Annotated in this window: 51 protein-coding genes (1 of these 51 running past the window's edge); 35 read left to right on the top strand and 16 right to left on the bottom strand. The window is 36.3% G+C overall.

The window, feature by feature from the left end; translation table 11 throughout:
• Nucleotides 1-1,035: the 3' portion of an ArgE/DapE family deacylase gene (locus tag JZO69_RS12750; RefSeq protein ID WP_207113251.1), read on the top strand. The gene continues 111 nt to the left of window position 1, outside the view; only the last 1,035 of its 1,146 coding nucleotides appear in the window; its start codon lies off the left edge, out of view; it ends in the stop codon at nt 1,033-1,035.
• A gap of 100 nt (nt 1,036-1,135) precedes the next feature.
• Here JZO69_RS12750 and JZO69_RS12745 read toward each other — a convergent pair whose 3' ends face one another.
• Genes JZO69_RS12745 through JZO69_RS12735 form a run of 3 tightly spaced genes read right to left on the bottom strand, consistent with a single transcriptional unit; the run spans nt 1,136 to nt 3,072 of the window.
• Nucleotides 1,136-2,050: an NAD-dependent epimerase/dehydratase family protein gene (locus JZO69_RS12745; protein WP_207113250.1), complete on the bottom strand. Its 915-nt coding sequence runs from the start codon at nt 2,048-2,050 to the stop codon at nt 1,136-1,138.
• Nucleotides 2,028-2,741: a type 1 glutamine amidotransferase domain-containing protein gene (locus JZO69_RS12740; RefSeq protein WP_207113249.1), complete on the bottom strand. Its 714-nt coding sequence runs from the start codon at nt 2,739-2,741 to the stop codon at nt 2,028-2,030. The genes JZO69_RS12745 and JZO69_RS12740 overlap by 23 nt, the downstream gene beginning before the upstream one ends.
• Before the next feature lies 1 nt (nt 2,742).
• Nucleotides 2,743-3,072 (bottom strand): ArsR/SmtB family transcription factor, encoded by a 330-nt coding sequence (locus JZO69_RS12735; protein WP_025870372.1) that lies wholly within the window; start codon nt 3,070-3,072, stop codon nt 2,743-2,745.
• A 265-nt stretch (nt 3,073-3,337) separates the two neighbouring features.
• On the opposite strand from JZO69_RS12735, the gene JZO69_RS12730 reads away from it, so the two are divergent.
• On the top strand, nt 3,338-3,511 hold the full coding sequence (locus tag JZO69_RS12730) for a helix-turn-helix transcriptional regulator (RefSeq protein ID WP_207113248.1): 174 nt from the start codon (nt 3,338-3,340) through the stop codon (nt 3,509-3,511).
• Nucleotides 3,512-3,712: 201 nt separating this feature from the next.
• On the opposite strand, the gene JZO69_RS12725 is transcribed toward JZO69_RS12730, so the two are convergent.
• The gene (locus JZO69_RS12725; protein WP_207113247.1) at nt 3,713-5,140 is read right to left on the bottom strand and encodes an AcpB/EbpR/MafR family transcriptional regulator; all 1,428 of its coding nucleotides are present in this window, start codon (nt 5,138-5,140) and stop codon (nt 3,713-3,715) included.
• A 286-nt stretch (nt 5,141-5,426) separates the two neighbouring features.
• Here JZO69_RS12725 and JZO69_RS12720 point away from each other — a divergent pair, with 286 nt between their 5' ends.
• The 6 genes from JZO69_RS12720 to JZO69_RS12695 all read left to right on the top strand — a co-directional run bounded on the left by JZO69_RS12720 (nt 5,427) and on the right by JZO69_RS12695 (nt 12,539).
• On the top strand, nt 5,427-6,152 hold the full coding sequence (locus JZO69_RS12720) for a response regulator transcription factor (protein WP_207113246.1): 726 nt from the start codon (nt 5,427-5,429) through the stop codon (nt 6,150-6,152).
• Nucleotides 6,153-6,183: 31 nt separating this feature from the next.
• Complete coding sequence (locus JZO69_RS16670) at nt 6,184-9,279, top strand: MucBP domain-containing protein (protein ID WP_242586816.1); 3,096 nt, start codon at nt 6,184-6,186, stop codon at nt 9,277-9,279.
• A 13-nt stretch (nt 9,280-9,292) separates the two neighbouring features.
• On the top strand, nt 9,293-9,625 hold the full coding sequence (locus JZO69_RS12710) for an EF2685/EF0750 family sortase-dependent surface protein (protein WP_207113245.1): 333 nt from the start codon (nt 9,293-9,295) through the stop codon (nt 9,623-9,625).
• Nucleotides 9,622-10,428, top strand: coding sequence for a WxL domain-containing protein (locus tag JZO69_RS12705; protein WP_207113244.1), 807 nt, complete (start codon nt 9,622-9,624; stop codon nt 10,426-10,428). Before JZO69_RS12710 ends, JZO69_RS12705 begins: the two co-directional genes overlap by 4 nt.
• Before the next feature lie 73 nt (nt 10,429-10,501).
• Nucleotides 10,502-11,260 (top strand): WxL domain-containing protein, encoded by a 759-nt coding sequence (locus tag JZO69_RS12700; RefSeq protein ID WP_207113243.1) that lies wholly within the window; start codon nt 10,502-10,504, stop codon nt 11,258-11,260.
• Nucleotides 11,261-11,405: 145 nt separating this feature from the next.
• Nucleotides 11,406-12,539, top strand: a complete 1,134-nt coding sequence (locus tag JZO69_RS12695; RefSeq protein WP_207113242.1) for a WxLIP family cell surface protein — start codon at nt 11,406-11,408, stop codon at nt 12,537-12,539.
• Between the two features lie 88 nt (nt 12,540-12,627).
• On the opposite strand, the gene JZO69_RS12690 is transcribed toward JZO69_RS12695, so the two are convergent.
• Nucleotides 12,628-13,275 (bottom strand): FusB/FusC family EF-G-binding protein, encoded by a 648-nt coding sequence (locus JZO69_RS12690; RefSeq protein ID WP_207113241.1) that lies wholly within the window; start codon nt 13,273-13,275, stop codon nt 12,628-12,630.
• A 318-nt stretch (nt 13,276-13,593) separates the two neighbouring features.
• On the opposite strand from JZO69_RS12690, the gene glmU reads away from it, so the two are divergent.
• Nucleotides 13,594-14,976, top strand: a complete 1,383-nt coding sequence (gene glmU, locus JZO69_RS12685) for a bifunctional UDP-N-acetylglucosamine diphosphorylase/glucosamine-1-phosphate N-acetyltransferase GlmU (RefSeq protein ID WP_207113240.1) — start codon at nt 13,594-13,596, stop codon at nt 14,974-14,976.
• A 49-nt stretch (nt 14,977-15,025) separates the two neighbouring features.
• Here the strand turns inward: glmU and JZO69_RS12680 are convergent, their stop codons facing one another.
• Nucleotides 15,026-18,790 (bottom strand): 5'-nucleotidase C-terminal domain-containing protein, encoded by a 3,765-nt coding sequence (locus JZO69_RS12680; RefSeq protein WP_207113239.1) that lies wholly within the window; start codon nt 18,788-18,790, stop codon nt 15,026-15,028.
• 332 nt (nt 18,791-19,122) lie between these two features.
• Here JZO69_RS12680 and JZO69_RS12675 point away from each other — a divergent pair, with 332 nt between their 5' ends.
• The 8 genes from JZO69_RS12675 to JZO69_RS12635 all read left to right on the top strand — a co-directional run bounded on the left by JZO69_RS12675 (nt 19,123) and on the right by JZO69_RS12635 (nt 26,310).
• Entirely contained in the window at nt 19,123-19,242 is a 120-nt protein-coding gene (locus JZO69_RS12675) for an epipeptide YydF family RiPP (protein WP_207113238.1), read from the top strand.
• A gap of 112 nt (nt 19,243-19,354) precedes the next feature.
• Entirely contained in the window at nt 19,355-20,314 is a 960-nt protein-coding gene (locus tag JZO69_RS12670) for a YydG family radical SAM peptide epimerase (protein WP_207113237.1), read from the top strand.
• On the top strand, nt 20,298-21,050 hold the full coding sequence (locus JZO69_RS12665) for a hypothetical protein (RefSeq protein WP_242586814.1): 753 nt from the start codon (nt 20,298-20,300) through the stop codon (nt 21,048-21,050). The genes JZO69_RS12670 and JZO69_RS12665 overlap by 17 nt, the downstream gene beginning before the upstream one ends.
• Before the next feature lie 8 nt (nt 21,051-21,058).
• A complete protein-coding gene (locus JZO69_RS12655) occupies nt 21,059-21,694 on the top strand; it encodes an ATP-binding cassette domain-containing protein (RefSeq protein ID WP_207113236.1) in 636 nt (211 codons plus the stop codon).
• A gap of 4 nt (nt 21,695-21,698) precedes the next feature.
• A complete protein-coding gene (locus tag JZO69_RS12650) occupies nt 21,699-22,415 on the top strand; it encodes a peptide ABC transporter permease (protein ID WP_207113235.1) in 717 nt (238 codons plus the stop codon).
• Nucleotides 22,416-22,626: 211 nt separating this feature from the next.
• Entirely contained in the window at nt 22,627-23,598 is a 972-nt protein-coding gene (locus tag JZO69_RS12645) for a ribose-phosphate diphosphokinase (RefSeq protein ID WP_207113234.1), read from the top strand.
• A 469-nt stretch (nt 23,599-24,067) separates the two neighbouring features.
• Nucleotides 24,068-25,357 carry an electron transport complex subunit RsxC gene (rsxC, locus tag JZO69_RS12640; RefSeq protein WP_207113233.1) on the top strand — a complete coding sequence of 430 codons (1,290 nt, stop codon included), beginning with the start codon at nt 24,068-24,070 and terminating at the stop codon, nt 25,355-25,357.
• Nucleotides 25,357-26,310, top strand: a complete 954-nt coding sequence (locus JZO69_RS12635) for an RnfABCDGE type electron transport complex subunit D (RefSeq protein ID WP_242586812.1) — start codon at nt 25,357-25,359, stop codon at nt 26,308-26,310. Before rsxC ends, JZO69_RS12635 begins: the two co-directional genes overlap by 1 nt.
• 74 nt (nt 26,311-26,384) lie before the next feature.
• Here JZO69_RS12635 and celB read toward each other — a convergent pair whose 3' ends face one another.
• The 3 genes from celB to JZO69_RS12620 all read right to left on the bottom strand — a co-directional run bounded on the left by celB (nt 26,385) and on the right by JZO69_RS12620 (nt 30,110).
• Nucleotides 26,385-27,731, bottom strand: a complete 1,347-nt coding sequence (gene celB, locus JZO69_RS12630) for a PTS cellobiose transporter subunit IIC (RefSeq protein ID WP_207113231.1) — start codon at nt 27,729-27,731, stop codon at nt 26,385-26,387.
• Between the two features lie 15 nt (nt 27,732-27,746).
• Nucleotides 27,747-29,138 carry a glycoside hydrolase family 1 protein gene (locus tag JZO69_RS12625; protein ID WP_207113230.1) on the bottom strand — a complete coding sequence of 464 codons (1,392 nt, stop codon included), beginning with the start codon at nt 29,136-29,138 and terminating at the stop codon, nt 27,747-27,749.
• A gap of 198 nt (nt 29,139-29,336) precedes the next feature.
• Nucleotides 29,337-30,110: a DeoR family transcriptional regulator gene (locus JZO69_RS12620; protein WP_207113229.1), complete on the bottom strand. Its 774-nt coding sequence runs from the start codon at nt 30,108-30,110 to the stop codon at nt 29,337-29,339.
• A 144-nt stretch (nt 30,111-30,254) separates the two neighbouring features.
• Between JZO69_RS12620 and JZO69_RS12615 the strand changes: the two genes are divergently transcribed.
• The 9 genes from JZO69_RS12615 to nagA all read left to right on the top strand — a co-directional run bounded on the left by JZO69_RS12615 (nt 30,255) and on the right by nagA (nt 40,154).
• A complete protein-coding gene (locus JZO69_RS12615) occupies nt 30,255-32,609 on the top strand; it encodes a helix-turn-helix domain-containing protein (protein ID WP_207113228.1) in 2,355 nt (784 codons plus the stop codon).
• Between the two features lie 42 nt (nt 32,610-32,651).
• Entirely contained in the window at nt 32,652-32,915 is a 264-nt protein-coding gene (locus tag JZO69_RS12610; protein WP_207113227.1) for a hypothetical protein, read from the top strand.
• Nucleotides 32,916-33,099: 184 nt separating this feature from the next.
• Nucleotides 33,100-34,302: an MFS transporter gene (locus tag JZO69_RS12605; RefSeq protein WP_207113226.1), complete on the top strand. Its 1,203-nt coding sequence runs from the start codon at nt 33,100-33,102 to the stop codon at nt 34,300-34,302.
• The gene (gene sdaAB / locus JZO69_RS12600) at nt 34,302-34,964 is read left to right on the top strand and encodes an L-serine ammonia-lyase, iron-sulfur-dependent subunit beta (protein ID WP_207113225.1); all 663 of its coding nucleotides are present in this window, start codon (nt 34,302-34,304) and stop codon (nt 34,962-34,964) included. The genes JZO69_RS12605 and sdaAB overlap by 1 nt, the downstream gene beginning before the upstream one ends.
• A 19-nt stretch (nt 34,965-34,983) precedes the next feature.
• On the top strand, nt 34,984-35,859 hold the full coding sequence (sdaAA, locus tag JZO69_RS12595) for an L-serine ammonia-lyase, iron-sulfur-dependent, subunit alpha (RefSeq protein WP_207113224.1): 876 nt from the start codon (nt 34,984-34,986) through the stop codon (nt 35,857-35,859).
• 65 nt (nt 35,860-35,924) lie between these two features.
• Nucleotides 35,925-37,355: an amidohydrolase gene (locus tag JZO69_RS12590; RefSeq protein ID WP_207113223.1), complete on the top strand. Its 1,431-nt coding sequence runs from the start codon at nt 35,925-35,927 to the stop codon at nt 37,353-37,355.
• 206 nt (nt 37,356-37,561) lie between these two features.
• The gene (locus JZO69_RS12585; protein ID WP_207113222.1) at nt 37,562-38,134 is read left to right on the top strand and encodes a hypothetical protein; all 573 of its coding nucleotides are present in this window, start codon (nt 37,562-37,564) and stop codon (nt 38,132-38,134) included.
• A gap of 107 nt (nt 38,135-38,241) precedes the next feature.
• On the top strand, nt 38,242-39,012 hold the full coding sequence (locus JZO69_RS12580) for a DeoR/GlpR family DNA-binding transcription regulator (RefSeq protein ID WP_207113221.1): 771 nt from the start codon (nt 38,242-38,244) through the stop codon (nt 39,010-39,012).
• The gene (gene nagA, locus JZO69_RS12575; protein ID WP_207113220.1) at nt 39,009-40,154 is read left to right on the top strand and encodes an N-acetylglucosamine-6-phosphate deacetylase; all 1,146 of its coding nucleotides are present in this window, start codon (nt 39,009-39,011) and stop codon (nt 40,152-40,154) included. Before JZO69_RS12580 ends, nagA begins: the two co-directional genes overlap by 4 nt.
• Nucleotides 40,155-40,196: 42 nt before the next feature.
• Here the strand turns inward: nagA and JZO69_RS12570 are convergent, their stop codons facing one another.
• Complete coding sequence (locus JZO69_RS12570) at nt 40,197-40,988, bottom strand: MerR family transcriptional regulator (protein WP_207113219.1); 792 nt, start codon at nt 40,986-40,988, stop codon at nt 40,197-40,199.
• 118 nt (nt 40,989-41,106) lie between these two features.
• Here JZO69_RS12570 and JZO69_RS12565 point away from each other — a divergent pair, with 118 nt between their 5' ends.
• Nucleotides 41,107-41,616, top strand: coding sequence for a ClbS/DfsB family four-helix bundle protein (locus JZO69_RS12565; protein ID WP_207113218.1), 510 nt, complete (start codon nt 41,107-41,109; stop codon nt 41,614-41,616).
• Nucleotides 41,617-41,702: 86 nt separating this feature from the next.
• Here the strand turns inward: JZO69_RS12565 and JZO69_RS12560 are convergent, their stop codons facing one another.
• The 5 genes from JZO69_RS12560 to JZO69_RS12540 form a co-directional block, all read right to left on the bottom strand.
• A complete protein-coding gene (locus JZO69_RS12560; RefSeq protein WP_277989631.1) occupies nt 41,703-42,632 on the bottom strand; it encodes a class C sortase in 930 nt (309 codons plus the stop codon).
• A gap of 110 nt (nt 42,633-42,742) precedes the next feature.
• Nucleotides 42,743-44,506 carry a SpaH/EbpB family LPXTG-anchored major pilin gene (locus JZO69_RS12555; protein WP_207113217.1) on the bottom strand — a complete coding sequence of 588 codons (1,764 nt, stop codon included), beginning with the start codon at nt 44,504-44,506 and terminating at the stop codon, nt 42,743-42,745.
• Nucleotides 44,507-44,874: 368 nt separating this feature from the next.
• Entirely contained in the window at nt 44,875-45,699 is an 825-nt protein-coding gene (locus JZO69_RS12550; protein WP_207113216.1) for a VanW family protein, read from the bottom strand.
• Between the two features lie 231 nt (nt 45,700-45,930).
• Nucleotides 45,931-46,581, bottom strand: coding sequence for a beta-phosphoglucomutase (gene pgmB, locus JZO69_RS12545; protein WP_207113215.1), 651 nt, complete (start codon nt 46,579-46,581; stop codon nt 45,931-45,933).
• Between the two features lie 20 nt (nt 46,582-46,601).
• On the bottom strand, nt 46,602-49,277 hold the full coding sequence (locus tag JZO69_RS12540; protein ID WP_430733260.1) for a glycoside hydrolase family 65 protein: 2,676 nt from the start codon (nt 49,275-49,277) through the stop codon (nt 46,602-46,604).
• Between the two features lie 241 nt (nt 49,278-49,518).
• Here JZO69_RS12540 and treR point away from each other — a divergent pair, with 241 nt between their 5' ends.
• The 3 genes from treR to JZO69_RS12525 are packed head-to-tail and all read left to right on the top strand — an operon-like array spanning nt 49,519 to nt 51,493.
• Nucleotides 49,519-50,232 carry a trehalose operon repressor gene (gene treR / locus JZO69_RS12535; protein ID WP_207113213.1) on the top strand — a complete coding sequence of 238 codons (714 nt, stop codon included), beginning with the start codon at nt 49,519-49,521 and terminating at the stop codon, nt 50,230-50,232.
• Between the two features lie 33 nt (nt 50,233-50,265).
• Nucleotides 50,266-51,051, top strand: coding sequence for a sulfite exporter TauE/SafE family protein (locus JZO69_RS12530; RefSeq protein ID WP_207113212.1), 786 nt, complete (start codon nt 50,266-50,268; stop codon nt 51,049-51,051).
• Between the two features lie 13 nt (nt 51,052-51,064).
• Nucleotides 51,065-51,493 carry a GNAT family N-acetyltransferase gene (locus tag JZO69_RS12525; RefSeq protein ID WP_207113211.1) on the top strand — a complete coding sequence of 143 codons (429 nt, stop codon included), beginning with the start codon at nt 51,065-51,067 and terminating at the stop codon, nt 51,491-51,493.
• Nucleotides 51,494-51,549: 56 nt separating this feature from the next.
• On the opposite strand, the gene mscL is transcribed toward JZO69_RS12525, so the two are convergent.
• Nucleotides 51,550-51,996: a large conductance mechanosensitive channel protein MscL gene (gene mscL, locus JZO69_RS12520; RefSeq protein WP_207113210.1), complete on the bottom strand. Its 447-nt coding sequence runs from the start codon at nt 51,994-51,996 to the stop codon at nt 51,550-51,552.
• A gap of 204 nt (nt 51,997-52,200) precedes the next feature.
• Between mscL and yfmF the strand changes: the two genes are divergently transcribed.
• From yfmF to JZO69_RS12495, 5 genes are all read left to right on the top strand, one after another.
• A complete protein-coding gene (yfmF, locus tag JZO69_RS12515) occupies nt 52,201-53,469 on the top strand; it encodes an EF-P 5-aminopentanol modification-associated protein YfmF (RefSeq protein ID WP_207113209.1) in 1,269 nt (422 codons plus the stop codon).
• The gene (gene yfmH, locus JZO69_RS12510) at nt 53,462-54,754 is read left to right on the top strand and encodes an EF-P 5-aminopentanol modification-associated protein YfmH (protein WP_207113208.1); all 1,293 of its coding nucleotides are present in this window, start codon (nt 53,462-53,464) and stop codon (nt 54,752-54,754) included. Before yfmF ends, yfmH begins: the two co-directional genes overlap by 8 nt.
• Before the next feature lie 391 nt (nt 54,755-55,145).
• Nucleotides 55,146-56,084 (top strand): helix-turn-helix domain-containing protein, encoded by a 939-nt coding sequence (locus tag JZO69_RS12505; protein WP_207113207.1) that lies wholly within the window; start codon nt 55,146-55,148, stop codon nt 56,082-56,084.
• A 209-nt stretch (nt 56,085-56,293) separates the two neighbouring features.
• The gene (gene pgsA / locus JZO69_RS12500) at nt 56,294-56,872 is read left to right on the top strand and encodes a CDP-diacylglycerol--glycerol-3-phosphate 3-phosphatidyltransferase (protein WP_207113206.1); all 579 of its coding nucleotides are present in this window, start codon (nt 56,294-56,296) and stop codon (nt 56,870-56,872) included.
• A gap of 282 nt (nt 56,873-57,154) precedes the next feature.
• Complete coding sequence (locus JZO69_RS12495; protein WP_207113205.1) at nt 57,155-57,619, top strand: hypothetical protein; 465 nt, start codon at nt 57,155-57,157, stop codon at nt 57,617-57,619.
• Nucleotides 57,620-57,671 lie beyond the last annotated feature (52 nt).

Here is a 57,671-nt window from a genome sequence, read left to right as displayed (position 1 = left end):
GGGATTGACTCAAGCTTTTTAGAATATGACAAAGACCGTGACAACCTAATTGTTGAGATTGGCAATAAAAATAGCGAAAAAGTCTTAGCTTTTTCTGGACATATGGACGTTGTTTCAGCAGGGAATGAAGCTGATTGGACTTCTGATCCTTTTAAACCTGAAATTCGTGATGGCAAAATGTATGGTCGCGGCACTTGTGATATGAAGAGTGGTTTAGCCGCTATGGCAATCGCGATGATTGAATTAAAAGAAGAGAATGCTGCATTCAATGGACGCCTCCGTTTGATCGCTACAGTTGGTGAAGAGGTTGGTGAATTAGGAGCGGAACAATTAACCAAAGAAGGTTATGTCGATGATGTGACCTCAATGGTGATCGGTGAACCTTCCGGCTATGCTGGTATCGTTTATGCGCATAAAGGATCGATTAATTTTAAAGTAGAATCCCAAGGCAAGAATGCTCACAGCTCAATGCCCCAACTAGGTGTAAATGCAATAGATCATTTGAATGATTTCTATTCAAGAGCCAACCAATTATTCCGCAGTGAAATCCATACAGATGAAGTGTTGGGAGACTTTATCTATAATGTAACGATGATTTCCGGCGGGGAACAAATCAACAGCATTCCAAGTGAAGCGAGTCTTCAAGGGAATATCAGAACAATTCCTGGCTATGACAATGATCTTGTTATCAAAAAAATGAACGAGCTTATCGATGAGCTAAACCAAAAAGATACCTATCATTTAACATTGAGCATTGAAGCCAATAAAATTTCAGTGAAAAGCGAAAAAGATTCCGATATCGCAAAAATCGCTCAACAAGTAGCGAAAAAACAAGTCAATGTGGATATTCCAATGGTTGGTGTATCTGGAACGACAGATGCGGCTGAATTTACCAAAGGGAAACAAGCTTTTCCAGTGATTATTTTTGGTCCAGGAAATGAAACACCGCATCAAGTGGATGAATATGTGGATGTCGATAACTATTTGGAAATGGTAGATATTTATAAAGAAATGGCTACGACTTATTTAGCTTAATGAACATCTGTTAAAAGACAAAAGATCTAGAATGGGAACGTCCAATTCTAGATCTTTTCTTATATATTTTAAGTTCGTTTAATTTAGAAAAAACAAACAACTATAAAACAATTTGCTGTATTCCTTCTTCCATTGTCGTGATCTTAAATTCAGGAAAACGCTCTTTAAATTTATCTGAGACGAAGATATTATCCTCTTGATAGCGCGGAAGCAGCTCTTTTAATTCTTTCAATTGATGACTAAACCGACTCCCTAAGTTAAATTGCCACATTTTTAGAACCGTATACGGAAGTTTTTTCTTTAAAATCTGTTCGGAAAAATTGATTATTTCAGAATAAGTTTTGCTATCATCACAAGGTAAGTGCCATGTTTGACCGTAAGCATCTTCGGTGTTTCCAATCAAAGCCATTGCTCGACTGGCATCTGGTGTCCAAATAAGTGTCCGTAAGCTTGAATCATTGAGAGGAACTCGAAGCTTCTTCCCTTGATTTATGTTCTCAAAAATCATGGTATTCGTGATACTTTGTGTCTTACCAGGGCCATAAAATTCTGGCGCGCGACAAATAACCGCATCTATTTCTTTAGCGTTCATCTTATCCAGTAACAGTTGTGCCATATTTGCTCGTACAACTGCTTTTCTGCCTACTGGTCGAAAGGGACTGTCTTCTGTTTGAGGTTCACTATTTTTGGCGTACATATACGTATTATCGAAAAAAACTAATTTTGTTTGATTTTCGATACAAGATTTCATCACATTTGCCATCATTATGAGGAATTGTTCTTCCCACATTTTACTATCCATTGGAAGTCCAGCGGTAAAATAGACAATCTCGCTTCCGATGATCGCCTTATTTGTTTCTTCGTAATTAAGTAGATTGGCTGGAAAAAGTTGATCGCTTTCGTTAACTTTTTTAGGACTACGACTCACTAAGCGAAGATCTGTAGTAAAATTTTTGTGCAACTCCTTGGCGAGTTCTTGCCCGATTTGTCCATTACTTCCCAAGATTGTTTGCATGGTCATTTCCTCCTAAATCTACTTGATTCAATAGTAATTTTGCGACGGAACGAACAGAAAACGGATTTTGTCCAGTAATGATTCGTCCATCTTTTATAGCATAATCTTTATAAAAACGTTTCTTTTTAAAAGTCGCACCATTTTTTTCAGCTATCTCTTTATTTAAGAAAGGGACGACAGATTTTTTTCCAGCAATTATTTCTTCAGTCGTTGTAAAACCTGTAATGGCTTTATTTGCGATAAGATAATTTCCATTATCGTCCTTAATATGTAATAAACCTGCGATACCATGACAAACGGAAACTAAATAGCCATTGTGAGCATAAATTTCTTTAGCGATTGTTTGTAGTTCCTGATTATCTGGAAAATCCCACATTACACCATGTCCGCCAGTATAATATATCGCAAAATAGTCATCTGTGTTTACTTCAGCTGGTTTTAAAGTATTCGTTAATCCTCGATAAACAAAATCTGGATCTTCGTACACGCTTAAGATCGATTCATCCGTGTATTTCATACTTCTAGGGTCTAATGGGATAAAACCGCCCTTTGGACTGACAAAATCATAGGCGATACCAGCTTTGTTTAACTCATCTACAAACTCAGCAGATTCACCTAACCATAAGCCTGTAGGTTCTTTGGTTCCTTGATATCTAGTGACGTTTGTTTCTACGATCAATACTTTCTTCAATTTATTTCCTCTTTTCCGTAAAATCGATGATTTGTTCTATTAACTGTTTCAATTGATTGATTTCTCCTAATTCATGGGTTAAATAGTAGAAATTTTTCGTGCCTTCTCGTCGATAATCAACAATATTGGCATTTTTTAATACTTTTAAGTGATGAGAAACAGCAGGTCTTGATAAGCCGGATGCTTCAATTAAATCTGGAACTTGCAATCCTTGGCAAGCTTGATCTTCCATAAGTCGAAGGATGATTTTTTGGCGTTTTTCGTCACCTAAAGCGGTTAAAAAGGGACTAAGCGCGGCAAAGCTTTCTTTTAATTCAGTCATTTTATTCATAGGTAAACTCCTATTTTTTTATTTTTATCGTTCGTTGGTTTAAACTATTAAACCAAAAGAGTGGAACTTTGTCAAACAATCCGAATTAACTCATAATAAAGTAGTTTTTCTAAGATGTAATCGTCAATATATGTGCTGTCCATTGAGCTTCATTCATCATATTAACTATCAAAAAAATGAATTGTAACAATTCAAAATTGATATTGTTTTTTATAAAAAAAAAGCTCTATAATGAGTGTATATTATGACGAGTAGGGAGAAGAAAATGAGTACAGACGTGAAAAAGAAACGGGAACAATTAAATTTAACGCAGCAAGAATTAGCAGATATACTATACGTAACGAGACAAAGTATTTCAAATTGGGAAAATGGAAAAAGTCATCCGAATAGCGATATTCTAAAGCAGTTAAACAATATTCAGATGCAGTATAAAAGATAACCTATGTGAGATGGTTGGCTAAATCTCTTTTAAAAAAAGCTGTCTCATGATTAGTAGCTGTATCCATTGAAAGAATTATGGGTATCGTATTGAAATTTAATCAAAAAAATAAACCATCTTTAACTTTGGTGAGCAAGATGGTTTAAATACCTGATGATAGCTTGTTAGATTTTCATTGTCATTTGTTGTGGTCTATATCAACTAAATAGCAGTTAATTTTTTCGCTAACATGTCCCATTCTCGATCTAAAGGAACGCTGGAGAACTTGAAAAACGTACAATTCAAGCTAGATGGAGGCAATGGGAAATTACAGATACATATATCGATATCCAACCGCTCAATTAAATTATTATCAATTGGTTGATTAAAAATAAAAGACAGTTCCGCTGTTTTAGGAACATATTTATGCGCTAGATATTTATAATAAGTCGTTTCCGCAGAAGTACCGCTTAGGGCAAAAAGCACTTTGCTCCTGCGATTGACTTTGGCTTCTGTGAGTGAGGTTAAACTTGCCGCTAAATCCTCTTTATACAAAAAATCATCATGATTCTTCAAAATGTCGTTCCAGAGAGCGATCGTTTTGGGGTATTTTTTTTCCATTAGTAGTTTAAAATCAGAATTATTTTTTTGAAATAGTGGAGAAAGTTCCTGCAACGCTTGTTCGTTCACTAGAAACGCTTTAATAATCGCTTTTAATTCAACGTTCAAAGAATAGCTTAAATTCGAATATTGAAAAAATTCGGTCGCTAGATGTTCAAAAGATTCCATTTCACTTAAAAAGCTATTTGGTAAAAAATAGCTTTTTTCATCGTAAACAATCGTATCAAGTGAAATAAGAAAAGAAAAAATAATCTCAGCATCGTTGATACGACTATAAATATTGGCATTCAGTGTTTGATTTATGGCATTTTTTAAAACTAAAAATACGTCATTTTTAGCATATTTTTCGTGAATTTCCTGTTTAAGATAAACTAGCTTATTTTGCTTGATACGTTGCTCGCTAACTGCCAGCCAGCGGATCAAACGGTGGTAATCAACATTAAGGATTAAACCATATGTATGGGTCAGATTTCTTAAAAGTGCATAAAGATCTGCTTGCTTTTGTTCTGGATAGCTATTGTGACTAAAGTCAGCGACTTGCTCAAAAAAATGGAAATAAAAGTAGCGAATATTTATTTCGTCACCGAGTATTTCAATCGGCGAAAGACTCAAAGTTAAATCAAACTCATCTAAAACCTCTTTTAAAATGGAAAGGTGCTTACGCAGCGTAGACTCTGCTATGAAAAATTTTTCTGAGAGATAGTCAATTGTCTCACTCCTCCCATAAAACGTATCTTCAACGATTGAAAAAAGAATATTGTTTTTCACTTCGTCTTCAATGTAGCTCAAAACTGGATTGATATCTACGGCAGTATTTAAAAATAAAGAACTGTTCTCAAATACAACCGATTCGGGAAATAATTCTACTAGTGATTGGGCATCTCTCCGTAACGTTTTTGGAGAAACTTTACAGATTTGTGCAAGCTCCGACATCAACAAAGGAAGATCCGACTCTAATAATAAGTTTAATACTGTAATTTTTCGTTTTGTTGAGGCATCAATTAGTAAGTTATATCCAATTTTATTCATTTTCATTCCTCCTAAATCATTTCTTTATAAAATCATAGCAAAAATAACAGACAAAATTTATTAGTTTTTTCTCCACTGAGAGAAAAAAGGGATAAAAATATTGATAAAACACATGTAATTCTTATAAAAAAATAAAATAAAGATGTGAAAAATAATATGTACTCTTTTTATTCTTTAATTTATAGGGCTTTGGTATTTGTCTCTACCTGGGACAAACTTGGTTTGTGAAAAAATAATAGATAGACTATCTTTTTGGTAGATAAAAAAATGAAGGAGGAAACAAGAGATGTATAATTTAGCCATTTATAATGCTGCAAATTATAGTACACCAACATCGATCAAAGTATCCGAGTTCTATTTTAAAGATGTAGAGCAATTATTAAGTCACATAGACAATATTCATGGTGTGATTATTTATACGACAAATGATGAGCATCAAAATAATGTTTTAGAGTTGATTTTAACAATCAAAAGACACTGCTCATTACCTATTTGGGTTAGAAATGAGACAGAACAGCCGATGAGTAAAAACTTGAATTTGGAATTGGGGGTTTTAGGAAATCTGGATGCAACGATATCTAATGAGGAAATGTTTGCCATGATTGAAAACACATTAGAATTATTGAATCCAATATCTGACGAATCAATCACAAATAATAATCCGTCAAATCAACTACAATTGAACTCTTTAAATTGTAGCATGAAACTGCCGAACAAGGCAGAAGTATGTCTTACGCGTTTAGAATACAAAATGATGTCGTTATTAGCGACCAGAATGAATCAAGCTTTTACATATGAAGAAATTTATCAATGTGTTTGGTCAGAAGATAGAGAGAGCGATAATTCAATAAGAAAATACCGAACATCCAACTTAGCTTTTCACATTAGAAATAAACTAAGTCATCACGGCATTAATCCTAAAATACTTAGAACGGTTCGTTCAGTTGGTTATTTACTTGATTCTAATATCGAAAGTAGTTTTATAAAGGAGGTGATGCAGTATAGCAGCTAAAGAGGCAAGAAAGGAGGGACAGTAGAGAAAAATGAATAAAAAGAAATTACTCAGTGTCAATATCTTTATACTCTTGATTCTTGGATTGACGATAGTTAGTGAATTTTATTTTTCTGCGACAAACTTATTTGCGAAAGCATCGGTTTCTATGGAAGTGTTAGAAGATGAAATTATAGTGGATGAGTCTTTTTACCTACAAATCAACGACGAGCGTGATGAAGTGGGAGAAGAAGTGCCGCTGGATTTAGCAAAACTAGATGTTGAAGAATCTTCTAACTCAAATAATGAGCAAACTGAAGCTAAAAGAAAATTAATCCTTGTTATCCCTGATGGAATAACCTTTGATGCACGACTTCAAGAGGCATTGATTCAGGAACAAGAACTATCGAGTGAGCAATTTATTTTTGATTGGGATGAAACGTCTAGAGAATTGAGGATACATGTTCCCGTTTCTAAAAACTCTGTCAACGTTGCGTTAGTAGCACAATCTAGTGAAACGCATATGCTCAAATTATTTGATGATAGAAAGCAAGAAGAATTAGCAAGTTTAGCTATTGTTGCTTTGGAATCTGACGAAGATCCATCATTTGATGAGACAACTGATCAAGAAGAGAACACTCCCACACAAACTGTTGAAGCGGATCTTAAAGAAGAAAATCAGGATTTAGTTTCAGAAAAAGAACTGTATAATACGGAATTTAGCGACCATTTTCAAGTATATACGTGGGATCAGTTAGTCCAAGCGATATCAAATAACTCAATTACTAAAATAATTTTAATGAGGGATATTTCTTCTGTAGGGACAAATAATTTTGCTTCGAGAACGGAAAACTTAGAAATCAACGGTAACGGATTTACCTTATCTCTTAATAGTAATAGTGTAATGCTTGGAAATTTGAGTTCGGGTATTGAAAAAACCTTTCATTTTAACAACATAACGATTCCTTTTTCAAATACTTCTACAGATTTTATCCGAGCAAACGATTCTGTAGCTGGCGGAAGATGGCGAATCTTGCTTGAAAATACAACAATATCAGGATCCAGGAGAGCGGTCGATGCAAGACGTTCTGAAGTGACGTTAAAAGGAAATACTTATATTAGAACTAGAAGATCTAATTTTGCCTTAGGAAGTTTCGTCGTTGAAGAAAATGCTCACTATACGAGCGTAGTTTTTAATAGCAACCTTGCAGCCGTTTGGTTTCCTCGAAATGTTAGCGGCGCAGCAGTTACTGGTACGAATTCAGAATTTCGCGTAAAAACGGATGCAAGAGTTAATTTTTATAGAGAAAACAACGTAAATGCTTCACAACCTGCAGTTTTCCGACATTTTCGGACCTATACTATTGAAGAAGGGGCGAAAGTAAATTACTTTTACCAGAATCAAAATGGTGGGGTTGCTCCTTTAGGTGACCAAAGTGCAGCGAATGGTCGACCACAAGCATACACTATTTTATCTGGCGGAGAATTGAATGTGTATACGTCAAATCAGATGGGGATTCACTTTCGTAGGCGTGATACTTCTTTAGTAACAGAAACTGGAGGAAAAATGAATGTCTTACTATTAAATCAAAATAATAATATCATTCCAGGAATCCCAGTTTCACCCGATGAAGGAGGAGACGGAGATGAAGATGATGGTGCTGACGGAGATGAAGATGAACCAGATGTGTCCTTAAATACATTGATAAACCTTGCAGGAACGAGAACGAGCATATCTATTAATGATCCTAGAAGTCTAGACATTAGAAGTAACGCTGCTACTAACTTACTTGCGATATCTTCTACATCTTCTTTTTCAATCAATGATGCTAACATCAGTATTTGGCGAAACTCAGAACCTTTCTGGAGAGAGCCTCTTATAGTTAGAGAAAATGTTACGAGGTATTCACAACAGGGACAAGTAGTCTCTACAACGGATAGTTGGTTGATGATGCTTAACGTAAGTGTGACATCTAATGATTATAAAAGAATATCTGCTAAAGGAACAACTATTTATGAAAATGAACAGGCAGAAATAACTGTTTCTTATATTGACGAAAGTGGCAAGATTATTTTTCCAGAAGAAATGCTACCAGGAATAATCGATGTTCCGACAGTCATTGAAAGTGCAATCCCTGGAGGTTTGTTAGAGACATCAAATTACACTGTGAAAAATATTATAACGACAAATGGTAGATATGATGAAGCATCATTTGAGTTCACCCCAGACAGTTCTAGTGCATCGTTAGCCTTTATTCTTGAATCTTCCGATATACCAGTGGCAGAAGGTACGGTGGAAGTGCGATACCAGTCAATTGATGGTGTTTTACTAGCAAGTGAAACGATGACAGGCGAAGTAGGAACACAATACATTACGGAAGTCAAAAATTTCGAAGGTTGGGAACTGGTAGAAGAACCTTTAAATGCGACGGGGACATTTACGGAAGAAACAATCACCGTAACGTATGTGTATAAAGAAGTTCCCAAACAGGCAGTCTTAACTGTCCAATTCATTAATGAATTGGAGCAATTGCTCCCTGGATATACGGTTAGAATAGAAACGCAAGTTGGTGATGAGATTGATTTGACGAAGGAACAAGCAGTCGTTGAGCAATTAGCTGCTCTAGTAAGTGCTGGCTATGAACTAAGTGAACGACCTGACAATGAAACGGCATTTAAAATTGAAGCAGCGGAAATGACCGTTCAATATAAGCTTCAAGGATTGCTAAGTCTAGTTTCTGCACCGCAGTCAATCGATTTTGGCTCTATTACGTATGATGCAACAACAAAACGTGTGGAAGACCCTGAAATTGACCAACCACTGATTGTTGCTGATACTCGAGCAGATAATAGCAATGGTTGGACATTAACAGCTGCACTATCTTCTCCAATGAAAAATGAAACCGGACAAGAACTGCGCAGTGCTTTGCGTTACGTCTATGAAGGGCAAGAAACACTCTTGGACACAAATGCCCAAATGGTTTATTTAAATCAAGAAGGAGTATCAGGTCGTTTTGATATTAGTGACAGCTGGGGAACAGAGAATGGGACGGATGGCGTGAAACTAGAAATCGGTTCATCTGAAATTGTTCATACAGGCAGTTATACAGGTGTCATTACCTGGAAAGTAATGGCTGGTCAGCCGTAGAGGAGAGAGAAAAATGAGACTGTATATAAAAATCATCGCTATCTGTTCCTTGTTGCTAGTCTGTATTGGCGCTACCTTTATAACGGTGAATGCTTCTGAAAAAATTGGTGGACAAGTTCGAACAAACGGGACTATTTCATTTTATGAAGAAGAAAAGACCAATCCGCCCGTTGATTCTGAATCCTCAGAAAATAACGATCTAGATGCAATAAAAAAACCAACAGGTAACTTGCCGAGTACTGGGGAGATCATTGGAAAGTTCCGTTTTGTTGGCATAGGACTCCTATTGCTTCTGCTGCTGTTATTTTTACTACGTAAGTGGACCAAGGAGGAAATGGAGCGATGAAACAACAACTTTTGAAAGCGACCGCTAGTGCCGTATTGTTGCTGTCAGCCGTCAGTATGTTTTTGTTTGAGGCCGAAGCAACTTCTGGATGGTTGGAGCAATCGGGTACAGTGACAGTGGAAGGCAATTCGATTTCTCCCCCTATAGATCCTGAAAATCCCGAAGAAGTTGTCGATCCAGGCGAGAGCCCTTCAACGGAAGGTACCTTGCGTATTGATTTTGTTTCAACACTTCATTTTGGTCAAGCTGATCTAGCAGCTTCAAACCGTATCTATACTGCATTTGCGCAACAATTTTTAGGAGATACGGATCCAAGAGGTAGTTTTATCCAAGTGACCGACCAGCGGACGCAGTCTACAGGCTGGACACTTCAAGTGAAACAAAATTATCAATTTAGAAATGCCACGATTCAAGAAGCAAGTGAACAAGAATTAAACGGAGCTGTATTATCTTTAGATAAAAGCTGGGCCAACAGTAGTGGAACAAGCCAAGCGCCAAAAGTAACCAGCGATCCAATCGATCTTCAGACAATGGATACAGCATACGAGTTAGCAACTGCAACGCTAGGAAACGGGCGTGGTGTATGGATAATTGCTTTTGGTGCTTCGCAAACGAATAGCAACCAGATAGAAAATACTCTAACTCCAGCCTTAGATTCTTCGGGGCAAGCAATCATGGATGAATTTTCGGGAAAAGCAGCGTATCGTAATTCAGCGATCAGTTTGACTGTTCCCAACGCAACAAAGATTCATCCTTTACAGTACACAACAGAACTCACGTGGATTTTAGCGGAGTTACCTTAATCATGTGGTACGTCTGGTTTCATCCAGATTATCAAATAAATAAAAAAAATCAACTAATAGGAGGAAATACAACATGAAATTTACATCACTATCATCAGCAGCAATCATCGCTGCACTAACAATCGGTGCTTTAGCACCAACAGCAGCAGTTGCTGCACCGGAGGAATTGGATTCTATTGGGAGCGTAAAAGTGGAAGAAGGTGGTACCGATCCTGACGAGGAAATTGATACCGTGGACCCAGAGAATCCAGATGAAACATTGCCAGAACCCGATCCAGATGGTCCAGATGAAATTGTTAATCCAGATATTGGTCCTTTGATGATTGAACGTGTTAGTAGCTTAGAGTTTGGCAGCATTAAAACATCTGCAAACGAAGTGAAAACATTTGCCTCTCCAATGAATTATGGTGAAGCAGGTACGCGTGGAAACTTTGTTCAATGGCGTGATATTCGTGCTGGAGGCATGTTTGGTTACACTTTGACTGCGGAAATGACGCAACAATTTACTGGGGAAAGTTCAAATACGCTAAATGGCTCAACGATTGACTTTAGTAATGGGTTTATGACAGCTCAGGGTGATAATACAAATAATGCTCCATCAACCATTAATTCTGATTTCCAACTGACAGAAGATGGTGGTGCGCAAACGATTGTAACTGCTAGTCAAGAAGAACAAGAAGGAAAAGGACGTTATATCATGGCCTTTGGTAACAGTGCAGATTCAACAGCAGATGAGTCTATACTATTAACAGTACCAGCTGCCACAGCTTCAAATATGGCGATTGGTGATTATACTGCCAAGGTCACTTGGAAAGTTGTCGCTGCTCAATAATTTCAACTATGCTTAAGCAGAGTCGCTGTTTTTAACCACCTTTTATTTGGAATTTAAGGGGCTGAGGTCTAACTCAAGGAGTTACGTCCTAGCCCCTTTTTAGTAAAAAAATACATATAAAATAATTAGATCTGAGGAGATTCGAATGCTAAAAAAACGACAACTGATGTTATTTATTACCTGGATCACATTTTTAACACTATCAATGATAGTTCCTACCAAGTCAGCTTATGCTGAATCTGGCGAAGATATTGCTGGAGCTACAGGCTTTACCTATAGTTTAACGTTCCCAGAAAATCAAATGGAAGACAACATCGGCTATTACAAACTGAAGGTAACTCCGGGTCAAGAACAAACACTTGCTATCACGGTGAGTAATCCCAGTGCCGAAAAAGTAACGATCGATGTTAGTTTAAATGGTGCGAAAACCAATCAAAACGGTGTGATTGAATACGGGGATTCAACTATCGACAATGATGAATCACTAAAATATGATTTTGTCGATTTGGTAACTGGACCTGAAAAAGTGGAGTTAGAAGCTGGTGAAACGAAAAAGATTGAGTTAAAACTTCAAATTCCAGAAACGGGTATCGAAGGTGTGATCGCTGGAGGTATCCAACTGATGAAAGCAAATCAAGATGAAAATGTCACCAACCAAGGGGGATCGCATATTATTAATCAATATGCGTATGTGATTGGTTTATTGTTACAAGAATCAGAAGAAGAATTAGCGCCTGATTTAAAGTTTAATCAAGTATTTGCGGGTCAAAATAGTTATCGGAATACTATTTTTGTTGATTTTTCCAATATTATTCCTGCTTTTCTTAATGAGATGACAGTAGAAACACAAATTACAGCTAAAGGACGAGACGCTGTCTTGTTTGAACGGAAACAGACGGGAATGCGTATGGCACCAAATTCATTTATTCAATTTCCAATCAGTATGAATGGGGAACGAATGGTCTCAGGTACCTATGTAGCAACTACCTTGGTCACTTCAGGAGATCAGCGCTGGGAATGGACAGAAGAATTTGAGATCACTCGAGAAGATGCGAATAAATTCAACGAGCAAGATGTTAGTTTGGTACCAGAAAAAGGGAAAAATTGGGTCTTGATTGCCATGAGTATAGCTGGTGCGATTGTTATTGTTGGGAGTGTATATTACATTATCAGGATTGTACGTAAACGGAAAGAAAAAGAGGAACTAGAAGCTAAAAAAGCTCGTAAAAAAAAGAAAGCTGTTCAAGTAAAGAAAAATAAACAAGATAAAAATCAATAAGTTGATCCGCTTGTTTAGAGTAAAAATTTGTAGCTTATGTTAAAAAAGCACCGTGGCTGAGATCCACGGTGCTTTTTAAGGTTCTTTTTTACTTCATAAATTTCACATTCTGAACAAATGTTTCTAATTCTTCTCTACGCTCGATATTGTGGTTGCATTTTTCACTATCATAACAAATATAATTCCCACGCTTCGTATACATCCCATCGCCAGACTCTTTCACCTTAGACAGAAACATCGAAACTTCTGACGTTTCATGACAAATCGGGCAGATACCTTTTTGAGTCGTAGGAGAAATCGTTCCGGAAACACCGATTAGTTGTCCGTCAATTGAAGCGATAATAAATTTTTGCTGTTTCCCGCTATCATTCCAGCTGTAAAAAGTATAATCTCTCAAGTCCATTGTTTCCCATTCTGGGATTTTCAATTTCTTTGTCTTTTTAAAGAGCTTTGTCAGTTGTTGTTTTGAAGGCGGATCAAATGGAATAACCGCTTCTTTTAATCCTTCCAAATATTGTTCCAGTCTAGGTTTAGAAGTTGCTGCTTCTAAGAAACCTTCCAATAATGGTTGTAACGTATCTTTATCTGAACCAAATTGCTCATTGATTTTCTCAAGAACAATCGCTTGCAGTGTTTTGACCGTATTTTTATCATTTACAGATAAATGAGCTTGTAGCAAAATATTGGCTTGTTTTCTAATAAAATTAAATTGATATGGTTGTATTTTTGTATTCATAATGGATTTCCTCTCTATCATTCAAGTGACAAAGTACTTTGCGTAAAGGCAATCCTTCAACAACCAAAGCACTTTATTATTCCAAACCTGAATGGGCTTTTGAATGAGATACGTTTTTTTGAATTGGTATCATATTATCACCCCGCTAACATAATTTTCCTTTATTATAACGCAAACACGAAAAATTATAAATTGGTATAGCAAAAAAGCAATTGGTTCAGTTGAAAAACCATAAAGAGTAAGCTAAACTAAAACATGGCGCAATTTTAAATTGAAAATAAACGATTAAACATAAAACAAATCTTAGGAGTGAAGCAATTGGAAAACAGATATGTCATCATCCTCGCTGCCGGTAAAGGAACACGCATGAAATCGAAACTTTATAAAGTGTTGCATCCTGTCGCTGGAAAACCAATGGTAGAACACATCATGGACCAAGTAGAAAAAACGAATCCAAGTGAAGTCGTGACAATTGTCGGTCATGGTGCAGAAGCAATCAAAAGCCATTTAGGCGAACGTAGCCAATATGCTTTACAAGCAGAACAATTAGGAACAGGTCATGCGGTGTTACAAGCAGAAGCACATTTAGCAGGTAAAAAAGGTACAACCCTTGTTATTACAGGCGACACGCCGTTATTAACCGCTGAAACATTAGCGAATCTATTTGACTATCATCAAGGGAAAAACGCCAGTGCGACGATTTTAACAGCTCATGCTGAAGATCCAACTGGATACGGTCGAATCATACGTGATCATGTAGGCATTGTTGAAAAAATCGTGGAGCAAAAAGATGCGTCAGAACAAGAAGCGCGCGTTCAGGAAATCAATACTGGAACATTTTGTTTTGATAATGAAGCCTTGTTTAATGCCTTATCTAAAATCAATACCGACAATGCACAAGGGGAATACTATTTAACAGATATTATTGAGATCCTTAAAAAAGAAGGTAAGACCGTCGCTGCTTACCAAATGGCTGATTTTGAAGAAGCGATGGGGATCAACGATCGTGTGGCTTTAGCTGAGGCGAATAAAATCATGCACCGCCGTTTAAATACAATGCATATGAGAAATGGTGTCTCATTCGTTGATTCTGATTCAACTTATATTGATGAAGGAGTTGTGATCGGTTCAGATACGGTGATTGAAGCTGGCGTGCATTTAAAAGGGAAAACAGTGATCGGTGAAGATTGCTTTATCGGTGCACATTCTGAAATCGTTGATAGCGTGATTGAGGATAATGTAAAAATCGCACAATCTGTGATTGAAGAAAGTATCATTCGCAAAAATGCGGATGTCGGTCCATTTGCTCATATTCGTCCGAAAGCTGAAATCGGTGAACGTGTCCATGTGGGGAACTTTGTGGAAATTAAAAATGCGACAGTGGCAGAAGATACTAAAGTCGGTCATTTAACATATGTTGGCGATGCAGACTTAGGGAAAAATATCAATGTTGGTTGTGGTGTGGTTTTTGTTAATTATGATGGAAAAGATAAACACCGCACAACAGTCGGAGATCACGCGTTTATTGGCTCATCAACAAGTTTGATTGCACCAGTAAAAGTTGGGGCAAATACAGTGATTGCAGCAGGTTCTACGATTACCAATGATGTAGAGGAATTTGATTTGGCAATTGCTCGAGCAAGACAAGAGAATAAAACAGGTTATGCGAAGAAAATGCCTTATTTTGAAGATAAGAAATAATCAATTAAAAAGAAGCAAGCGACCAGCGCGGTCAGCTTGCTTCTTTTAATTACTCTACTTTCCGTTTCCGGTTATGTTCATAAAAGCTGTATCCAGAAATACCTAAGAATATCAAACCTAAACTTACATAAGAGACGATTTTTTCGCCTGTTTTTGGAAGATCTTTCGCAAGGGTTGGTGTTTTTACTTCGCCTTGTTTTTCTTTTTCAGTATCTGTGATTCGCTTATTAAACTCAGCTTCTGAAATAGAAATGATCCGTTCACCTGGGAAGGCTTCTTTGTATTGTGCTAGATCAATATTTGTTGCAGCGTTGTAGATACGTAGATTAGATGCTTTCTTTAAATGATTGATCAAAACTGTATCTAAGGATGGGCCTTCATCTCGTTTTCCACCAAGCATATCGTAACCATCGCCACCTGCTGCTAAAAAGTCATTGGTAGCCATGTGATAAGTTGCTTTTTTGTCAATAGGTTCAAATGTACCAGTTTTTCTATTTTGAACTTCAATGAACAATATCCGTTCACCAACGATTGTTTTGTCGGTTCCATTTCCTTCGTCTGCAGGCATCAATGAACCTTTTTTCGTCGAATCATAGTAAACTCGGATGGTACTAGATACGTGAAGGAAACCACCGTTTGCGCCAAGTTTTGGTTGGTTGTATTCATCTAAGATGACATTATCAGCTTCGTCTTTTTGTGCCATCGAACGAAGAGAGAATTCAAACATATCTTTGACCTGTGCCCCAGTTACTTCTATTTGAGAGATGGTATTGCCAAAAGGCATCACAGCAATAACATCGCCTAAAGTTACTTTTCCAGGTTCGATATTTGCACGAATCCCACCGCCATTTGTTACAGCAAAATCAGTCGGATTTTTAAATCCGTCTTGTCCGTAAGCGAACATTGCATCGCCAATCAAGTTACCTAAGTTGGTTTCTCGTGTTCGTACGTTATCACGTTCACCGTTGAACTGATAAGGATTATTTTCGATGATTATTTTTGAATTTTCTTTTTCAAAGTTTGCACGAGCTGCATCAACAATTGCTTTAACAGCTGGATCTTCTGCTAAGTCGGCAAGTGTATCAGCTGGAGTTAAGGATGCTGTTTTTTTACTCAAATCAGTTAAATCAACAGTCACTAAACCAACATTATTCAAATAATTCCCCGTTTGCGTGTACATCACATTTCCAAATGGTTTTCCACCGTTCACAGCTGTATGAGAGTGTCCATCTAAGACTGTGATATTCAAGTCTGAAAACTCTTTGCTCAAACTTTCTGCCAACGTATCACCACGCCATTCATGAGGTGTCGTTTCGTCAATACCTAAATGTCCAGTAACAACATAAGCATCAATCTGTTTGGCATGATCTTTTTGAATATCCTTAATCGCTTTTTTTGTTTCCGTGATTGGGTCTTTAAATGTTACACCGTGTACATTGTTTGGATGAGTTTTAGTTGCTGTTTCTGGTGTTGTAACACCAATGATCGCATAAGTTTTTCCATTTTTTTCAATGATTTTGTAAGGCTCAAAGGCTAGTTTTCCATCTTTAAACGTATTGTTTGAAAGAATTGGGAAATTCAATGCTTTTTTATACTTCATCGCAGTGTCATAACCAAAATCAAATTCATGATTTCCAACAGCCATCGCATCATAGCCAACTTCATTCATCGCCTTGACCATGTCCATGCCTTTAGAAAAGTTAGAAATCGGCAGTCCTTGGAAAGCATCGCCTGCATCGATTAATAGTTCTGGTTGGATTAGGTCTTTATAGGTTTTCAAACGTGCCATACCTAAAACATCTTTACCGTTGCCTTCTAGCCGCCCATGAACATCATTGGTATGCATAATCGTGATTGCTTTAGATTCAGGTTCAGGCTCTGGTTCAGGTTGATATCCTGCATCGATCACATCTTGTTTAGTAATTGGTTTCACATTGGGCGTTCGTCCATCTGCTGCAGGTTCTGTATGCAGTATACCGTCATTGACTAATTTAACAGCTACATCACGCCAATTTTTGTCAAAATCATATCCAATTACTTCCCAGTTATTTTCGATTTCTGCTGCTGGATCAAGGGTTTGTTTTTCTCGAATATAATCAGCGATTAATCCTCGAAGAGTTTCGGGATCTGAATTATAAACTGGCTCACCACTGACGATTCCTTGCGCTAATAAGCCTTCATAGCGATAGTTGTTTATCGCTATTGTGTAGGTCGCCTGAAGGTCAACGGCTTTCCCATCAATTGTTGGATTGATAATGCGTTTCCCATGAGGTTTGGAAATATCAATCTTATAGGAAATACCAGAAAATACATCATAATTATATACACGAATTTTTTCATTGAAGCTAATTGTTAGGTCATCAGGACCAGGTGTGTTGTAATAGTCCGCCTGATTTTCCATGTATTTTAGCAGATTTTCTCCAGTGATATTGGCGCTGACTAATGTATTCGGATATTTATAGATATCAAAAATATTGGAATAAGAAATATCTCCAGCATTTAATTTACTGTCTGCTTTAAAAAGTGCAGAGGCAGCAAGTTTAGCACCTGTTGCTTTTCTTTGAGCATTATTGATCAGAGAAATCATTGCTGTTGGGCGTAATTGAGCTTCAGGGATTCCCTTCACTTCTTCTGGAGGTAAAAAGTTTCCAGAAGCTGTCCCGATTTTTTCAGAGATGAAATTTCTAGTTTGATCATGATAAGCTTTTGTTTCGGCTTTTAATCCTTCATCTGCTGGAACTGTTTTGGTGTTGATGATAGCAGCATTACTATTTTTAACTTGCCATTTGTCGTTTGATTTTTCGATATCCAGATCGATTCGTACCATTTCAACACCAGTGTCTTTAGGACCAGCTACAGGAACTAACCCATTTGGACCTTGTAGCTTTTCAGCGAACGAGCGATGGTCATGACCTAAAATGTATGCATCAATGCCAGCAACGTTGTTAATAACTTCATCGGCACTAGCGGCTGGATCAGAACTTTGTCGACCAGCATGTATTGAAGCAATAATGATATCTGTTTCGCCTTTTAATTCGGCAACAGCTTTTTCAGCTTCTTCTTTTAAGGGGATGAAATTAAGACTTTCCACTTTTGCGCCGTCCCATAAAGGAATTTGTGGTGTGGTAAGACCAATGATTCCTACCGTTAAGTCTTTTGTGCCGTCACCATCTAGATCAATCTCTTTTTTCATGGTTCCGCCAACAAAGCGGCTTTTTGAGTTTTTTACATACGTGTTAGCAGATAAAATTGGGAAATTTGCCTCAGTATTAAGTTTTTTGATCAAATCCAAGCCGAAGTTAAACTCATGGTTCCCCAAAACCATTGCATCATATTTCATATAGTTCATTGCTGTGATCATTGGATTTGGTTGATCGATCAAAGGCGCTTTATTATAAAGATCATCCGTTAAAATAGTTCCTTGATTCATATCGCCATTGTCAATCAAAATAGTACCCTTAGGATTTTCTGAGCGGACATTATTTACAACAGAACTTACTTGAGAAAGACCGACAGGCGTTTGCTTATCATCCTCATACGACCAGTCCCAAAGTTGGCCATGGACATCAGAGGTACCTAAAATCGTCAATTTTTGTGGAGTACTGATTGTTTCCGCCGCTGTCTTTTGGGCGACTTCTTGTTTGGTACTTGAAACAGTAGGACTTTCTGAAACGGATGCTTCTGTTGATTGGGTTTCACTACTTGACGTTGCTTCAATAGCTAATGCCGTAACTGCATTCGTACTTGCGAGTAAAGTGGAAACCATTAATACCTGTAACCCAAGTTGTACTTTTTTCAAAACTGACTTTTTCACAAAATTCCTCCTTGTTTCATTGCATTTTAGACACATTATTAAAATGAAAGCCTATTCAAATGAACGAGAATGCGTTTTCATTATGTGGCTATCCATAATAATAATACATATATATTGACTTGTCATTAGAAAATGTATTGAATAATTGACTTCGAAGCAAAAAAAATGAAATAAGCACAATGTTTAATAAAATTTTACATTATAATCTGAATGGAAATGTTATTGAATGTTACTTATAATTAATTGTAATATTTTATTTACAATCATTTTTCACTTTGTTATAATTAATTAATCACAATTAATGTGAAAAAACACACAATGGAGGGTTTCTCATGAAAGAATTAGAAATGAAAGAATTGGTTGAAAAGTCAGAAAAATTAGCTAAGGTCAATGACTTATGGTATTTTGTTAAGTCTCAAGGTGGAGCTTGGATTGCAGGATCTGGAAAATAATTTTCAGCATTCTCTGTACATCTATGTAACATAATTGGACAGTTTTCATTTGAGTTTTTTCAATTGAAAGCTGTCTAATTTTTATTTATTTGATTGTTGTAGTGATTATAGGATGGTGAAGGATTTGTATGAAAGTGTTGTAATAAATTTAGGAGCGCGATGTAATGCAACTTGTGAACACTGTTGTTTTTCATGCTCTCCTAGTAAAAAAGAGTCCTTGAACAAAAGTGAAATTATCGAATTAGTGAAGAGTTTTTCAAAGGATTTAAAAGTAAAAGTTATTTCATTTACTGGAGGAGAAATTTTTTTAAACTATTCCTTTTTAAAAGAATTACTAGAAATAGTCAATTCATATGAGAAAAAAAGCACATTGATTTCAAATGGTTTCTGGGGAGGAAACGTTGAAAAAGTCAACTCTTATTTTAAGGATATGACACGATTAGGCGTAACGAATCTTTCGATTAGTCATGATGATTTTCATGCAAAATTTGTCAAGACAGAATATATCAAGAATATTTTAGAAGAAAGTAGAAAGTATTCCGCAGTTCAAGTTGTTGTAAACATTGCTGTAAGCAATAGCAATATGGGAAATCAAATCATTGAGGAATTGGATGAAGCAGCTTTGGGTATACCTTTGACAAAATTCCCACTAATTCCAGTTGGTGAAGCTGAAAATATGGATAATAGTGAGTTTCAAAAAATTTATTCAATAGATAATCTTGAGCAGTTAGAGTGTCCAGGGTATGAGCCTGTCTATCACTTTGATGGTAATGTCTATCCGTGTTGTTCGCCTGCAGTCTTTGATACAGCGCTGATTTTAAATGATGAACCTTGTCAAAGTTTTGATAAAACCATAGAGAAAATGAATGCTAATCTTTTATTATATATTATGAGAAAAGAAGGTTTTAGATGGTTTATTGAGATTGCTATGAACAATCAAGAATTTTCTCATATACAGATTGAAGAAAAATTCTCCTCTATTTGTACAATTTGTCGTCAATTATTTAAGTCAGAAGAGAATATCAAGCTATTTACACCTTATATGAGGGAATATTATGAGCAAATGTTATAAATATAAAGATAATCAATATGAAATATTTGTTGAAGAGTATGTATTTATCAAAGACATAGAAAACAATGTGTATTTAAAAAATGAAATTAATAATTTGCCGAAATCGATATCGAGTTCACTAATTGAGTATATTCCCAAAGTGCATGGATTGTCTTTTATTTTATTTGTTTTTTTATTCGTATTTTTACTTATCAGCAATCTTATTTTATTAAATTATGCTGATGTTAGTATTCAAGCGATACCTATCAGTGATTATTTAGCTTATCTTTTTTTAGTTGGCTATCTTTTGTTTAATATATTTACACATGAGATGGGTCACATAAAAGCTTTAAATTATATGGGGAGAAAACATCAAAAAGTAGGATTCAAACTGAATTATTATGTTTTCCCAGCTGTTTATGTCGAAATGAATGAAGTTTATCTTTTATCCAAAACAGAAAAAATAGTTGTTCATCTTGCTGGTTTGGTTACCAATTATATGATAATCAATCTATTTCAGATAGTTAATCTTTTGTTTTTTAGTAGTAAAACGATTGATAGTGCATTTATATTTTTTTCATACGCGTTGTTGTGGAACTTACTTCCGATACTGAATTCAGATGGATACAAAGTATTGATTACGCTATTTAATATAGACGAATTAGATAATAAGAGAAAAAACCATATGATTGTAAAAACGATACAAGGTATCAGCATTTTGTTAGCCGTTTGGACAGTCATTAGTTGGTTTTTGTGAGGTGATGTATGTTGTTAACATTTAATGATTATAATTTGAAAGTAAAAAATAAAACGTTGTTAGAAAACACAAATTTTTCCTTTGTTAAGGGGAAAATCAATCATATTTTAGGAAAAAATGGGGTAGGTAAATCACAGTTTGCTAAAGATTTATTGCTGAATATGAGCGGTTTAATAACACCTGAAATAAGTGATAATGTTACGATAATTTCAAGCTTTTCAAATGTTCCTAATGATTTGAGCAGTAAAGAGTTATTAGCTATTTTAAGAAAAAGATTTGGAGCAGATTCAGTAGAACATTTAGCTAGTTCTCTACATGTTGAAAATATATCAATGAATACATTGATTGGACAATTGAGTGATGGGCAAAAGCAAAAATTGAAACTATTGTCGTTTTTATTGGAAGATAAATCAATTATTGTTTTTGATGAGATTACAAATGCTCTAGATAAACAAACAATTAACGATATCTATCTATTTTTAAATAAATATGTTGCTGAGCAACCAGAAAAATTCATTTTAAATATTACACATAACTTGTCAGATTTAAAAAATTTAGGTGGGAATTACTATCTTATTGAAGACCTTAAAATGACTAGTTTTGAACAGCAAGATGACGTCATAAAAGCGTATATTGAGGGGTGATGAATTGGAAATAAAAAGAACTATATCTAATAAGATCGTATTTGTTTTACTCGCTGTGATACTAGCTACATTTTTAATGGGTTGGATCTTACCAGTTGGAATCGACAAAGTAAGCAGCCTGACTTATCGGGAATATTTGTTTAGCACATACACGGTATTCACACAATTTGGTTTTTTGATGTTTGCTTTTCTAGTTGCATTTTTTATCAACAAAGAATATTCTGGAAAAACTATTTTGTTTTATCGAATGATGAAAGATAATAGCTTTACTTTCTACTGTAAAAAAGTTTTGACGTTAGTTGTTGAGACATTGGGAATAATTTTTAGCATCCTTTTGATTATTTCAGCTGTTTTTAAGGACTTTTCAGTTTTCTTACAAATGTTTTTCTTGTTTTCAATGGTTGCGATTCAGTATATATTGATTGTTGCATTGATTAGTTTGTTAATGGCAAATATATTATTATCAATAGGTTTTAGCTTACTTTATTGGATCATTACGGTTGTGTTTGTGTCAATTGGGGGCCTACTTCGCTTTTTTGCTATCTTTGATGCTTCAAATGATTTATATGGAAAAGTTGGTGCATTCTTAGAAAGTTCTGATGCATTTCTAGGCATTGAAGATAATCTAACTGTCTTTTTGTATATACTTGCAATAGCAATTATAGCTATGGTAGTTGCTAAACTAAATAATAACCGCTGGCTAGAATTAGGAACAAGATAATGAATGATAAGCGGGACTGACATGAATTGGTCAAAATACTAAAATTGTCATAAATGGACATTGATTTTTTTAAGAACTTGTTATTTTGGTGAAAAAATAAGCTGATTATTACTAAATGATAACAGAATGCAAAAATCACTTGATTTATTTCCGAAAAGTGACTACTATTTAAAAGGAAACTATTGTTCAGTAAAAGAAAGTGGAGGTCCCCATGTCAAAACATTATTTTGATCCAAGATTGAAGATCTTTTCTCTTAATTCAAATCGTCCGTTAGCGGAAAAAATCGCCGCAGCTGTTGGTGTTGAACTAGGAAAATCTTCTGTCACTCAATTCAGTGATGGTGAAATTCAAGTAAATATCGAAGAAAGTATTCGTGGTTCTCACGTGTATATCATCCAATCAACAAGCAGCCCTGTCAATGATAACTTGATGGAATTGTTGATCATGATCGATGCATTGAAACGTGCTAGTGCTAAAACAATCAACGTTGTGATGCCTTATTACGGCTATGCGCGTCAAGATCGTAAAGCTCGTGCCCGTGAACCAATCACAGCAAAACTTGTTGCAAACATGATTGAAAAAGCAGGAGCGACTAGAATGTTGACATTGGATTTACATGCCGTTCAAATTCAAGGGTTTTTCGATATTCCAGTGGATCACTTAATGGGAGCGCCGCTGATCGCAGATTACTTTATGGAACACGGCATTCAAGGAGATGACGTTGTTGTTGTTTCTCCCGACCATGGTGGTGTGACTCGTGCCCGTAAACTTGCGGAATATTTGAAATCACCAATTGCCATCATCGACAAACGCCGTCCAAAAGCAAATGTTGCAGAAGTTATGAATATTATTGGACATGTAGAAGGAAAAACATGTGTCTTGATCGATGATATGATCGACACTGCTGGGACGATTTCATTAGCAGCGAATGCTTTGAAAGAAGCAGGAGCTAAAGAAGTTTATGCATCATGTACGCATCCAGTGTTATCAGGACCTGCATTACAACGTATCGAAGAATCAGCAATCAAACGTTTAGTAGTAACAGATTCTATCTATCTTTCTGATGACAGAAAAATAGAAAAAATCGATGAAGTTAGCGTTGGAGAATTGATTGGCGATGCGATCAAACGTATCCATGAAAATAAACCAGTTAGTCCATTGTTTGAAACGAAACGTCGTTAAAATCAATCACTGACCCCAAGTCGACAGATATTGTTTTTCTGTATGTAAAAATGCAGAAAAACAATATTTGTCGGTTTTTTTTGTCTAAAATATCAAAATTAGTCTTATAACAGAAAATATTGGATGGTTAACATTTTTGTTTAATTAATACATTAAGGTTTTTTTTGCCAAATGAACAAGTAAACGTTTTATCAGAATTTGTATAAAAATAATTGATTTTTCTACAAATTTGCAAGGTCATCTTTAGACAATTGTCGGAAAAAATTAACTATACAGCCTATCGTTTGATGATATGCTGAATTTAACGGGTTATACATAGTAAAACAATAAAAAGGAGCAATCATGAAAAGAGAAAAATACGAAATCTGGGGCTTAACGATCCAATTAGTAGTTGTAGCGATTGCGTTGGTCTACTACTTTTTTATTTACAAATAAGAGAAATAGTTTTAATTAGAAGGAAGGTAAATCAATGTTTTTTAGAATAAAAAGAAAACTAGGCGGCGTTAGGATCGCCAAAAACAAGTGGTTGACAAAACTAGAGACAATTACAGAACTAAGTTCACCAAAACAGATTATTTTACCAATGAATATGCATATTGGTAAACCCGCAAAAATCGTTGTTTCTATCGGGCAACAAGTGAAAATAGGAACAATGATCGGCGCAAAAGATGGCTTGATTTCAGCCAACATACATAGCTCAATTTCAGGGACTGTTGAAAAAATCGAGCAACGAATCATCGGTACCGCGGAAGTGTCAGTGGTGATCATCAAAAATGATTTTAAAGATACATATGAAATACCGCAAATAAATAATGAAAACTTAGTGGAAACAATCAAAAACAACGGAATCGTCGGAATGGGTGGAGCTGGTTTTCCTACGGATGTAAAATTCTTGTTGAAGGAACACCAACAAATGGAAACATTGATCGTAAATGCTGTAGAATGTGAGCCTTTTGTGACAGCTGACAGAAGAATTATTATCGAGCAGATGAATGACTTTATCGAAGGCATCAATATGCTGCAAGAGATGTTATCGATCAAGCAATGTGTGATCGCAATAGAAAGTTCATCAGAAGAAGCAGTTCAAAAACTGGAAGCAAAAATCGATAATAATCGTATCAAGCTGAAAATCTTACCGAATCACTATCCTCAAGGAGCTGAAAAGATCGTTATTAAAGCGGTCCTTGGAAAAGAATTGCCAGCCGGGAAATTACCGATCGATTTAAATGTGGGAATCATAAATGTGTCGACTGTATTAGCAACGTTTCATGCATTGAAAGAAAACCGACCATTGATCGATCGTGTCGTGACGGTTTCTGGCACCCCAATCAAACATCCCAAAAACTTAAGAGTAAGAATCGGGACGCCAGTGGAGCATGTAATTGAAGCCTGCGGAGGTTTTATCGAAAGTCCAATGAAACTGATCAATGGTGGACCAATGATGGGGAAAGTAATCCAAAATTTAGATGAACCAGTAACGAAAACAACGTCTTTGATCCTTGCTTTGACCAAAGAGGAAGCGAAAATTCCTGAAGAACAAAATTGTATTCGTTGTTCAGAATGTGTAAATGCTTGTCCAGTCAACTTACAACCAATATCGATCAGTAATGCATATCGAGCAGGAGATATTGAAGAAACAAAGCGTTTAGGTGTGTTGAATTGCATTGATTGTGGTGCTTGTTCGTACATTTGTCCGTCAAAAATCGATATTTTAAGTGATATTCGGGCAGCGAAGCAAAAAGTATTGGAGAGTCGATGATGGTAAATAAAGAATATACAAGTACAGGGCCATTTATGGGCCCTCATATTAGAGAAAAATGGACCTCTCAGTGGATCATGCAACAAGTGTTGATTGCGTTGATGTTTCCAACGATTGCGGCTACTTACTTTTTTGGTTGGTGGTCATTAGTAATGGTAGTAGTAAGTATTGTTGCCTGTGTAGGACTGGAATTTGCTTTTCAGAAAATAGTTCACAAGAAAGTGACGATAAACGACTATAGTGCAGTAATCACAGGTTGGTTGTTGGCGTTGACATTACCTGTGACGGCACCTTTATGGACCTTGCTTATTGGAGATTTTATTGCGATTGTTGTCGTTAAACAATTGACTGGCGGTATTGGCAGAAATTGGCTCAACCCAGCGGTTGCTGCTCGTGTGTTATTGAAATTATTTTTCTCACCTTGGATTACGAATTGGGTCACACCACAACCTGATGTTGTAGCAACAGCAACGCCATTGGTTGACTTAGGCAATTTTGCTAGAGAGGTTTCACCAACTACACCGGATTTGTTTGATTTATTTATGGGGTTTGGGTTAGGTGGGCCGATTGGGGAGACGTGTAAGTTTGCTTTGCTTTTATCAGCGATTTATTTGATTGCACGAAGAATCATTAATCCGTTGGTTCCTGTTTTCACGTTGGGCTCATTTTATATCACTATGTTGTTATATAGCGGATTTAATTTCTCATTTGCCAATGCTCATTTGTTGAGTGGGGCGTTGTTTTTTGCGGCGGTCTTTATGGTGATAGATTATACAACTTCTCCGCTGACGGATAAAGGGAAGTATATTTTTGCTATCGGCTGTGGTGTTTTGGCAGTGGTTTTGAGAATTATTTTAGACTTGCCTGGTGGAATCGGTGTGGCGATTTTAGTCATGAACTTGTTGACGCCGTTGATTAATAGATATACAGTATCTAGGATTTATGGGGAATGAAAAAATATGAATAGAAAAAAGATAGCAAATTCTGTAATAGAACTGCTATCTTTTTTATCTATATTCTATTTAAATTAATTCTTCTCCACAGCCGCCATCTGCTCTCCATACAACTTCCCATCATACATCTTGAAAAACGGATAATAACAAACGATCGAAACCGCCAAATTAATCAACGCAATCACCACCGCTCGAAAATCGCCGCCAGTTCCCAGAAACGCTCCAATCCCCACAGGCGAAATCCAAGGAATTCCAGTAATCACTTTATTCACCAATCCAAGAGAAGTAGCAAAATAAGCAATGGTCACATTGATCAAAGGCGTTACAATAAACGGAATAATTAAATAAGGATTATAGACGATTGGTGCCCCAAAAATCACTGGCTCATTGATATTAAACAAGCCAGGTAGCACCGCCGCTTTACCAAGTACTTTCAACTGATCAGATTTTGCTACAAAAATCATCAATAAAACCAATCCAAGCGTACTACCTGCACCACCAATAAAGATATACATATTGACGAAATCTCCAGCAAAAATATTCGAACCGCCATCAATATTCTCTGTCAATGCTACCAATAAAATCGGATTGATAAAACTATTTTTAATCACGGCAGTTCCGTGAACCCCAACAGCCCAAAGTAGATGGATCAACAACATGATTACAATGATTCCCAACCAAGAACCCGTCAAATCTTTAACAAACTCAAACGGTTTTGACAACAATCCATGTAAATCAGTATGGAATACTGCCAAAATTGTATTGATAAATAACATTACAAACGCAATAAAAATAGCAGGAATCAATGAAGCAAAAGCTTTACTTACACCATCAGGAACCCCTTCTGGCATCCGAATCGTAATATTCTTTTTCACACACCAACGGTAAATTTGGGTGGCAATCACAGCAGTGATGATCCCAATAAAAATACCAACACCACTAAAACGAGTAATCCAGCCGCCAAGTGCGATCCCATTATAAACGATCGATGTTTCACTTTCTGATTGAATCAATTGCGCACCGCCATCAACGATATCTGTTTGTACGATCGTCATTAAAAAGGCAAATAACCCTAAAATCGCCCCAACAAAACTACTTAGCCCGTCACTTTCTTCTTTCCGATAAATATCGGTTAAATAATAAGCAGTTGCTAAACAGTAAAAAATGGCAATCGATCCAATCGACATTGTGGTAGCCACGCTATAAATTGGTGCAAATTTCAAAATCGTGTTTTCAAAAAACGGTGCGAGTGGCGGAATGATCTGTGGCAGATTGTTAATGATCAGAAAGATCGATCCAACAATCGTAAACGGAACCGTAATGATCCCAGCTTGCATGATCGCGCGAATAAAGCGCAAGTTTGCAACTTTATTCAAAGGGGGCATTAGTTTTGTTTCTAAAAATGTAAATACTTTATTCATTTTTTTCTCCTTTCTTTAAGAGGGCAGTTGATTGGTCTTGATCAATGTTTGATACCAGTAAAAGCTGTCTTTTTTATAGCGAGCGAGTTCTTTTTCATCATGTTCAGTACGATCTACATAGATAAAGCCGTAACGTTTGCTAATACCTTCATGAACGCTGATCAGATCGATTGCAGACCAAGGGCTGTAACCAATCAAGTCAACACCTGCTTTGATGGCCTGTAAGCATTGGTCGATATGCTGCTCCAAGTAATTGATACGGTAAGCATCGTGAATTTTTCCGTCAGCTGTTAGTTCATCTTTTGCCCCTAAGCCATTTTCGGTAATAATGATCGGTAAATGATAACGATCGTAAAGCGTTTGAAGCGTTGTTTTTAACCCATCAGGATCGATCGTCCAGTTGAATTCATTTTTCTTCAAATAAGGATTGGTGAAGCCTTTATAAAATCCCCATTCCATAATATCTTCACTTTGCTGGTCACTGATTCCATTTGCCATGCCGTCTTTTTCCGTTGGTTTTTCGACAGTAACGGTGGTGTAAAAATTCATAGCAACGAAATCTGGGAAGTTATTTTCCATCAATTCCTGATCGCCAGTAGCAAATTCAATCGTGATATTGTTACGGTTTAAATAGTCTTTAAACACAGCATTGTATCGGCCGAAACAAGAAAAATCCAGATAGGCCCAATTACGAACGCTATTAAAATAAAGTGCTGCTTGATTATCCATAGGTTTGCTCGTTGCTGGATACACAAGAGAAATATTCGGAACGGGTCCGATTTGTCCACCTTCGATCAATTCATGGCAATGTTTAAATGCATACTTTTCAGCGATCATTAGGTGATGAAATTGTTGATATTTTTCTTGCAGAGGAATTTCTTTGCCTAGGATTTTTTTATCTACCAAAAGCATGATGTTTGGTTCGTTGATCGTTAGCCAATGTTTTACACGGTCACCGTAAGCTTCAAACAACGTTTCCGCATAAATCTTGAATGCCTCTACGGTACTGCGCACACCCCAACCGCCTTCATCTTCTAAAGCTTGAGGTAAATCAAAGTGGTTCAAAGTGATGTAAGGTTGAATACCGTATTTTAGTAATTCATCAATGACATCGCTATAATGCTGTAATCCTTTTTGGTTGATTTCTCCTCGTCCATTTGGGAAAATTCGTGTCCAAGCAATTGAAAAGCGAAAAACTTTAATGCCCATTTCAGCTAATAATCGAATATCTTCTTTGTAATGATGATAGTGATCTACTGCTACTGTAAAATCAGCAATCTCATGATTATCTCTTTGGCGAGTGTCTTGAACGCTCAGGCCTTTCCCGTCGCTGTTATATGCGCCTTCGGTTTGATGGGCGGAAATAGATGCGCCCCATAGGAAATTTTCTGGAAATGTATGTGTCATTGGTTTCTCCATTCTATATTTTTTGTAAAGCGTTTTCTTTGGCTTTAGAATAAGTGATTGCTTGAGTAATTTCAATACAATCAAAAGAACTGTTCATGAAAGAATTTTTATGAACAGTTCGAGAAGTGAGATTGAGAGGGTGCTTGTGTTCATTTTATCGTTTACTCTAAAAAAGCTAACCTATCCAGTATACCTTTTTTATTCAAATAACACTTTAACGGGGATTCCTTGTGTTTGATAGCTTGCTAAAATAGTGGGTGGAATCGCTGAATCAGTAAATAATGTATCAAATAAAAACGTTCTATCGATCATAAATGAACTCACTGTTTCTAAATGAATAGATGGCGTATAAACGATTTTAAGTCCTTTGGTATGTTGGAGCATCGTGCGATAAACAAAAGATTCATTCAATGTTTTGGTTGTTACTTCATGGGTATTAAAACCAGCGGCTTCAATAATGCAAAGGTCAGCTTCGATCTTATTGAAGGAATGCGTTGCAAAATCACCAACAAGAGCCGTTGTATTTTTTTCCAATTCACCACCACTGATAGCAATCAATGCCTTTTTTTCGAGGGGATTGATAGAAATAGCAGAAGCATCATTGGTTAAAATTGCGATATCGTAAAAAGAAAGCGCGTGAATCAAGTCTGAGGAAAAACGACCTGCTCCAATAAAAAGTTGCGTATCATTCACTAAAAAGGGTAAGATTTTTTCAACCAAAGCAGTTACTGGAAACGGTCGGTTGTCTGCTTCAATTGATTGTTTTAATGGCTGGGCAGGTATCATTCGCACACCGCCGTAAAAGCGTTCGATCATCTTTTTCTTTTCTAAAAATAACAAATCCCGTCTGATCGTTACTGCCGAAACGTTAAAGAATAGAGCAAGCTCATTGACTGTTAAACTTTGTCCTTCATTTAATCGTTCAATTAAACGTTCTCTTCTTCTAAAGACATCACCTTGACTGATTTTCATTGTTTCCTCCCATCTTAAAACAAATCTTATTTGAAATTATCCATAGTATAGACAATTATTCGTTAAAAAGACAACTTGTTTGAATGCTAATTTGATGCTATATTTTGTTAAACAAATCAGAAACAAGCAAGGAAGGCTAAATTTATGGGAGAATCTAAACAATTTCCTTTTCATCTAGCATTGATGAAAGTCAGTTATGCGCCGCCTCAAATCAGTGATTATTTAACGTTGTTTCTTATGCTTAGTGGCAGTATGGTCGTCACGACTGGAGAAAAGGATTACCAGCTGCATAAAGATGATATATTAGTCATTAATCCTCGTCAGCAGTTTCAAATCAAGAGTTCAGATAAGAACTTGTTATTATCTTTGCGGATCTCTAGAACACCGATCACATCACAATTTAAAGAGAACTGGCTACCATATATCGAGTGCTCTACAGCAAACGCCAAAACCATCGATACTGAAAAATTCCAGCAGTTGCGTGAGGCATTGGTTCATTTAATGGCCGCTTATTTTAAGCAAAATGAAGAAACAGAACTAGAGATTTATCAGCACTTATTTACTCTGCTGACACAATTAGTGAAAAATTTCAAAAAAGAAGTAATTGCTGTCCCGCAAATTACTGCTGATTTAACAGATGATCGGATGAATCGATTATTGGAGCAGATCCAAAAAGACTATGACCAGCCGATTTCACTGGAAATGTTAGCTGAAAATAGCGGCATATCTTATTATCATTTGTCTCGTTCTTTCAAAAAGCAAGTGGGGGTCACCTTTACTGAATATTTAAATCAGATCCGTTTGATGCATGCCGCAGAAGCCTTAGTTTTGACCTCACAATCCGTTATCAAAGTGGCGTTGAACAGTGGTTTTTCAAATGCTAAAAGTTTTCACCAAGTATTTAAAAAACAGTATGGACTAACACCAGCGAATTACCGTAAAAAATACTCGTTGGCAAAAGATCAAGAGCAAAAGACGTCAGAAGATGGGAATTATCAAGAAATCGCAGGCGCAGCTGCACTGCAAGAGCTTGCGAAGTATTTAGTTGAAAAAGATATTGAGGATGAAAATGCTGCAATTGAGCAGCGACTGCAATTGATTTTACCTAAAGAAACACAACCGACATATCACCGGAGCAAAAAAATCATAAAAATCGGACCTGCTGGAGAAGGTTTGGCCAATGGCGTTCAACGTGAATTGTGTATTTTACAAAAAGATTTAGCTTTTGATTTAGTCCAATTTGAAGGCTTTTGTGAAGAGACGAATTTTGATAATGATGTTTTGTTGGTATCAGAGTATATTTTAAACAATCAATGGTTCGATTTTTTAGTGAAAATCCAGTTGAAACCGATGATCCAACTTTATTTACCTGAAACATATACTGAAAAAGAAGAGGTTCAGTTATGGTGTGATAAGCAGCTGAAAATAATTCGTCATTTCCTGAATCGTTATGGCAGAGATGAAGTAAATCAGTGGTATATTCAATGGTCATTACCTAAAGTAAGTGGGCGCTGGAATGAAGGCAGTCGTTGGGGATATCATTATTTTTATCGTAAGTTGAAACAATTAGTTCCTGGATGTAAGTTGGGCTTAATGTCACTACGCTCGCTAGCTGAAAAAGACTATCAACAATATCAAGCGTTTATTCACGAGCAGGCCAGCCAACATTGTTTACCGGAATTTATTAGTTTTCATGCGGATCCTTATGCATCAGGAGCAATCAAAGAGGAACATGCGTTGCACTTTAAAAATTATCAGCAAGAAATTTTAAGCAGAGTAAAATCAGTGATTGCAACAAGCCAAACAGATAAAAAACTTAGTGTTTCAGATTGGGTACCAGAAATTTTTTTGACAGATTGGAATACATTAGTTGGGGAAGGCAATACCTTCTCAGGAACATTTTTCCGTTCAGCGTTGATTTTGGAATCAATCGTTGAGTTGTCTGAGGAAGTGACGGGCATTGCTTTTTGGTTGAACATCAAGGTGAAGGAACGACAGACTCATACACGCGAAGATAGTAGCTTATCAGTTTTTCTTTACGAAGAATTAAGACGTCCGCTCTTTTTTTCACTGCGCTTTTTGAATCATCTAAATGGCGAGCTAGTTGCTAGTGGAGATGGCTATATTTTGACACGAAATCAAGGACAATATCAGCTGTTACTTTATAATTCCAGTTACCTTGATCCATTGTATTCAGTGGACAGCTTTCAAGTGCAGTATCAAACCAAAAAAGTGAAGGTTCAGTTGCAAGAATTACCTGTAGGAGATTATTTGATTCGGGAATATGTTTTGGATAAAGATCATGGCGGAATTTATAATGATTGGATCAGAGTTGGTGGTCAAGCTGAATTGGATCATGAGCTGCAGAAATATTTGGAGCAAAAGATTGTTCCTAAATTCGAGCTGAAAAAAGAGCGAATCGATTCCTTGGGCTATGAGTTGGAAGCGACATTGACCTTGAATGCATGCCAGTTGTATTTGTTTCAGCCATTGTACTGATTGAAAGAAGCAGTTAGATTACAAGTAGGAGGGGGAATTACATTGAAATTATGGGAGAAAATTTCAGATTTTTTTGATGATCAACGAAGAAAAAAGTATAAGAGAATTAGAGAAAAAAACGATGTGCTACGGGCAAAAGGTAAAAATCCTGTCAAAAACGGTTGGGGAAAAATGGTCAATACTGGGACAGGAGGAATGAATCAAGATCGCACCACAAGAGTATACGATGTTGCCCAACAGCAGAAAAATATATCTGAAGAACATGAAGTCAAAGAACGGCGGTCAGGTGAAGTTAAAAGAAAATAAAATAAAACAAAGTTCTGATAAGCAAAAGAGACTAGTTCTTTTTTGCTTTTTTTGTTGTATTTCTTTCAGCATTCAAAATATTAAGACTATATCAAGCAATTAAAGTAATTTTTATTTGTGAATTATTGAATATAATAAATGTATAGAAAACGTTTTCTTATATTTGAACAAATGGAGGAAAAAAATGGAAACACAAGTTGAAAAAACAGTAGCAAACAAAAGCAGTGCAGGGTTGATTTTCGCTTTAATGGCTGGTTACTCGATGATTTATATGGATAAGAGTATGATTTCCACAGCTGTTTTGCCAATGGCCAAAGAGTTTAATTTGGACGCTGGGCAAACAGGGATGATCATGTCGTTCTTTTTCCTAGGATATTCATTGATGCAAATTCCTGGAGGTTGGTTAGCAGATAAAATCGGAGCAAAAAAAGTCTTAATGTTGTCACTAGCAATTATTTCAATTTTCTCATTCGCATTTGGGGCAGTTAGTAGTTTAATGTTATTTATGGTCATCCGCTTTTTTGCAGGTCTTGGTCATGGAGGATATCCACCAAGTTGTTCAAAATCCATTGCTGATAATTTTCCGCAAGAACGTAGAACCTTTATTCAATCATTGATTTTATCCACATCAGGTATCGGTGGAATTTTAGCCTTTACGTTAGGAACGAATTTAATCAATGCAAATTGGCGTTATGGTTACTTAGCATTAGGAACATTATTTGCGGTTGCATTGATTCTTGTAGGGCTATTTGTTCCTAAACAAGCAGCGAGCGCAAAAGCTGGTACACACAATAAACCTGCCATCAAATTTAGTCAGGTTATCACAAACCGTAATGTATTAGTTCTATTTGTAGCCATGTTATTATTGAACTTTTTACTTTATGGAAACATGTCTTGGTTGCCAAGTTTCTTAGCACAAAAATTCGCCATTGATATTAAAACAATTGGTTATTTATTAGCAGTTAATGCTGTCTTCCAAACAGCAGCAACAATGTTTGCGGGTGCATTATTATCTAAACTATTTTTAGGTAAAGAGCGTATGTTTATCCTTAGTGCGACCGTTTTAGCAGCGATTTTAGTTGCCGCCTTTGTGGCATCGAATAATCTAGTTCTATCAATGATTTGTTTGATCGCGGTGAGTATGGTTTCAGTTAGTGCCTTTACAGCGATCTTCACTTGGCCGCATAAAATCATGGACCCATCAATCATTGGTTCTTCCATCGGAATCATCAATACTGGCGGTACTTTAGGTGGTTTCTTAGCACCCATGATTCTAGGACAATTGATCAAAGCTGCTGGTGGTTCATTTACTCTAGCATTTGGCTTCATGGCAGCAGCTAGTTTACTTTGCGGACTTTGTGTATTAGGAGTGAAAAAAGAAGCGTAATGTCAGACAAAAAATTTAAATATAAAAGTGCCTTTGATATCATCGGTCCAATCATGGTCGGCCCTTCCAGCTCTCACACAGCTGGAGCGGTCAGAATCGGTAATATGGCAAGAGAACTGTATAAGCATACACCTAAAAAATTGATCGTGACGTTCTATGGGTCATTCGCTGAAACCTATAAAGGACATGGTACAGCAGTTGCGATCGTTGCAGGGGTTTTAGGTTTTGAAACACATGATGAACGAATTCCAGAAGCTATTAAAATTGCTGAGAAACAAGGAGTTTTTATCGAATTTTTAGTTAGTCCAAAAGCAACAGAACATGCCAATACGGTGAATTTAGAGTTGATAGATGAACAAGAAAAGCTGAATTTAACAGCTATTTCGATTGGTGGAGGCAGTATCCAGTTGACTGAGATCAATCATCATTCAACCTTGTTGAATCAAGATCAAGGCAATGGCTTAGTTTTTACCACCGATCAGTCAAACGTAGCGATTCCATGTGTTGAAGATGCGTTGGAAAGTCCTGCTTTTGTGGAAGTTCAGCAATTAAATCAAGAGACAGTTTTCTTTGTGGAAACGCTCAGTGATATTAGTCAAAAGTTAGTAGCAAAAATCAGAGAAATACCGGGAATAACAGCAGTCTTGCCAACGACAGGCTAAATTAGAGGACGTGAATTTTTTGTTTGAATCAATAGAAGAACTTGTGCACAGAGCACAAGAGCAGCAGTGTAAAATATCCGAAATCATGATCGCTCAGGAAATTGAGACTTCTGGACGTACTAGAACAGACATCATGAATCAAATGACCTTAAATTTAGAAACAATGGAAGCAGCGGCAGCTAAAGGTGTTCAAGGTGTTCGCTCGCACTCAGGTTTAACTGGATATGATGCGAAAAAACTGCAAGCATATCTAGATAAAAAAACCGTCTTAACGGATGATACCTTCGTCAAAGCTTTATGTTACGCAGTAGCGACCAATGAAGTGAATGCGGCGATGGGCATGATTTGTGCTACACCAACAGCAGGATCAGCGGGTGTTGTTCCAGGCGTTTTGTTAGCGTTTAGTGAAAAATTTGGTTCAACGCGTGAAGATATGCTGCACTTTTTATTTACAGCCGCGGCTTTTGGGTTTGTAACAGCGAATAATGCTATGATTTCTGGTGCAGAAGGCGGCTGTCAGGCTGAAATCGGTTCGGCATCTGGCATGGCAGCAGCAGCTTTAGTAGAAATGGCAGGAGGCACGCCAGAACAAGCGAGTCATGCCTTTGCGATTGCTTTAAATAACTTGATCGGTTTAGCTTGTGATCCAGTGGCAGGCTTAGTAGAGATCCCTTGTATCAAACGTAATGCTGGTGGAACATCAAATGCAATCAGTGCAGCAGAGATGGCTTTAGCAGGAATCCAAAGTGAAATCCCCGCAGATGAAGTGGTAGAAACAATGTATCGTGTTGGTCGGAGTATGCCAGCTGATATTCGTGAAACGGGTATTGGTGGATTAGCTGGAACAAAAACAGGAAAACGAATCGCTAAAGAATTATTTGGGATAGATCGCTAATCAAAAAACTGTATGATTTAAATTAAATAGAAAACTGATGACAGAAAAGAAAGGAAGAACTAAGAATGGATGCAAAACAACAAATTTCAGAATTAATTGACGCAAAAAAAGACCAATTTATCGCCGCAGCAGATCAGATTTGGGGTACACCAGAAACAAGATTTGCCACAACCGAATCGGTTAAACCATTTCTTGAAATTTTAGAAAAAGAAGGTTTCTCCATTGAAAAGGGCGTTGCCAATATGCAACATTCTTTTGTTGCGACATACGGTAGTGGAAATCCAGTTATCGGAATTTTAGCTGAGTATGATGCTTTAGGAAACCTAAGCCAAGTGGCTGATTTGGGTGAACAAAAAGCAGAACATGAAGGCGGCAATGGACATGGCTGTGGACATAATTTACTAGGAACTGGTGCTTTAGCAGGCGCTATTGGTGTAAAAGATTTAATGGAAAAAGATGGTTTGTCAGGCACAATCAAGTTATTTGGTTGTCCAGCAGAAGAAAGTGGCTATGGGAAAGCATTTATGGCAAGAGATGGCGTGTTTGACTGTCTTGATGTGGCACTTTCATGGCATCCAATGGATACAAGTATGGCTTGGGGATTGAGCAGTTTAGCAGTTTACCAAATTTATTATAACTTTAAAGGCGTTTCAGCTCATGCAGCCGCCGCTCCAGAACAAGGTCGTAGTGCGCTTGATGCAGCAGAATTAATGAATATTGGGGTACAATTTTTACGTGAGCATATCATTGATGAAGGTCGTATTCATTACGCCTTTATGGATGCTGGCGGCGAATCTGCCAATGTGGTTCAGCCAACCTCTAGCTTATATTACTTTATCCGCGCGCCAAAACTAGAACAAGCAGAAGAAATCTACAAACGCGTCAATAAAATCGCAGAAGGTGCAGCCTTGATGACTGAAACAGAGCTGGAAATCGTTTTTGATTCTGCCTGTGCCAATTATCTGCCAAACCAAGCGATGACAACAGCAATGTATGAAAACTTAAAAAAATTCGGTAACTTGAATTTAACAAAAGAAGATCAAGAATATAGCCAAAGATACTATGATAGCTTAAATGAGGCAACGAAAGAAAGTTTAGTTGCCAGAGCGAGACAAAGTAACCCAGCGGCTAGTGAAGAAGAGATTCAGCGACTTGGAACAATGCCAGTCTTAGATCAAATCAGTCCATTATTCTTCTCAAATGCCACTTCTGGTTCAACGGATGTTGGCGATGTTAGCTGGGTTTGTCCGACAGCCCAAGTCTTGGTTGGCTGTGAACCTCAAGGAACTCCGCCACATTCATGGCAATGGGTGGCTAATGGTAAATCATCAGTAGCGCATAAGGGGTTGTTAGCAGCTGGAAAAACAATTGCAACGACTGCTTACGATTTATTGACGAATCCAGAACTAGTAGCACAAGCGAAAGCAGAACATCAAGCAACAGTTGGCGGTAAAAAGTATCAATCTGCAATTCCGGCTGATGTAATGCCTAAATAAGAAAAAGAAAGTGACTTCGTATCGTTGAAGTCATGACTATCTATCAAAAGAACCTTTACCAAATCGATAAAAATAAAATAGAGCAGGACAAAAAACGATACTTGTTTTTTGCCCTGCTCTATTTTCCTATATGAAATTTCTCAAGTTGATTTATCTCAAAACATAGTATACCCTAACTATAACAAAGCAAGAACAGGAGCGATCATATGGCTATGATGGAACGTCCAGATGAACGAAAAGCATTGGAAATTCTTCAAAAAGCAGAACCGGAAAAATACCAATCCGCGATTCTTTTAGATAAACCAGATATTCAAAATCCAAAACAAAATATCGGTGTAGAAGTGACACAGTCATTAAAAGAAAGTGTGCTGAAAGCTTTGCAGTTGGATGCGATCAATGTACATAACGATGAGCAAATCCTTGGAATTATCAAGGAAAAATACGGAAATGAGGTTCTTAGAATCAATCTACCGTTACCCGATAACTCGAAGAAAGAGGTCGCCATTTCAATTGCTAACTGGCATTCACTCTTTAATTTGATTGAAGCGTATGATAACAAAGCTGGAAAACTCCAAAGTGGGAATTATAAAATATACAAAGAAAATAATTTGTTCATCTTTGTCTTTGGTGAGGATGAAAAAAGCATTGAGCAATTAGCCAAACACATTTACAGAAAAAGAACGAAACAGCAATATGATTTTATCTATGTCTATAGTCAGCCAAATTTATATAAGATTGATCATCAAATGAAGATAGCAGTGAAAAGAGTTCCTATATAGGACTCTTTTTTAATAACTTAAAAAAACTTATATTTTATTTATAAAAACTTATTATTATGCAAATGTAGATATATTTGCTATACTCAGAATAAATCAGGAGGTAACGTATGAATCAAAAAGAACGAATCGCAAAAATTTTAGAGTTACTACAAGAAAAAGAAAAACTAGAAGCTACCGAATTAGCGGACTATTTCAAAATCTCTAAAGACAGCATTCGCCGCGATATTTTATTGATCGTCAACGAAGGGTTGGCAGAAAGGTATCGTGGCGGTATTGCGCTACCAATCATCAAGACAAAAATCGAAGATTATTCCAATCGTTTAGTTGTGAACAGCCAAGAAAAAATCCAAATCGCTCGTAAAGCAGTAGAAAAAATCAGTGTCGACCAGACAATCTGGCTAGATGTTTCAACAACCGTTCAATTCATTGCCAAAGAACTTACCCAAGAAAATGTCCTGATCGTCACCAATTCCATCGATAATGCCATATCAGCGACAGAAGTGAATAAGCAACAAGAAGTCTTTCTTTTAGGAGGCTACTTTAATCCTAGCTCTCATTTGCTTCATGGCACATCAGTGATGACTCAGTTAACGAATTTTTACTTTGACATTGCTTTTATCGGAGCGTCCGGTATCAACGAGGCAGGCTTATTTTACTCAGAATTAGAAGATATCGAATTAAAACAGACAATTATTAAAAATACCAAAAAAACTTGCGTTGTAATCGACAACTCTAAAGTCAGAAATACAACAAACTTTAAACTAGATTTCTCAGAGATCGATTTATTGATCACAGATAAACCATTGCCGAAAACAATCACTGCTCAATTACAAAAAGACGAAGTAACAATCATACTTGTAGAAGGTGGAGAAAAATGAAAACACTCATTCAAAACGTAACCATAAGTAAAGAAACAGGATTAGAATTAGTTGATATTTTAATCGAAAATGAAACCATTTTAGCAATCGAGGCAGCAGAAAATAAGACATTTTCCAATACAGCAGTTGATCAAAGCTTAGATGGTCAAAGTCAATTGCTGATTCCCGGAATGATCGATGTTCATATCCACGGTGCCAATAATTTTGACATGATGGATGGGACTACAAAAAGCATTCAAGAAGTATCGAAAAAATGTTTAGAAACTGGCTGTACGGGATTTTTAGTCACATCTGTTACATCTTCTTTAGATGCATTATTGACGATGATCGATCGGACTAAAGAAGTTATCGGACAAGAAGAGGGAGCAAAAATTTTAGGTATTCATCTAGAAGGTCCCTATTTAAACGTAAAAAGAAAAGGCATGCAAGATCCAACTTATTTAAGAAACCCAGATTTAAAAGAAATGGCTACGATTTTTGATCGAGCAGGTGAGTTGATCAAAATGGTTACGGTAGCACCAGAATTGCCAGGCTGTTTAGAATTGATCACCTATTTAAAAGAAAAAAATGTTGTCGTTGCAATTGCGCATTCTGATGCAACATATGAAGAAGCTCAGATTGCTTTTCAGCATGGCGCAACACATATTACTCATTGCTTCAATGCCATGCCGCCAATCCATCATCGGGCACCAGGGTTAGTTACGGCAGCGCTTGAAAATGATGATATTAGTGTTCAAGCAATCGTTGACGGTATTCATTTACATCCGGGAATCGTCCGTTTATTGCATAAAATAAAAGGGGCATATGGAGTTATATTGATTACAGATGCGTTGCAAGCTATGGGTGTGGGTGACGGCGCTTATGAATTTGGCGGTCACCAAGTCAAGGTGGAAAATGGTGTTGCTCGCTTAAAAGACGGCACCTTGGCATCTAGCACAGTTACGATGAATGAAGCACTTAGACTAAGTGTAGAAATGGGCATTCCGCTTGATGATGCAATCAAAATGGGAGCAACCACTCCAACCGTTATTTTAGGAGAAAAGAAATTAGGAAAGATCGAAGTAGGATATGACGCTGACTTGATTCTTTTAGATAAAGAGTTTAGTGTGATAGAGAAAATTTTAAAAGGACATAGAAAATAAAAAGCGCCCTAGCAGAGTTATCGTAACATGCTAGGGTAGTTTTCATTTTATTGGATAACAAACTTCCGTAATATATAATTCTTCTCGTTCTTCTGTAGCAGGACTAGAATGATAAATGGTAAAGATATCTCCAGCAAGGACGTATTCATTCAATCTAAGCCATTCACGCATATCCTCATGGACTTTAGGCATTGTCGAATAAGCACCACTAGTCACAACAGAAGCAATCAAACCAGGAGAAAAAAATTTTGCTGTCGGATAAATCGTTTTGAGTTTTTCAGGAATTGTGATCATGACTTCAATATCAATAATTTCAGAAGAATCATTATGAAAGACAGCCATAGATCGACTGAGTGCTGGCAAATCTTCTGTTTTTATTCCAGCAAATAATTTCTGCCAAAGCTGTTCTTCTTGATAATAAGAAGCTACTTTTTCTCGGTAAGTAAGAACGAACATATCATTCATGTTTTTTGTTTCTACAGGATGGTTGACTGCTTCGATTGTTGAAGTTGTCTTTTTTTCTTCTAACCAATCTAAATAAGCCAGTTGAAGTTTTTTTTCAGCTAATTCAGTTTCCAGTTTTTTGCGATGTGTGGTTAAATAATTAGTTTGTTCCACGGGATTATCTAAAAGCATGGCGATTTCTTTTAAGGGAATGCCAACATTTTTAAGTGAGAGAATTCTATTCGCCTGATTGATTTGTTCGGGTGTATAGTAGCGGTAGCCGTTGTCTTTTTTCGTAATTTTTGGCTTTAATAAATTTAGCTTATCATAGTGCCGCAGCATACGTGGACTGATATTCGTCAACTCGGAGAACTCGCTGATTTTAAACATGTTTCCTCCTTAAATAAATGGTCAGATTTCTATTTATAACTATACACTTGACTTTGACATTATGACAAGGTTTAAAATAAACAGAAGACAGAAAGATTGGACAGAAAGGGATGGCGTCATGCGTACATATGAGACGAAGCAAGCATTGATTGACGAGATACAAAAAAGATATGAGAAATATGATGATGAGTTTGAACAAATACCTGAATCACTAAAAGATACAAGAAGTGAAGAAGTAGACAAAACACCTTCCGAAAATTTATCTTATCAGCTTGGATGGGTGAATTTGATTTTGCAATGGGAGAAAGATGAGCAAGCTGGAAAAGTCGTCCAAACGCCGACTCCAGAGTATAAATGGAATAATTTAGGTGGATTGTATCAATCTTTTTATGAAAAATATGGAAAATTCAGCATTGCTGAACAAAGAGAAATGCTAAGAGAATCTGTCGCTGAGGTATGTGCTTGGTTAGCAACACTTTCAGATCAAGAGTTGTTTGAAGCGGGACAGAGAAATTACGCTACCACCAAAGCAATGTGGCCATTATATAAATGGGTCCATATCAATACGGTTGCACCATTCACAAACTTTAGAACCAAGATACGTAAATGGAAAAAAGTTGTCTTATAGTTACTAATTTAGACAGAAAAAGAATCACTCGTTCAGACTCCCCTATTAAATTGGGGAAACCTAGCGAGTGATTTTTTTTTTAAAACTTATTCAACTTTGTGTTTTCGTTTCTTTTTTTGTGCTAAGCGTTTTTTTTCTCTTAGTTTTTGTTTTTTATTTGTTTTGTGCACATAGCGCCAGAATAATAAAATGAGTAGGATGATGATGATCTGAAGAGCAATATTTAAGTAACAGCACCAGTTTGTCATTTTTTTCTCCTTTGCTTTTTTTTCTAGTGGAATTCGTTCACCTCTAACAAGGAGACGGTGAGTGTTTATCATATAAGGTGTACAAGTCAGTAATGTGATGTAGTCTTTTTCAGACACTATTTTTAAATCTGCGATATCTTCTGGCAAAACGGTTTTGATTTGATTTATCCTATATTCATGGGTTTCACCGATAATATCAATGAAAAAAGTATCACCTTTTTTTAATTCGGGAAGATCTGAAAAAAGTTTTGAGCTGGGGAGTCCTCGATGACCTGTAAGGACACTATGTGTATTTTTACCACCGATAGGTAAAGACGTTCCTTCCAGTACGCCGATTCCTTTTTGTAGTTGTAAATCCGATGCGCCGCTGTAAACAGGTAACTTAACATTTATTTCTGGGATTGTGATATATCCTAAAACATCGCCTAATTTATTTTGCAGTGCATCAATGACCTTATGTTTTTTGTCTTTTTTCTCAGGCTTCTTTTCATTCTTATTATCAAAAGGATCTTCACCGACAAGCTCACCGCCAGTTATCATATCTTTATTGTAGTTCATCATATCTTTTACTAACTTCATTTTTTCATCACGAGATTTTTGGTTAACTTCTTTTTGGTAGGTATCAATCACACGTGTATGATAAAAATTAGCATATAAATTACTTAAGATCGGATAGGAAAATAGAAGAAAACCGGTAAGGAAAATACTTCCCATAAGGATATTGATGCCAGTATTTTTCTTCCTTTTTTGCACCTGTGTTTTCGTCATTTTCTCTCCTACCTTTAAGACAGTCTTTTTTTAAAGAAGCTGTGTATTAAATATAGACAGAAAAGCATGAGAAATGACTTCCCACGCTTTCTGTTTATCTTCGTTAACAATTATGCATGACTATATTTTTTTCTATAAAATAGGAAGGCTAATCCCATTAAAATCAGGCCAAGAGCAAAAAATAGGATGGTTCCAATTGACCCAGTGATAGGAATCGTTGGTGCGTTTGTGTTCAGAATAATTAGTTGAGCTTCATCTGAATAACTTTTCTTGTCGATCGTGAATTTCTTGTCCTCTGTCAAAAGATTGTAGCCGCTAGGTGCTTTTGTTTCTTCTAGTAAGTATGAGCCATAGCCTAAACCATAAGCTTCAAACTTACCCTCTTGATCAGAAGTTAGAACGGTTGCTTCTTTCTTTTCTTTTACCCAAGTAATTGTTTTATCATTATTTCTTTTTAGGTAAAGAGATCCTTTATAGCCATTGTTTTCTTTAGCATTCGCATTTTTGTAGATAACAAATTCAGCATTTGCCAATGGTTTTTGTGAAGAATTGACTTTTAAGAACTTACGACCACCTGTTTCAACTGCTGGCGGTGTTGGTTGAGTTGTGGCAGCATCTACATAACCATTATTTACGGTTAAGATAGAATTGTTGGAAATAGGTGTACCTGGTATAGCAGTGTGATTGATGACTGTATCAAATGTAATGGTGATCTGTTTTCCGTTAGCTAATTGACTAGTAGAGCCTGGGAAAAGTTCTTCAATAAAGATGATTGTAATGACACCATTTGCTTCGGTTACTTTATAGTATGAAGGATTCAATTGAACGCCATCAAGTGTGATGATGATATTCCCGATATACGTTAAATGTGAGTCTAACGTATTGGTGATAACGTATTTAGTATATTCTTTGATGTTCTTTGGTACGTCTGTAGTGACTTTCCAAGTGACAGTTTTACCAATATCAGTACTTTCATCAGTCAATCGCTCGCCTGATAATGTTGGTTTTAGATAGTTTAGTAAATTAGTTGAGACAACTTTCGTTTCGTCCAAGGCACCGCTTTCATTATAGGCGTGATTTTCAGGTTTGATTGAGAAATCAACTTTACGACCATTTAGTAAGAAATTATCAGGTGAATTTGTTTCAATAAAATAGTAATCTCCTACAACTAAATTGCCAACGATGTCTGTAAAACCGTCGCCATGAGATACTAAATCAGCTTGAACTAAATTATCCGCCTGACCAGTAGCTCCTTTTTTATACAGAGAAAATGTTGCGCCGATCAATGGTTGGTTATCTTCTGTTAACTTTTGTGCTTTTGCAGCTCCTAGCGTTACTGCATTTTTGGTATAGATGTGAACTTGATCATTCCAAGCAGAACCATCTGTGTTCATGATCGGTAGTGAAACAACAACGGGGGCAGCGATTTTTGTCGCTCCTAATTCAGAGGTTAATTCTACAACTAAATATTTATCTGCCGGCAATGTCTTTGTCTCAAAAATACCAGCAGCATCCGTTTTACCAGTCGTTTGTACAATATTTGGGTTGTTTTTCACTGAATTGTAATAAGCGATTGCTTCAGCTTGGCTTGGGCTGGAGCTTAATTTGCTTTTTTTCAATGAGACTACGGCAAATTCAACATCAGGAGAAGGCGCAGCTCCAGAAGGTAGTTCGGTTAATTGGGCTCCGTCTCCGGCAATCGTGGGCAACTCCTGTGCGCCACCAAACTTTAACTTGTGAATAAACAATTTTCCTTCTGTGGGCTTTTCTGTAACGGCTTGGGCATGACTACTGAACAAAGAAAAACCAAGAGGCACCATTAAAACAAAAATCATAAGCAACGACCAAAAATTCCTTACACGTTTCTTTAACATTTGTAACATTCTCCTTCCCGTTCTTTCATATTATGAATTATTTCAAATTCATATCGTTATCTTATCATTTATATTTGTTTTTTGAAAATATAAAGTAATGTTTTTGCTGTTTTAAGTTAAAAAGTTGCGATTTTTTGTTTTTCAATAAAATATAAATGAAATATAAGGCGGATGAGTTTCAGGGAGGGCGTAGGGGTGCGTATAAAAACTAATAGAAAAGACACCCTGATATCCTTTAGAATTAAGTCGACGAAAACTAATCAAAAGGAGAAAATCAAGATGTCCTATACAAGTCTTATCAAAAACATTTACTCTTTGTTTTATTTTTACTAGAATGAATGGCTTAATAGTATAATTGCTCGGTTCATTTAATGAGTAGCTCTTATTTCCAAATTTGTTGTGTCATACAACACACGTGCATGATTTTCTTTGATCATTTTCTTTTCTAATAAATTACCTGTTCTTTTATCGATACATTTTCTGAAAATTTGTCCATTACGGAAAACGTGTCCATTTTCTTTTGAAAAATATTCATTTTCAGCACGAATATGATAACTGTAAACTTGTTCATTGTCTGAGCGGAGTTCACCATTAAGATGGGTTTCGCTGACAGAAATAATCAGTTGATAGGTATTTTTCGTATTATTTTTGAAACGATAGTCCAGATAATTATAAACAATTGATGTCCCTGTCCCAAAAGGGATTTTACGTCCATAATCTGGGAAAAGATCTAAGCCATCATGGTGATGATGTTCAGTGATTTCTAACGGTGAATGAAGAATGATCCAATGAATCAAATTAGTAAATTGGCAAAGACCTCCGCCAAGTCCTGGACGAACAGCATCATTAAAAATCGTTACACCATCTTTATATCCTTCACTTGCAGAACATTTACCAACTAAATGCCAGAAAGAGAACGTTTCATTAGGCTTGATCAAAATGTTTGATACTTTAGGTGCAGCCAGTTTTAAATTCGCTGCTTTATTTTCCTGTAATGTCAGATCTGTATTTCCTAATTTTCGGCGTATCAAAGATGTATGCTTGTAAACGGATACGGCTAAAAGATCATCAGTTTTAGTTTGAGCAAGTTGCTCTTGCTGAATGAAATCCCGAATATTTCTTTGGAAAATATTCTTTTTTATAGAGATTTCATAAGTCAGTGGTGATAATTCGCTAAACAATTTCCTTTTCATTATTTCATAACCCCATTTCCTTTTGTAATTATATGGTAACACAAAAGACTTTTAATTGAAATATAAATGTAATATTTAGAGAATTTATTTTTAACTAATCCGTTTTAAAATGAAAGAACCCGGAACAAAAACTCAAAATCAGTTTTGTTTCGGGCTCTAAATCGGAATAAACAGTGAGGAAAAAGCAACTCCTTTGCAAATAAACGCTTTTTGTCTCTTTTCATTTCTTTTCTAAATAGTTAGTAATTGCTCAATATCTAATTCAGTCAATGAAGCAACCTGTATATCTGCTCCTGCTAAGACTTCTGTAGCAGAAATACCTACAGCGTACATTCCAGCAGCTTTGATTCCTTCGATTCCGGCTTGTGCATCCTCGAAACCTATTGCATCGTTTGGTGCAACTCCGATACTCTCCGCTGCTTTTACGAAGATTTCTGGGTCAGGTTTTCCTTTTTTCAGAGTTTCCGGATCAACGATATGTCCAAAGAAATCAAGAACACCTAATTTCTCTAAAATCATTGGTGCATTTTTAGAAGCTGAAGCAATCGAACAAGGAATATTGTGTTCTTTTGCTTGGGCTAAAAAATCATGTACGCCTGGTAATAAGTCTGTTTCAGAAAGGTCTGCCAGAAGTTTAACATATTCATCATTTTTCTTTTGAGCTAGAGCTTCTTTTTCTGCTAAAGTAAAGTCATTTTCTCGTTGTCCATAAGCTAAAATTTTATCCAAAGAATCCATACGGCTGATTCCTTTTAGCGTTTCATTGAATGTTTCATCGATTGTAATGCCCAGACTTTGTGCTAAATCTTTCCAAGCAATGTAATGGAACTTGGCTGTATCTGTAATGACGCCGTCTAAATCAAAAATAAATCCGTTTTTCATTGGGATGCTCCTGTCTGTTTTTAGTAGGTAATAATCGTATTTTCGTCTGCCGTTAATTGATAAGATTGGTCTTTAATAATCACTGTTGCCTTTTTAGAAGGACAAATTTGCACTGAATTTTTTGAAACCGTCACAGAATAGTGAATCCCTTTATGGTCAAAATTAAACGTTATATCTGACCAGTTTTTAGGTAAGTTTGGTTTGATTGTTAGATAGTTTTGTTTAATATCGATTCCAGCATAAGTGGTCAAGGTCACATAAATTGTTGCAGCCATCACACCTGTATGGATTCCTTCAGCGGTCGTTCCACCTTGAATATCTTGATAATCAGAATAGAGAGCTTCTTGATATAATTTCCAAGATAAATCATGGAAGGCAACTTCTTCTGCCAGCTGTGCATGGACGATTCTTGACAAAGTTGAACCGTGTGATGTTCTGTTTAGATAGTATAAAAGATTTCTTTCAAGATAATCTTCAGGTAAATCGTAGCCAAGTTCCTCTAAAATTTCATCGATTTTTTCTTTGCTTAGATTATAAAACAGCATTAAAGTATCTGCTTGTTTAGATACTTTATAATCATCAGGAGACTGCCCTTCGGCTTTCAAAATACGATCCATTCGATAAATGTTGCCGTATTTTTCTTTTGCGTGTTCCCAATCGATTTCTTTTAAATCAAAATAGCCTTCATATTGAGCGATGATCCCATCTTTGTTGACTTCGATTGATAAATGTTTGCGGATGTCGTTCATTTTTTCAAGATTTTCTGCCGTGATTTCTGTTTTATTAAATAATTTTGCTTGTTCTTGCGTATTTAAAAGTGAGAGGATAGTTTCCAACTCCTCAAATAGCCAGACCACCATTAAGTTAGTGTAAGCATTGTTTTTTAAGCCGCTTTCGGTACTGTCAGGATAAGCTTCATGAAATTCATCAGGACCCATGACTTTATCGATATAATAGCGATTGGTCGTTTCATCAAAAGTCACAGCACTGCGCCAGAAATTAGCGATTTCCAACAACATTTCAGCACCATATTCTTTGATAAATAGATCATCGCCAGAATTATTCCAATACATCCAGATATTATAAGCGATCGCTAATGACACATGACGTTGCAGGATGCTGTGGTCTTCACCCCATTCGCCATTTAAAGGATTTAGGTGAAGTTTTTGCGTATCTTCACTACCGTCAAGACCGGATTGCCAAGGGTACATCGCACCTTCATAACCACTTTCGCGTGCATTTTCTTTCGCTTTGCTTAAGCGATTGTAGCGATACATCAATAACTGTTTAGCTGTTTCGGGAAAATGAAGAATATAGAATGGCAGGATAAAAATCTCATCCCAAAAAATATGACCACGATAGGCTTCACCATGTAAGCCGCGGGCAGTTACAGAAACATCTAGTTCGTTATTATTGAAAGGAGAAGCCGAAACTAACAAGTGATACGTATGAATCCGCAGTAATTTTTGTGACATCAAATCACCCGTTACTTGAATATCTGATTTTTTCCAGAGTGTTTCCCAGGCTGTTTTACTCTCAGCAAATTCTGCCTCAAAAGAAATTGCCGCAGAAGATGGATTTTCCCAATTGTGTTTTGCTATAGATGCTTTGACTTGTACATGTTTTTCAAGTGTATAGATATTGTTTTGTTCCGCATAAAAAGTGACTTCTTGTTCAATGATTTCTGTGCCAATTGAATTTTTTACAGAGCTATTTTCAAAGAAATCTCCTATAATGTTGGTAGTTTGCTGGATATTTATATGTGACTGATTGGTTTGGACTTCAATCATAGTTTTATTTTTTTCAGCCAACAATTGAGTTACATGAAAGTGTTTAGCTGTTAAGTTGCGGTAACGCTCTACATTAAAGTTGTAGACAGAACCATCTGTTGTGGTTTTGACCGTGATATTTTTAGAGAAATTCAATGGTTGGATCAAGTATTTGATACTATAATTATTCATTTGGGCCATGTTGACTATTTTGTAAGCAATTATTTTCAGTTGATGTTGCTTTGTGTCTTCAACAATCATTTGAGCTGTAAACAGACCCGTTTTTAAATCTAGATTTCGGTGTAAATAATGTAAAGCAGATTTTTCAAGCGTTAACCACTCGTTAGTTCCTTCTACTTGAATACTGATAAATTGGCTGTTTGGTGTATTGACGAAGTCTTCATTTTCTACGATCTGACCAGCGACTTCTGATTTTTCTTCGTTGTAAAGCCCAGCAATATAAGTTGCGGGGTAATGTTCTTTTGAAAGTGTCATCTCAGGTGTCGTACCACGCAAGCCCATAAAGCCGTTACCAATCGTCAGTAGGGACTCAACAGAATATTCTTCTTTCCCTGGCGTGTAACCAAAATAATCTAAATTCCAGGTTAGGTAGTCTGTTTTTTTGTTGAAAGCTGTCGTTAAATCAGTCGCTGTATTCAGTTCCGAGCTTGTAATAATCGGGAAATTCAAACGCTCTGAAAAATACTTGATCAAGCTTTCTCTCCCAGCATTCAATGATGTAATCTGAGTGTTTTCAGTATAAAAGCTAGTGGGTATTTCGTTAAAAACAGCTCCTTTTGCGGCAGGAAATTGTTCTTTGATTTGTGCAGCCAACGTGTCGGCAGTCTTGGGAAACTGAAAATCCTTGAATGAAAAAGAGCGTTCAGAGATCAGTTGTTGTTCTTGTTTTTCTTGAATATGTAACATATTTTTTGTGAGTGTAAATAGTAGAAAGTTCATGATAACAGCTCCTAGCTAAGATATATTTTAAACTTGTATAGACATGTCGATGTTTTCGTTTTCATTATAGTACGAAACACTTGTAAATACAAGTGTGAACTTAGAAAAGAATTGTCAAAGATCAATGGTTTACTTAGGGAGAATGCTATTTTTTTAAAGGAGAATATGCTATCATTTTCTTTGAGTATCCTAAGGTGGAGGGATGAACATGAATAAATTTCATGATATATTTTTAGAGCTTGAAAAAGGAATTTTAGAAGGTGATTATCAGCCAGGAACATTACTGCCGAGTGAAAATCAATTAGTCGAACGGTATTCAGTGTCTAGAGAAACGATTCGTAAGGCCTTGAATTTACTGATCAATGCAGGATATATCCAAAAGAAGCAAGGCAAGGGATCGATCGTTTTAAATGTAAGAAAATTTGATTTACCGATTTCGGGTGTAATCAGTTATAAAGAATTGCAAAATGCACAACAAATTCATAGTATTACTAGAGTTGTCGAGCTGAAGGAAGAAAAAGTCAGCGACTCATTGGCGCGTTTGACTGGTTGGAAAAAAGAAGCTGCGGTGTGGCGTTTGGTTCGTCAAAGGGAAATCGATGGAGAAGTAGTCATTGTTGATATCGATTATTTATTAAAAGAAATCATACACGAACTACCTAAAGAGCGAGCGTCAGATTCTATTTATGATTATTTTGAAAATGATCTAGGTTTGGCAATCAGCTACGCGCAAAAAGAAATTACAGTTGAAGAAGTGACAGAAGCTGATCAGCGCTTAATGGATATTCAAGAAGATACGCATGTGGTGGTGGTCCGCAGTGTGGTGAGCTTAGAAGATACTCGTTGTTTTGAATACACAGAATCTAGGCATCGATTGGATAAATTCAAATTTGTCGACTTTGCTAGACGAAGAAAAGCATAAAAAAATGGATCGTTTTCTAGGAGATGAAAAACTTTGTATGTAGGTATCATCTATTTCATTGTTATTATTTTAGCGAATACAGTGGGCGCTATTTCCGGCATGGGTGGAGGCGTGATCATAAAACCTGTATTAGACACGTTACATTTTCATTCATTAGCAGCTATTTCGTTTTATTCTAGTATAGCGGTTCTTACCATGTCGATTGTTTCTACATTAAGGCAGATGAAAAATGGTCTAAAATTGCAAATTCCGATCGCAGCATTCGTTTCTTTGGGTTCTGTAATAGGTGGAATTACTGGGAATACAGTATTTGAGTCATTGCTGAAGTTATTTTCTGATGAAAAATATGTCCAATTAGTCCAAATTATTCTGACGATCGTCACATTGTTGTTTGCCTTTTTCTATACAAAAGTCGGAGATGCGCGTTCTTTCGATCTGTCTCAGCCGATTTGGTATGTGATCATTGGTTTATTTTTAGGGTTCATTTCTACGTTATTGGGCATTGGCGGAGGTCCGATCAATGTGGCATTATTGATGCTGTGTTTTGGTATACCAATCAAAGAAGCTACAGTTTATTCGATCATCACGATTTTCTTTTCACAGGCGGCAAAAATAGTTACGATCGCACAGTCGACAGGTTTTGGACGGTTTGATCTGTCTATTTTATGTTATGTGATCCCCGCAGCAATTATTGGTGGTTTTGTAGGAGCCTTAATCAGTGGCAAGATTTCGTCTGAGAAAGTGACACAAGTGTATCAAATCGTAATTATCTTAGTGCTGTTGCTCAATTTGTGGAATGGCGTTCAATTATTCATTTGAGGAGGTCAATACAATGGATTATCATGTGAAGGAGTTTTCCGATCTGACGACCAAAGAATTTTTCGAGATCGTTAAGCTGCGTATTGCAGTATTTGTGGTTGAACAAAACTGTCCGTACCAAGAAGTAGATGAGCTGGACGAAGTCGCTTGGCATACTTGGCTGCAAGAAGGATCAGCTATTGTTGGTTATACTAGAATCATAGACAAAGGGGAAACTGTTACCTTCGGCAGAGTTTTGGTCAACCCTGATTATCGTAGAAAAAAATTAGGGAACAAACTTATAGAAGAGACGTTGAAAATGATAGCAGAGAAATTCCCAAATCGTTCAATCATCATTGGTGCCCAAGCCCATCTTACAGATTTTTATGGCGCTTTCGGATTTGAAACAATTTCAGAGGTGTATTTAGAAGGCGATATTCCTCATATTCAGATGAGAAAATAAATAAAAAGAGGCTGAGATTAAACTAAAAAATAGTTTTTCTCAGCCTCTTTTGTTTATTATTTTTCAATAGGGTCTTTTTTTACAACAGTTGTTTTTGAAGCATTTTGCTCTACTAATAAATCTCGAATTTGTTCTAAGTAGTCGTCCGTTGTAAGTAGAATTTCTTCAATTTTGTCTTCTTCTTCAGCTTTTGGTTTCTTCATTTTATTGACAGCTTTCACGATCAAGAATAAAACAAAGGCAGTAATTAAAAATGTAATAAGAGCACTGATTACGTCACCAATGTTAAATGCTACACCTTTTACTGTAAAAACTAATGAGCCTAATGCGTCATCAGCACTTTTATTTCCAGTCGTTAGTACAAATACTAAACTAACTAACGGTGTAATCAATCCATTAACGATTTGTGTAACAATTGCAGTAAAAGCAGAACCGATAACGACCCCAACAGCTAAATCAAGAACATTGCCACGCATAATAAATTCTTTAAATTCTTTAATCATAAGTTTATCCTCCCTTTCTCAAATTCAGTATACAGAAAAATTAAAAAAAATTGAAATGAAAGACTCTTACATCAAGGAAAGACAGTTGAGCTGTGCTATAATTAAATAGATGTAGAAAATCTTAAAAAAACATTTAAAAACGTCCAGATGATTGTAATTCAGACTGGGCTTTATTATGATGAAAAACAAAGAGGAGCTGACAAGATGCCGATTGCATTAGCACAAGGGGTCAACTTACATGTTGTTCCAACAGACAAATATAAAACAGTGCGTATTTTGGTTCGTTTTAATACGCGTTTGAATAGAGAAACAATCACGAAACGGACTCTTTTATCTAGCTTACTTGAAACCAATAGTTTGAATTACCCAGATCAAGTGAAGTTAAGTGAAAAGTTAGCAGAATTATACGGTGCAAGTTTTGGGATCAATGTAAATAAAAAAGGAAACTTACACTTGTTAAATCTGTCCATGAATTTAGTGAATGACAAATATTTGGAAAATAGCCATGTTTTGGCTGATGCGGCAGATTTTGTAAAAGAGATTTTATTCTTTCCAAACATTATTGATGGAAAATTTGAAGCTGAAACGTTCCAGCGTGAAAAAGAAAATCTAAATGCTTATTACGAAAGTGTGTCAGAAGATAAACAAGTTTATTCTTCTTTGGCTTTACAAAACCTGTATTTCAGTCAATCTGAAGATCAAAAAATTCCAAGTTTTGGTACGATCGTTGATTTAGAAAAAGAAACACCCGAAAGTATGGCTTCGTACCATCGTCAAATGATCCAAGAAGACCAAGTGGATATTTTTGTTCTAGGTGATGTGGATGAAGCAGAAGTGACAACGTTATTTGGTGCGTTGCCATTTGAAGATCGTGCATCAGGCATTGCAGATATTTTTTATGCGCAACCATCTAGAAATGTGATCGAAGAACGTTCAGAGCAAGAAACGTTGGCACAGTCAAAACTAAATTTAGGTTATCATACAGATGTTTATTATGGGGACGAAAATTATTTTGCTCTTCAAATTTTTAACGGTGTATTTGGCGGATTTCCACATTCTAAGTTGTTTATGAATGTCCGTGAAAAAGAAAACTTAGCTTATTACGCATCAAGCAACATTGATACATTTCGTGGGATGTTAAGTGTACAGACAGGTATCGATGGAAAGAATCGCAATCAAGTGCTACATCTGATTTCAGCTGAATTAGAAAACATTCGTCAAGGAAATGTAACGGATCTAGAGATTCAGCAAACCAAAGCAATGCTGAAAAACCAATATTTACTTTCTTTAGACAATTCAGGCGCTGTTTTGGAAAATAAGTATTTGGATGATTTGATTCCTCACCTACGTTTAAAAGATGATGAGTGGATTCGCCAAATGGAAGCTGTGACATTAGCTGATATTCAGCGAGTTGCAAAATTGGTACAATTACAAGCCATTTTCTTTTTGGAAGGAGAAAAAGTCGATGAATAAAAAAGAATATCCACAAATCAACGAAGTTCTCTATACAGAAGTCCTTGAAAATGGATTGACTGTTTATTTGTTACCAAAAAATGATTATAACAAAACCTATGGCTTGTTTACGACCAACTATGGTTCAATTGATAATGAATTTGTGCCGATCGGTGAAAAAGACTTTGTGAAAGTACCGGACGGAATCGCTCATTTTCTAGAACATAAAATGTTTGAAAAAGAAGATGGCGATGTTTTTCAACAATTCGGACGTCAAGGCGCTTCTGCCAATGCATTTACAAGCTTTACGAAAACTAGTTATCTTTTTTCCACAACGGATCAAGTAGAGAAAAATTTGGAAACATTATTAGATTTTGTGCAAGATCCTTATTTTACCAAAGAAACGGTGGATAAAGAAAAAGGCATTATCGGACAAGAAATCCAAATGTATCTAGATGATTCCAATTGGCGCTTATTTTTTGGCACATTAGGCAATCTTTACCCAAAACATCCATTGCATATCGATATTGCGGGAACTGTGGAAAGTATTGGCGAAATCACAGCAGAGGATTTATATACTTGTTATAACACGTTTTATCACCCAAGTAATATGACATTATTTGTGGTTGGGAAAATGGATACAGAAGAGATGATGACGTTTATCCGTAATAATCAATCAGCTAAAACGTTTGCTAAAGCAGAACCAATCAAGCGTCACTTTCCTAAAGAAACAGCTGCAGATATCATTAAAGAAAGCTCAATCGACATGGCTATCAGCCGCTCAAAAGTCATCGTTGGCTTGAAAGGGTTAGATGAAGTTCCGGCAGATGGCAAAGAATTGCTTAAATACAAAACAACAGCAAATCTGTTGTTCCAATTATTATTTGGTAATACGTCACAAAATTATTTGAATTTGTACAATGAAGGTTTATTGGACGATAGTTTTGGGTATGAATTTAGTCTAGATCGTAGCTTCCATTTTGCTGATTTTGGCGGAGATAGTGATCATCCTGAAGAATTGGCAGAACGCATTGAAGAGATTCTTCTAACGGTGGAGACAAGTTCTGAAGTAACAGAAGAGAATTTATCTTTATTGAAAAAGAAAATGATCGGTAAATATTTCCAATCGCTAAATTCATTGGAATATATCGCAAACCAATTTTCTCAATCACTTTATGGTGAAACAACATTATTTGATACACCAGAAGTTATTGAAAGTGTTCAATTAACTGACGTAAAAGAGCTAGCACAATCCTTTATCAAAAAAGAAGGATTAAGCCGTTTTTATATGTATCCTAAAAAATAGAAGCTTAAAAATTTTCAGTATGTGAGAGCAAGTGTTTGAAGTGATTGCTTTAGTTTAGGCAAACAGTGAGAAGACTTGCTCCAGCTATTGTTCTTAGAATCAAAAAAAGACCGATATTTAGTTGAAAACTTTCAAAATTGTTATCCTAATTAGTATTTTTTTATGGTATGCTTAGAGCAGTTGGGTAAATTAAATCTTCCAGCTTTTGTCTAGATTAATGAAGAAGAGGATTGTATTTTTACTCAAAAGTTTTACATAAAACAGTAAGATAAGAGTCTATTCAGAGATATTTTATCCCTATTTACTACGATGGTAAATTGTATTACTGGAAGAACAGACTGATGGAATCAGACGAAACTGATAAATTAGAGAGACTGGAGAAGATGGACGAGTGGCCAGTGTAAATATAGGAAAAAAATTAAGAGATGCACGATTGCAGAGAAATATGTCGTTAGACGAGCTGCAACAAATTACTAAAACACAAAAGCGCTATTTAGTAGCTATTGAAGAAAATGATTTTGATTCTATGCCAGGTACTTTTTATGTACGTGCATTTATTCGTCAGTACGCAAGTGCAGTAGGATTAGATGGCAATGAACTAGTAGAGATTTATGATGGAATAGATGAAGAAGAAGATGTAGAGACTGCGATTCAGTATGAAACATTGGATGAATCAAGAACACAAATGTATGATGATGACAGCCAGACCAAACGATTTATGAACAGTTTGCCTGCGGTTATTTTTTCTCTGATTGGATTAGCGATTGCAATTGTTGTTTTTTATATCACATGGCAAGACCGTCAGGCAAGCCCGATGATTCAGCCGCCATCCGCATCTGAAGTTATTAGAGAATCTTCTTCAGAATCAAGCTCAGAATCAAGTCAACCGCCTGCATCAAGCACTACGGAATCTTCAACGACTTCTACGTCAGAACCGAAGGCGCCTACCGAAGTGAAATTTGAATCTGAATCTGGCACGACGGTAAACCTTAGTGCTGTCAATGCAGCGAGTCCTGCCAAGCTTGAGTTCAGTGCAATAACAGGACCTTGCTGGGTCGGTGTTTATATCGCTACAGCAGAGAACAACGATAATGGCTATTTTTACCAAGAAACTATTCAACCTGGACAGCCAAAATCGGTTGAGGTTCCAGCAGGAACGACTCAATTGGTGATCAGTTTAGGCGCTTCTGAGTATATGGAATTTAAATTAGATGGTCAAAAAGCAGAGTTCAATCCGAATAATACAGGCATTGGACCAAGAAATATCAACATGACTCTTGCGTATGCTCAGCAGGCAGAACAGCCGCAATCAACCCAACAGCCACAATAAGTAAAAAGATAATTTGATTATAGATAAAAGGTGAGCGAGAAAAATTTGTGATGAGCAATACGTCATTGCACGCTTTTTTCTCGCTCATTTATTGGAAATATGTTCAAATTTATCTAGGTTAGTTGCTTTAGAAGAAAACTGTGTCTTTTTTCGTGACACCTTCTGTGAGATAACGTAAAATGAGTAAGAAAAGAGAGGGGCAATAGGCATTGAACTTACCAAATAAATTAACAGTTATTAGAATATTTATGATTCCAATTTTTATCGCTGTCGTCAGCATACCTATGGATTGGGGGACGATCACGATTGCAGGAACATCTTTAGCAGTCACTCAACTGGTTGGTGCCGTTATTTTTGCGGTTGCAAGTATTACCGATTGGTTAGATGGAAAAATTGCTCGAGCACGAGGATTAGTAACAAACTTCGGTAAGTTTGCGGATCCATTAGCAGATAAAATGTTAGTAATGACAGCTTTTATCGTTTTAGTTGGACAACAAAAAGCTCCTACATGGGTAGTGGCAATCATTGTTTGTAGAGAATTAGCTGTGACAGGGTTGCGTTTATTATTGGTTGAAGGCGGTGAGGTTATGGCAGCTGCTTGGCCAGGTAAAGTAAAAACAGCTACACAGATGGTTGCTATTATCTTATTGTTCATCAATAATATCCCATTTGCAGCAATTGGCTTACCACTAGATCAAATCATGTTGTATATTTGTTTACTCTTTACGATTTATTCAGGAGTCGATTATTTCGTGAAAAATGCAGATGTGTTTAAAGGTTCAATGTAAGACTATTTAAATTCAAGCTTAGTAAAAATCTACTTTTTCTCCTCTATTTTGAGAAGGAAAGCTAGATTTTTTTGCTTTATAAGCAATTTTCATAAAATTTATATCTTTAAAACCGTATTAAAACAGTCTTTTTCAAATTTTTTCATGTTTATAGAAATATTTGATACTACTATTTATAAGATAATAGTTTACTTTTATTGAAACAGTGGGTATAATTTGTGTATCGAAGCTATTATTTTATGAACAGTAGTATTCGAATATAAAAAATTGGAGGAATTTATAATGAACAAATTTATAAAAGGTGCAGTTGTTGCTGGATTAGCATTATCTATCGGAGGAACAGGATTTTTAGCAACAGCGACTCAAGCGCATGCTGATTCTGCTCAACTAGTAGATAACACAGCAAAAATCAACGCATTGATCCAAGAAAAACAAGAATTGATCAACAAGAAAAAAGTAAGCAAAAATGGACTAGAACAAAAAGCTTTAGGTATGCGTATCGGCGAAATCGAACGTGAAATCAAAGCTTTAAAAAATGGCAACACAACAGATAGCTCAACTGGAAATACAACAACTCCTGCAGCTCCAAGCGAAGATACAGCAGCAAAAATCAACGTATTGATCCAAGAAAAACAAGAGTTGATCAACAAGAAAAAAGTATCACGTGATAAAAACGAACAAAAAGCTTTAGGCAACCAAATCAAAGAAATCGAAAAAGAAATCAAACAATTAAAGAAAAATAAATAAATCTCAATGAGTCTATCGAGTCATTGAGATGAGGATTTAAACAAATAAAAAG

This window comes from Candidatus Enterococcus ikei, from assembly GCF_017316105.1.
In the GTDB taxonomy this organism is placed as follows: domain Bacteria; phylum Bacillota; class Bacilli; order Lactobacillales; family Enterococcaceae; genus Enterococcus_L; species Enterococcus_L ikei.
This window is presented reverse-complemented; position numbering and strand designations above follow the sequence as displayed.

Excerpts from the sequence above, each read along its gene's own strand:
- JZO69_RS12495 (WP_207113205.1), top strand. The coding sequence starts at position 57,155 with ATGAACAAATTTATAAAAGGTGCAGTTGTTGCTGGATTAGCATTATCT.
- rsxC (WP_207113233.1), top strand. The coding sequence starts at position 24,068 with ATGTTTTTTAGAATAAAAAGAAAACTAGGCGGCGTTAGGATCGCCAAA.
- JZO69_RS12675 (WP_207113238.1), top strand. The coding sequence starts at position 19,123 with ATGAAAGAATTAGAAATGAAAGAATTGGTTGAAAAGTCAGAAAAATTA.
- yfmF (WP_207113209.1), top strand. The coding sequence starts at position 52,201 with ATGCCGATTGCATTAGCACAAGGGGTCAACTTACATGTTGTTCCAACA.
- JZO69_RS12570 (WP_207113219.1), bottom strand. The coding sequence starts at position 40,988 with ATGTTTAAAATCAGCGAGTTCTCCGAGTTGACGAATATCAGTCCACGT.
- JZO69_RS12735 (WP_025870372.1), bottom strand. The coding sequence starts at position 3,072 with ATGAATAAAATGACTGAATTAAAAGAAAGCTTTGCCGCGCTTAGTCCC.
- JZO69_RS12725 (WP_207113247.1), bottom strand. The coding sequence starts at position 5,140 with ATGAATAAAATTGGATATAACTTACTAATTGATGCCTCAACAAAACGA.
- sdaAB (WP_207113225.1), top strand. The coding sequence starts at position 34,302 with ATGTCAGACAAAAAATTTAAATATAAAAGTGCCTTTGATATCATCGGT.
- JZO69_RS12585 (WP_207113222.1), top strand. The coding sequence starts at position 37,562 with ATGGCTATGATGGAACGTCCAGATGAACGAAAAGCATTGGAAATTCTT.
- JZO69_RS12615 (WP_207113228.1), top strand. The coding sequence starts at position 30,255 with ATGGGAGAATCTAAACAATTTCCTTTTCATCTAGCATTGATGAAAGTC.
- JZO69_RS12695 (WP_207113242.1), top strand. The coding sequence starts at position 11,406 with ATGCTAAAAAAACGACAACTGATGTTATTTATTACCTGGATCACATTT.
- JZO69_RS12730 (WP_207113248.1), top strand. The coding sequence starts at position 3,338 with ATGAGTACAGACGTGAAAAAGAAACGGGAACAATTAAATTTAACGCAG.
- JZO69_RS12605 (WP_207113226.1), top strand. The coding sequence starts at position 33,100 with ATGGAAACACAAGTTGAAAAAACAGTAGCAAACAAAAGCAGTGCAGGG.
- JZO69_RS12690 (WP_207113241.1), bottom strand. The coding sequence starts at position 13,275 with ATGAATACAAAAATACAACCATATCAATTTAATTTTATTAGAAAACAA.
- JZO69_RS12645 (WP_207113234.1), top strand. The coding sequence starts at position 22,627 with ATGTCAAAACATTATTTTGATCCAAGATTGAAGATCTTTTCTCTTAAT.
- JZO69_RS12720 (WP_207113246.1), top strand. The coding sequence starts at position 5,427 with ATGTATAATTTAGCCATTTATAATGCTGCAAATTATAGTACACCAACA.
- JZO69_RS12710 (WP_207113245.1), top strand. The coding sequence starts at position 9,293 with ATGAGACTGTATATAAAAATCATCGCTATCTGTTCCTTGTTGCTAGTC.
- yfmH (WP_207113208.1), top strand. The coding sequence starts at position 53,462 with ATGAATAAAAAAGAATATCCACAAATCAACGAAGTTCTCTATACAGAA.
- JZO69_RS12700 (WP_207113243.1), top strand. The coding sequence starts at position 10,502 with ATGAAATTTACATCACTATCATCAGCAGCAATCATCGCTGCACTAACA.
- mscL (WP_207113210.1), bottom strand. The coding sequence starts at position 51,996 with ATGATTAAAGAATTTAAAGAATTTATTATGCGTGGCAATGTTCTTGAT.
- JZO69_RS16670 (WP_242586816.1), top strand. The coding sequence starts at position 6,184 with ATGAATAAAAAGAAATTACTCAGTGTCAATATCTTTATACTCTTGATT.
- JZO69_RS12665 (WP_242586814.1), top strand. The coding sequence starts at position 20,298 with ATGAGCAAATGTTATAAATATAAAGATAATCAATATGAAATATTTGTT.
- pgmB (WP_207113215.1), bottom strand. The coding sequence starts at position 46,581 with ATGAAAAACGGATTTATTTTTGATTTAGACGGCGTCATTACAGATACA.
- JZO69_RS12670 (WP_207113237.1), top strand. The coding sequence starts at position 19,355 with ATGGTGAAGGATTTGTATGAAAGTGTTGTAATAAATTTAGGAGCGCGA.
- JZO69_RS12590 (WP_207113223.1), top strand. The coding sequence starts at position 35,925 with ATGGATGCAAAACAACAAATTTCAGAATTAATTGACGCAAAAAAAGAC.
- celB (WP_207113231.1), bottom strand. The coding sequence starts at position 27,731 with ATGAATAAAGTATTTACATTTTTAGAAACAAAACTAATGCCCCCTTTG.
- JZO69_RS12565 (WP_207113218.1), top strand. The coding sequence starts at position 41,107 with ATGCGTACATATGAGACGAAGCAAGCATTGATTGACGAGATACAAAAA.
- JZO69_RS12550 (WP_207113216.1), bottom strand. The coding sequence starts at position 45,699 with ATGAAAAGGAAATTGTTTAGCGAATTATCACCACTGACTTATGAAATC.
- JZO69_RS12560 (WP_277989631.1), bottom strand. The coding sequence starts at position 42,632 with ATGACGAAAACACAGGTGCAAAAAAGGAAGAAAAATACTGGCATCAAT.
- nagA (WP_207113220.1), top strand. The coding sequence starts at position 39,009 with ATGAAAACACTCATTCAAAACGTAACCATAAGTAAAGAAACAGGATTA.
- JZO69_RS12635 (WP_242586812.1), top strand. The coding sequence starts at position 25,357 with ATGGTAAATAAAGAATATACAAGTACAGGGCCATTTATGGGCCCTCAT.
- JZO69_RS12540 (WP_430733260.1), bottom strand. The coding sequence starts at position 49,277 with ATGTTACATATTCAAGAAAAACAAGAACAACAACTGATCTCTGAACGC.
- JZO69_RS12580 (WP_207113221.1), top strand. The coding sequence starts at position 38,242 with ATGAATCAAAAAGAACGAATCGCAAAAATTTTAGAGTTACTACAAGAA.
- treR (WP_207113213.1), top strand. The coding sequence starts at position 49,519 with ATGAATAAATTTCATGATATATTTTTAGAGCTTGAAAAAGGAATTTTA.
- JZO69_RS12620 (WP_207113229.1), bottom strand. The coding sequence starts at position 30,110 with ATGAAAATCAGTCAAGGTGATGTCTTTAGAAGAAGAGAACGTTTAATT.
- JZO69_RS12625 (WP_207113230.1), bottom strand. The coding sequence starts at position 29,138 with ATGACACATACATTTCCAGAAAATTTCCTATGGGGCGCATCTATTTCC.
- JZO69_RS12525 (WP_207113211.1), top strand. The coding sequence starts at position 51,065 with ATGGATTATCATGTGAAGGAGTTTTCCGATCTGACGACCAAAGAATTT.
- JZO69_RS12745 (WP_207113250.1), bottom strand. The coding sequence starts at position 2,050 with ATGCAAACAATCTTGGGAAGTAATGGACAAATCGGGCAAGAACTCGCC.
- JZO69_RS12655 (WP_207113236.1), top strand. The coding sequence starts at position 21,059 with ATGTTGTTAACATTTAATGATTATAATTTGAAAGTAAAAAATAAAACG.
- JZO69_RS12555 (WP_207113217.1), bottom strand. The coding sequence starts at position 44,506 with ATGTTAAAGAAACGTGTAAGGAATTTTTGGTCGTTGCTTATGATTTTT.
- JZO69_RS12705 (WP_207113244.1), top strand. The coding sequence starts at position 9,622 with ATGAAACAACAACTTTTGAAAGCGACCGCTAGTGCCGTATTGTTGCTG.